Here is a 57671-nt window from a genome sequence, read left to right as displayed (position 1 = left end):
CGACACCTTGCGCGGCATGGCGGCGGTGCGCCTGGGCGCGCGCAACGGTCAGCGCACCCTGCAGCCCACCTCGCTCGTCAACGAAGCCTTGATCCGCCTGATCGGCGGCGAGGTCGAGTGGCAGGACCGCGCCCACTTCTATGCGCTCGCGGCCCTGAAGATGCGTGCCGTGTTGGTCGATCAGGCGCGTGCGCAAGCGGCGGCGAAGCGCGGCGCGCGGCCGGTGATGCTGACCTTGTCGCACGCCGACCTGCACGGCGGGCAGACCGTCGGTTTCGACGTGCTGGCCCTGCACGATGCGCTCGAACGCCTGGCCGAGCGCGATCAGCGTTCGGCGCGGGCGGTCGAGATGGCCTACTTCGGCGGCATGGAGCAGAGTGAGATCGCCTGCGTGCTGGAAGTCTCGGTGCCGACCGTCGAACGCGACCTGCGTTTCGCCCGGGCCTGGCTGGGACAGCAGTTGGGCTGAGCGAGCGGCGATCCGACGCGACAGGAGGCGACATGGAAACCCAGCGTTGGCACGACCTGCGCCGATTGTTCGATGCGGTGTGCGACCTGCCGGCCGAGCGTTGGTTCGAGGAGCTGCACGCGATCAGCGACGATCCGGTGCTGATCGCCGAAGCCATGCAGTTGCTCGGCGCGCAGACCGAGCACTTCGATCGCGTCGTGCAACCGTTGAGCGATCTGGTCGCGGGCCTGCCCGACAGCGAATTGCAGGCCGGCGACCGCCTCGGCGCCTGGGTCCTGATCGAACGCGTGGCGAGCGGCGGCATGGGCACGGTGTTCGTGGCCGAGCGCGCAGACGGCCTGTTCCGCCAACAAGTGGCGATCAAATTGCTGCGCGGCAGCGGCTTCAACCAGGCCGAGTTCGCCCGCCGCCTGGCGGTGGAGCGGCAGCTGCTGGCCGAACTGCAGCATCCCAACATCGCCCGCCTCTACGACGGCGGCACCACGCCGAGCGGGCAGCCGTACCTGGTCATGGAGTACGTGCTCGGCCGCGATCTCGACGAATACTGCGAGCAACGCCAGCCCGACTTACTGCAGCGCCTGCGGTTGTTCCAGCGCATCTGCGCAGCGGTGCAGAGCGCGCACCAGCGCCTGATCGTGCATTGCGATCTCAAGCCAGGCAACGTGATGGTGCAGGACGACGGCGAGCCGGTCCTGCTCGATTTCGGCATCGCCCAGGTGCTCGATCACCAGGCCGGCGACGACAACGCCTCCTACGGCAGCTTCTGCACCCCGGCCTATGCCAGCCCCGAATTGCTCGGCGGCGCGCGGGTCAGTGTGGTCAGCGACGTGTTCGCGCTCGGCGTGTTGCTGACCGAATTGCTGGCCTGCCGCTCGCTCGAACGCGGCTTGGCCGATCGCGACGTCGCGGTGCCGCTGCCGAGCGAGTGGGCCGGGCCGGACTGCGCCTGGCGCGAGCGCCTGCGCGGCGACCTGGATGCGATCGCCGCTTGCGCCTGCGCACTCGATCCGCAGCAGCGCTATTCCTCGGTCGAAGCCTTGTCCCAGGACATAGGGCGCCATCTCGCCTGGCGTCCGGTGTCGGCGCGCACGCCGACGCTGGGCTACCGCTTCGGCCGTTATCTGCGTCGGCATTGGCGCGAGACCGCGGCGGCGGCGCTGGTGCTTGCGCTAGCCGGTGGCTTCGTCTGGCGGGTCACCGCCGAGCGTGCGCGCGCCGAGCGCGAGGCCTCGGTCGCGCGTCAGGTCAGCGATTTCCTGGTCTCGGCTTTCGACGCCGCCGATCCGCGTATGCGCGGGGCGCAGGCCGGGCAGGACTTGAGTGCGCGGCAGGTGTTGGACGCCTCCGCCGCCCGCATCGAGCAAGGGCTCGACGACACTCCGGCGATCCGCGCGCGTCTTCGCGCGGTGCTCGGTCGCGCCTACCGCAATCTCGGCCAGCCGCAGCGCGCCGAGGCCTTGCTCGACCAGGCCGCGCGCGAGTTCCTCGACCCGGCGGTGGACCGGCCCGACCAGGCGGCACAGGCGCTCGCCGATCTGTCGCGTTCGCTCAGCGACCGCCAGTACGGCGCCCAGGCCGTCGCGGCCGCGCGCCGCTCGCTGGCTCTGCGCGAGCGCGACGGCGACCCGCGCGGCCTCGCCGATGCCTACGACACGCTCGGCCTGGCCCACGTCGCCGACAGTCAGTACGCGCAGGCCGAACGCAGTTTCGAGCGTTCGCAGCAACTGCGCAGCGAACGCGGCCTGCGCCAGTCGCCCGACGAACGCGCGGCGATGCTCGCCCGCCTTGCCCAGCTGTATCGGCGCCGCGGCGAACTCAAGCGCGCCGAGCAGACCTATCGCGATGCGCTCGAGATCAACCGCGAGACCGGCAGCGACCCGGTCGCCACCCAGCTCAACCAGTTCGGTCTTGCGAGCACCTTGTTCGGCCTCGGGCGGGTCGCGGAAACCCGCCGCGAACTGGTCGAGAACCTGAGCCTGGCGCGCGATCTGTACGGCGAGCAGAGCGACATGGTCGCCAACATCCATGTCGACCTGGCCAACGCCACCCAGGACCTCGGCGATTACCGCCAGGCCGGCGAACACTATCGGGCCGCGCTGGAGATCATGGCCGTGGTCGCCGGCGAGCGCAGCCTCGATTACGCCCGCATCCTCAACAACTACGCGGCCTTGGCGCTGGAGCGCGGCGACCTGGCCGAGTCCGAACGGCGCCTGCGCCAGGCCTTGTCGATCCGTCGCGAGCACCTGGCGCCCGACGAGCGCCGGGTGTTGCGCACCGAGAACGGTCTTGGCCTGGTGCTCGCGCGTGGCGGCCGCAACGAAGAGGCGCGGTCGCTGGTCGAGCGTAGCGCCTCGGTTTGGCGCCGTCGCTATGGCGAGGACCATGCCGGGCTGTTGATGGTGGCGCTGACCCGGGTCGAATGGCTGTTGAGCCGCGACCGCCTCGACGAGGCGCAGGCCGAGTTGGCGGCGATCGACCTCGGCCGCGGCGAGTACAACGCCTTCATGCTGGCGCGTATTCCCAGCCTGCAGGCCGAGCTCGCGCAGCGCCGCGGGCAGTGGGATGAAGCCGAGCGGGGTTGGGCCAAGGCGATCGAAGACAGTCGCCTCGCCTACGGCGCGCAGCAGGTCAAGACCGCGAGGCTGCGCGTGCCCTATGCCGAGGTCCTGCTCGCGCGCGGCGACGCGCGCGGCGCGGCGGCGCAGGTGCAACTCGCCGAGGCGGTGTTGCGGCGCGAGATGTACAGCGAGTCGGAGCTGTTGCGGCGCCTGCAGTCGGTGAAGCAGGGCGCGCCGCGGGTGCAAGTAGCGGCGCGCTAGCCGGCCTGCCGGTTCGTTGCTTGCGCCATTCTCAGGGGAGAGACAGCGCAAGCGGCGACCCGCTCTGCGCGCATCGGCCAGACACCACTGAGGCATCGATCCTTCGCCAAAAGACACGCCGCCCGAAGGCGGCGTGTCGGTTCGCTACGGCAAGGATCGCTACCTCGGCGATGCCTTGCCGGTGCGGTCGGCGCCGATCACTCGACCGCTTGCACGTCGACCAGGCGCAGGCCCTTGGTCGCGTACTTCTCGGCCGACTGGTACAGCGTCTGGTAGCTCTTGACCGCTTCCAGCGCATAACCGCCGGAACCAGCGCGGAACACGCCGACGTAGTTGCGCACGCCGTCTTCGACGAAGCTGTCGACATCGATCAGGCGCAGGCCGTTGTCGCTGAGCTCGTCCCACTTGCCGGTGAACGCGGCCCAGCTGTTGGAGCGCCACAGGGCGTGGTTATCGGTGCCTTCGCGGTACACGCCGACGAACTGGCGCTGGCCGTTGCCGATGTCGAAGCTCTCCATGTCGATCAGGCGCAGGCCCAGGCCCTTGGCGATCTCGCGCTGATTGGCGAAGGCGCTGAAGCCGGTGTGGCTCCACAGGCCGGCGTTGCCGTTGCCGGCGCGGAACACGCCGACGTAGTGGCGCTTGCCGCCGCTCAGGTAGGTGGTGAGGTCGAGCAGGCGCTGGCCGTCGTCGGACAGTTCCTTCCACTTGGCGGTGAAGTCGTCCCAGTTGTCGAAGTTGTACAGCGCGCCGGCGCCGCTGCCGCGCTTGTACACGCCGATGAAGTGGCGGTCGCCGTTCTCGAGGTAGTTCTCGACCTGCTCCAGGCGGAAGCCGTCGGCCGACATCTCCGACCATTTCTGGGTGAACGCGGTCCAGCTCGGACGATTGACCCGCACTTCGATCTCGCTGCTGGCCTTCCACACGCCGAGGAAGGTCTTGGCGTCGGTCTCGGCGGCATCGAAGGGATAGGCCGTGCTCGAAGGGTAGATCAGGCTGTAGGGATGCGGCGCGGAGTGGTTGCTCAGCTGGGTCCAGTCGGTCGGGTCCGTGCTGTTGGCGCCGGCCATGGCCTTGGCTTCGCTCCAGGTCAGGCTCTGGATCTGGGCGAAGGTCATCGGCCGCGGACGCAGGTCGTTGCCGTCGCAGGGCGTGCTGGTGCTTTCCTGGGTGACGTGGACGTGCACGTGCGGGCCGCTGGACTTGCCCGAGTAGCCGACCTTGCCCAGGTACTGGCCTTGCTTGACGATCGCGCCCGGCACCAGCAGTTCGGCCGGGATCGAGCCGGGCTGCATGTGCGCGTACAGGGCGATCTCGTCGCCGGTCTTGACCTTGAGGAAGTTGCCGCCGGCCGAGTACTGGCCGGTGCTCGGCGCGATCGGCTCGGGTTCGATCTCCTTGCTGACGCGCGGGTAGTTCTTCCATTCCGGCAAATCGTTGAGCGCACTGCAGACGATGCCGTCGGCCATCGCGTACAGCGGCAGGCCATAAGCGCGCTGGCCTTCGGCCTTGTTCGGATCGGCGCCGGGACGCTTGGCGTCCCAGGTGCTGCCGGTCCAGCCGGTCACGCTGGTGTCGAGGCCGAAGGCCTGGCTGTCGCCGGGGTGGTTGCTCGAGGTCTGCCAGGCTTCGTTGGCGCGCAGGTCGGCGACCTTGCCCGGGTAGCGCAGCGGGCCGTCGTTGTTGGTGCCCGGCGCGAACGACAGGTTCTTGATCACCGGGTTGCGGTAGCCCTGCACGTAGACCGCGATCTTGACCGTGCTGGGGTAGGGCGCGGTGATCACGATCGGGTACGAGGACGGCACCTTGGGCGCATCCGGGTCGGCATTGAAGTAGTTGCACTTGCAGTTCTGGAAGGCGTAGGTCGTGCCCGGGGCGATCTGCACCGGCGCAAGGAAGTTGGAGGCGAGCTGGTCGAGGATCTCGACCTTAGTGATCGTCAGCGGCACGGCATCGTCGTTGCGGATGCCCATGCGCAGGGACACGCGGCCTTGCTTGGCGCCGCCGACCTGGGCCGGGCCGATCGCTTCGAACACGACCCGGCCGTCCTTGATCGGATTGACCACGTCGATGGTGAGGGCCTGGGCATGGACGCCGGCGCTGGCCCCGAACCACAGGGCGAGGGCGGCGGGCAGGGCGCGCAGGACGAGAGCGGATTGCGATTTCATGATGGAACTCCGAAGGCATGATTGAGGAATCACGCGGTCGCAGAGGGACGTGCCCTCAACCCGATCCTTGGATCGTTGACCTGGCTGGGCCTGCCCCGGCGAACCCGGGCGTGACCACGCCGCGCTTAACTCAACAAACCGGCAAAGGGCGGCTGGACCCATCACGGCCGCGAAACTTTTTTTCGGGGTAGGCTGCCTGGGCTCGAAACGGCGCCCGCGAACCCCCGGGGCGCGCCCCTCGCGACAGGCGATCCGGCCGGCCCGAATGGGCCCGGACGGCGCCGGGCGGTGATTACCGGCGCGCGAGTGGTTACAATTGAAACCATCGCGCTGCGGCGCCCTGCATCGACATCGAGGCCTGGATGAAACTCGGATCCCTGAAGGAAGGCGGCCGCGACGGCACGCTGATCGTCGTCTCGCGCGACCTGACCCGCGCCGTGCGCGCCACCGGCATCGCCGACACCTTGCAGCGCGCGCTGGAGGATTGGTCGAACGCGGCGCCGCGCCTCAACGCCTTGTCCGATGCGCTCAACGAGGGCCGCGCCGCGGACTCCTTCGAGGTCGATTTCGCCGCACTGGCCGCGCCCTTGCCGCGCGCCTACGAATTCGTCGACGGCAGCGCCTACCTGCCGCACGTCGAGCGCGTGCGCCGCGCCCGCGGCGCCGAGGTGCCGGAAAGCTTTTACGTCGACCCGCTGATGTACCAGGCGGTCAGCGCCGGTTTCTACGGCCCGCGCGACCCGGTGCGGGTGGTCAGCGAGGACTACGGCATCGACCTGGAAGCCGAGGTCGTGATCGTCACCGACGACGTGCCGATGGCAGCGACGCCCGAAGCGGCCGCCGCGCATATCCAGTTGATCGGCCTGGTCAACGATGTGTCGCTGCGCAACCTGATCCCCAACGAGCTCGCCAAGGGCTTCGGCTTCCTGCAGTCCAAGCCGCGCTCGGCGCTGAGCCCGGTGTTCGTCACCCCCGATGAACTCGGCCCGGCCTGGATCGACAGCAAGGTCCACCGCCCGCTGCTGACCCACATCAACGGCGAATGGTTCGGCGCGCCCGAAGCCGGCATCGACATGCAGTTCAATTTCGCCCAGCTGGTGGCCCACGCCGCCAAGACCCGGCCGCTGTCGGCCGGCACCATCGTCGGCTCCGGCACCGTGGCCAACGAAGACACCAGCCTGGGCGCATCGTGCTTCGCCGAGAAGCGCACCGTCGAGACGCTGGAGCACGGCAAGCCGTCGACGCCCTTCATGAAGTTCGGCGACACCGTGCGCATCGAGATGCTCGACGCCGAAGGCCGCAGCATCTTCGGCGCGATCGAGCAGCGCATGGAACGTCCTTCCGCCTGACGGCAGCGACGCGTACGACGAGAGGTCGTCCGACGGCACGGCGCAACCGGTAAGGTTTGCGTCCTGCCGATCGGGCAAGCAATCGAGGCGCATCCGGGTGAGCGAACAATTACGGTTGTATTCGTACTGGCGTTCCAGCGCTTCGTATCGGGTGCGCATCGGCCTGAACCTCAAGGGCCTGGACTACGAGATCGTGCCGGTCCACCTGGTCCGTGATGGCGGCGAACAGCATGCCGCCGCCTATCGCGAACTCAATCCGCAGGGGCTGGTGCCGGTGTTGCAGCACGGCCAGCGCACCCTGACCCAGTCGATCGCGATCCTGGAATACCTCGACGAGACCTGGCCGCGTCCGAACCTGCTGCCGACGACCGCGCGCGAGCGCCATCGGGTACGCGCGATCGCCCAGACCATCGCCTGCGAAATCCATCCGCTCAATAATCTGCGCGTGCTGAAGTACCTCGACGGCACCTGGAACGTGCCGCAGCCCGAGCGCGACGGCTGGGTCAAACACTGGATTTCCGAGGGCTTCACCGCGTTGGAAACAATGCTCGCCGAGGACCCGGCCACCGGCGTTTTCTGTGTCGGCGACCTGCCCGGGCTGGCCGATTGCTGCCTGGTACCGCAGCTCTACAACGCGCGCCGTTTCGGCGTACCGCTGGAAGCCTACCCGACCCTGTTGCGGATCGAAGCCGCCTGCCTGGCCCTGCCGGAATTCGACGCCGCGCGCCCGGAGAACCAGCCGGACTGCCCGCCGGCCTGAGGCCGCGGCCCGGCCGGTCGGTCGGTCGGTCGGTCGGTCGGGGCGTTTCGCAACCCATAAAAAAGCCGGCCGTCTCGCGACGGCCGGCTTCGCTTTGCGTGCTGCGTCCGCGTCAGTGCTGCGCGGCAGTCGCGTCGTACATGTCCGCGTAGGGATCGTGCTCGCCGGTGCCGCCTTCGGACAGGCGGAACTTCAGCGCCAGACCGTCGCGCGAGTCGGCCGCCTTGAGCGCTTCCTCCATTTCGATCCGGCCCTCTTTGTAGAGGCGGAACAGGCACTGGTCGAACGACTCCATGCCTTCCTCGAGCGACTCTTCCATCGCCTGCTTGATCTCGTGCACCTGGCCGCGGCGCATCAGATCGCGCACGTGCGGGGTGTTGATGAGGATTTCCGCGGCCGGCAGGCGGCGCCCGTCGAGGCCGATCACCAGGCGTTGCGAGACCACCGCCTTGAGGTTCAGGGCGAGGTTCATCAACACGTTCTTGTGCGCGGCCTCGGGGAAGAAGTTGAGGATGCGCTCCAGGGTCTGGTCGGCGTTGTTCGAGTGCAGCGTCGCCAGGCACAGGTGACCGGTTTCGGCGAAGGCGATCGCCGCCTCCATGGTCGTGGCGTCGAGGATTTCGCCGATCAGGATCACGTCCGGCGCTTCGCGCATCGCGTTCTTGAGCGCGTTGTGGAAGGCGTGGGTGTCCAGGCCGACCTCGCGCTGGTTCACGATCGACTTCTTGTGCTTGTGCAGATACTCGATCGGATCCTCGATGGTGAGGATGTGACCGGCGGTATTGCTGTTGCGGTGGTCGATCATCGAGGCCAGCGTGGTCGACTTGCCCGAGCCGGTCGAACCGACGATCAGGACCAGGCCGCGCGGCGCCATGATGATCTGCTTGAGCACCTGCGGCAGTTGCAGCTCTTCGATGCTCGGAATGATGCTGCGGATGGCGCGGATGACCATGCCGACTTCGCCGCGCTGCTTGAAGACGTTGATGCGGAAACGGCCGGCGTCGGGCAGGGCTAGCGCCATGTTCAACTCCAGGTCACGCTCGAACAGCGGCACCTGGCCCTCGTCCATCAACGAATAGGCGATCTTCTTGACCATGCCCGGGGGCAGACCGGTATTGCCGAGCGGGTACAGTCGACCCTCGACCTTGATGTACACCGGCGCGCCAGTCGTCAGGAACATATCCGACGCGTTTTTTTCCGTCATCAGCTTCAGGAAATAGCCGATGTCCATGCATTCACACCCCTTGTTGACGGCGCGCGCCGTTGCAAGCACGCTGCCGGCTTCCGACAATGTCCGTGCGACATCCCTTCCGTACGGCGCTCCCCAATGACCGCAAGCTTCGCACAAATTCGATTGCCGCTGCTGGCCGCAGTTCTCGCTTCCGGGCTGGCCGGCTGCGCCTCCACGCCTCCGCCGACCGGGGAACTGTCCTCCGCGCAGCAGGCGGTCATGCGCGCGGCCGACGCCGACGCCGACCAATATGCGCCGCAGGACCTCAATGCCGCGCGCACCGCGCTCAGCGCGGCCCAGGCCGCGCTGTCGCAGGGCAAGGACGAGGATGCGCGGCGTTTGGCGCTGGCCGCGGCCGCCGAGGCCGACCTGGCCTACGCTCACAGCCGCGAGACCCTGACCCAGGCGGAACTCAACCAGCGCAGGACCGAGGTCACAGAATTGCGCAATCGCCTGCAGGGAGGCGACCGATGAGCGCGCGCCTTCGCGTTAACCGGCTGGTCGCGATTGCGACCCTGTCCGCGGCCTGTGGCCTGGCCTTCGCCGCGCCCGCCGACGACCCCGAGGTCGCCCGGCTGGCCCAGCGGGTGACCGCGATCGAGGCCAATCCCAACGCCGCTGCGTTCGGTGCCTTCGAACGCCTGCGCGCGCGTCAGGCGATCGATGCGGTGCGCCAGGCTCGCAGCCGCGACCGCCAGTGGGCGTTGCGCATCGCCGACCGCCGGGTCGAGACCGCCGAGGTCGTGACCCGCACCCAGCTGGCCCAGCGCGAAGTCGACCGCCTCGACCGCGAGCGCAGCGAGCTGCTGGTCGAAGCCAGCCGCCGCGACGCCGACCGCGCCCGTGCCGAAGCCGAGCGCCTGCGCGTGCAGGCCCAGATCCAGGCCGAGGAGGCCGAGCGCCTGCGCCAGGCCGCCGACCAGGAAGCCCTGGCGCGCCAGGAGGCCGAGGGCCTGCTCGACAACGTCGCCAACCAGCAGGCCTCCAAGCTGCGCGCCGCGCGCGAGCGCGACGCCGAGCTGGCGCGCAAGGAGGCCGAGCTGCTCGGTCAGTCCTCGACCCCGCCGAAGCCGCCCAAGCCCAAGCCGAAGAAGAAGTAAGCCGGCAGGGTTCAGGCCCGGCGCGGGCTGGCCCCAGCCGGGCGGGCTCGGCCCGGTGCAAGACCGGGGCGGCGGCTTGAAGCAGTGTCCTCGACGTCGCGCCGCAGTCGCCCGCTGTCGGGTCCGGGCGGCGCCTTGCCGTATCGGGCGGCTGCGCTTCCGACGAGCGGCGAGGGCCCGGGGCGCATTTTTGTAAGCGCCCGGGACGCCGCTGTTCATGTTTTCGGGTTTCGCTATAACTATTCGATAAAACAAAGAGTTAATGCCGCTTTGGGCGCCCGCGGCTGCGGCTGTCCCGGCGCTGAAAACGGTTGCAGACCGCCCTTGCCGGATCCCAGGCACAGGAGTAGGGTCAGATACCCAAGCGGTTCTTCGACCGCTTGGCGAAGAGCCAGGCCGATGACCGATACGCCCTTTCCGCAGGACCCCGCCGCCGCACATCCGCATGCGGCCGGGTTGCGTGAAGCGGCCGCCGCACCGCGCCTGATGATCCTCACGGTCCCCCGCAACGCCCTGGTCCAACGGCCGGGGCGTTTGCATTCGTGCTGAAGGAGGCTTTCATGTTCGAAGAACAACCGCAGCCTGAAATCGACGCGCTCATCAAGAGCAATCCGGAATTCAAACAGCTCTACCAGCGCCACAAGGACCTCGACAAAAAGGTCATGGACGCCGAGCTCGGCGTATTGCCGATCGACGACACCACCCTGGGGCAGATGAAGCGCGAGAAGCTGGCTGCGAAGGACCGCTTGATCCAGTTGTACGACCAACAGCATTGATCCAGGCGGCATCGGCGCTACGACGCCGGTGCGGCGCCCGTCGGGAAGGAGTTTCCCGGCGTTGATCGTATGGACCCCGGCCCGCCTGCGGTCGACGGCTCCAGGCTTAGCGCGGGCGGTGGCGGCCATCCTCGTCGGTCGCCACCGCTCGCGGCTACCGAATCCTTCGAAACCGGATTTTCCGAAGCCGGATCTTCCAAGGCCGGGTCTTCCAAAACCGAATCCGGTCTCGCACGGTCGAGGCGTGATCCCTGCGCGCGAAACGTGGCGGCCGTCGCCGACCCGCGCCCGCGATCCGATCCGAACGCGCCCGCAGCGCAACGCAGTCCGCCGAGGCCTCGCTAGAATGGCCGGGTCCGCCGCATGGTCGCGGCCCACAGGATTCGCATGGCCATTCATTCCTCCGTACTCGAACTCATCGGCCAGACCCCGATCGTCAAGGCCCAGCGCCTCGATACCGGCGTCTGCGAGCTGTATCTCAAGCTCGAATCGCAGAACCCCGGCGGTTCGATCAAGGACCGCATCGGCCTGTCGATGATCGAAGCGGCCGAGAAGGCCGGCAAGATCAAGCCCGGCGACACCCTGGTCGAAGGCACCGCCGGCAACACCGGCATCGGCCTGGCCCTGGTCGCCCAGCAGAAGGGCTACAAGCTGCTGCTGGTGGTGCCCGACAAGATGAGCCGCGAGAAGATCTTCAACCTCAAGGCGATGGGCGCGCAGGTCGTGCTGACCCGTTCGGACGTGGCCAAGGGCCATCCGGACTACTATCAGGACCTCGCCGAGCGCATCGCCAGCGAGACCCCGGGCGCCTACTTCATCAATCAGTTCGGCAACCCCGACAACCCGGCCGCGCACGAGTTCGGCACCGGCCCGGAGATCCTCGAACAGATGGGCGGCGAGCTCGACGCCATCGTCTTCGGCTGCGGCAGCTCCGGCACCATGACCGGCCTGTCGCGGGCCTTCGCCACGCTGTCGCCCAAGACCGAACTGGTCCTGGCCGACCCGGTCGGTTCGATCCTCGAGGAATACATCAACCGCGGCACCCTGTCGGACAAGTCGGCCAGCTGGATGGTCGAGGGTATCGGCGAGGACTTCCTGCCGCCGATCTCCGACTTCACCCGGGTCAAGAAGGCCTATGCGATCAGCGACAAGGAAAGCTTCCTGACCGCGCGTTCGCTGCTTGAGAAGGAGGGCATCCTCGGCGGTTCCTCGACCGGCACCCTGTTGGCGGCGGCGCTGAAGTACTGCCAGGAACAGACCGAGCCCAAGAAGGTGCTGGTGTTCGTCTGCGACACCGGCAACAAGTACCTGTCGAAGATGTACAACGACTATTGGATGCTCGATAACGGCTTCATCCAGCGCGAACAGCACGGCGACCTGCGCGACCTGATCCTGCGCCCGTACTCGCAGCGCGACACGGTGGTGGTGGGGCCGGGCGACCTGCTGGTCACCGCCTACCAGCGCATGAAGCTGTACGACGTCTCGCAGCTGCCGGTCATGGACGGCGAGCACATCGTCGGCATCGTCGATGAAAGCGACGTGCTGCTGCATGTGTACGGCGACGAGTCGCGCTTCCGCGACCCGGTCTCGACCGCCATGGTCAGCAAACTCGACAAGATTCCGGTCGGCCAGCCGATCGAATCGCTGCTGCCGGTGTTCGACCGCGGCCATGTCGCCATCGTCGTCGACGGCGAACGCTTCCTGGGCCTGATCACCCGCATCGACCTGCTCAACTTCCTGCGCCGCCGAGTGCAGTAAGCGCCGCCCGGTCTTCCGCCCGCGCCGGGCGGAGGCCGCCCGGTCGGTTCTGGCGGGCGCGGCGTAAGCCGCGGCCCTTTGCCGGACGAGGCTAAAGCACACTCAAGGGTTCGGATCGGCCGGTCGCGGCTTGCGCCGCTCCTGCCTGGGGTGGGTTGGTAGCGCCAGATGCCGGTGAACCGCGTATTCAGCTTGCGCCGGCACATTGCGCATCAGCGGTCGGCACCGGGCCGTCCATCTGCATACCCCGCCTGCATCCGGCCTGAAGTGAGGCGGCGTCGCGGCGGCCGATCGCGGCGGCAATGTTAGAATTCCCGGTTGCGCCAATGAGCGGAATCGGAAGCATTCAATGAGCCAACAGCAGCCGGAAGACGGGGCCCGCAAGCTCGGCCTCGGTACCCTCGCGATCCATGCCGGTCAGTCGCCCGACCCGAGCACGGGCGCGGTGATGCCGCCGATCTATGCGACCTCGACCTATGCCCAGAGCAGCCCCGGCCAGCACCAGGGCTTCGAGTACTCGCGCAGCCACAACCCGACCCGCTTCGCCTATGAGCGCTGCATCGCCGGTCTCGAAGGCGGCAGCCACGGCTACGCGTTCGCTTCCGGCCTGGCCGCGACCTCGACCATCCTCGAACTGTTCGATGCCGGCAGCCACGTCATCGCGATGGACGACGTCTACGGCGGTACCTATCGCCTGTTCGAGCGCGTCCGCCGCCGCTCCGCTGGGCTGGACTTCAGCTGGGTCGACCTCAGCGACGTCGCCGCGTTCGAAGCCGCGATCCGTCCGGAGACCAAGCTGGTCTGGATCGAGACCCCGACCAACCCGCTGCTGAAGCTGGTCGACATCGCCGCCATCGCCGCGATCGCGCGCAAGCGCGGGCTGGTGGTGGTGGTCGACAACACCTTCTCCTCGCCGATCCTGCAGCGCCCGCTCGAACTCGGCGCGCACATCGTCATGCACTCGGCCACCAAGTACCTCAACGGCCACTCCGACATCGTCGGCGGCATCGCCGTGGTCGGTGACGACGCCGACCTCGCCGAGCGCATGACCTTCCTGCAGAACGCGGTCGGCGCCGTGCAGGGCCCGTTCGACAGCTTCCTCGCCCTGCGCGGCCTCAAGACGCTGCACCTGCGCATGAAGGCCCACTGCGAAAACGCCCAGGCGCTGGCGGAATGGCTGCAGACCCACCCGGCGGTCGAGAAAGTGATCTACCCGGGCCTGAAGTCGCACCCGCAGCACGAACTGGCCAAGCGCCAGATGCACGGCTTCGGCGGCATGGTCAGCATTTACGTCAAGGGCGGCCTCGACGGCGCGCGCCGGATGATGGAACGCTGCGAACTGTTCACCATCGCCGAATCGCTCGGCGGCGTGGAAAGCCTGGTCAACCACCCGGCCGTGATGACCCACGCCTCGATTCCGCCGGACCGCCGCGCCGCGCTGGGCATCACCGACAACCTGGTGCGCTTGAGCGTGGGCGTGGAGGACCTGGCGGATCTGCGCGCCGAGCTCGAACGTGCGCTGGCCAGTTGATGCTTGAGGCGGAACGAGACGACGACGCCGGAGGCGCGGGTTGAACCTGAGCAACAAGGACAGCGAGCGTGGCTTGGTCATGTTGCGGATCTCGGCATGGATCCGGCGACAGGGCTGGCTGCGCCCGTTGTATCGACGTTTGCCGGCGGCCTGGACTCATCGCGCTTCGGCGGCGCTGGCTTCGCGCACGCGCGGCACGCTGAGTTTTCCCGAATTGCCCGCGGCTTCGCCGGCGGCCGCATCGCCGGCGCCTGCTCGGCATATGGCGGCGACGTCAGGTGCACAGGGAGTGAATCTGATCGGCTTCCTGCGCGGCCAATCGGGGCTGAGCGAAAGCGCACGCATGTATGCGCGCGCATTGATCGATGCGGGTTATCCGGTCGCACTGATCGACATCGAGGACGACAGCTCGCAGTCCGGCTCCGATCGCAGCCTCGATGCCTATATTGGGCACGAAGCTCCTTTCGGGGTGAATCTCGTGTTCGTTAATCCGGATCGCTACGAAGCGGCAATGGCGAGTCTGCCGCCGGATATCTCGGCTGGCCGCCGCACGTTCGCCTGCTGGTTCTGGGAGCTGGAGACGGTGCCGGCGTCATGGCTGCGTACCCTGGAACGCGTCGATGGGGTGCTGGCGTCCTCCCGTTTCGTACGCGACGCCCTCGTCCGCATAACCGACAAGCCAGTGGTGCACGTGCCACTGCCGTTGGTCGATGTGGACGATAGCGGACTGGAGCGTGGCGACTTCGGCCTGGAAGCGAGCAAGATCCTGTTTCTGTGTTCTTTCGATTTCAACTCCTGGATGGAACGCAAGAATCCCTTCGCGGTCATCGAGGCATTCGTCCGAGCTTTTGACCCTGAACGCGATGACGTATGCCTGCTTATCAAGGCAGGTAATGGTCACCGGCATCCGGCACAACTCGAGCGGCTGCTCGCGGAGGCTTCGGCCGACCCGCGCATCCTGGTGCGCGACGAGATCATCGAGCGCGCTCACATGCGGGCGTTGCAACGTTGTTGCGATGTTTATGTGTCTTTGCATCGCGCCGAAGGGTTCGGCTTAGGCATGGCCGAATGCATGCTTCAGGGCAAGCCCGTCGTCGCAACGGGCTGGTCCGGCAATCTGGATTTCATGAGCGCCGACAATAGCCGGCTGATCGACTATCGTCTGGTTCCCGTCGGAGCCGACGAATACCCGCATGGCGACGGCGCGCGCTGGGCCGATGCGGACGTCGACCAGGCTGCTTCGGCGATGCTCGAACTGGCCGATGAACCCGCACTCCGCGAGGCTCTCGGCGCGCGTGCCGCAGTCGACGTCCGAGAAGTGCTTTCGCCCGTGCGCGTAGCGACTGCATTGGCTGAATTTCTGATCAGTTCACCCGTTTTCCTTCGAGTCGCAACCGATGACGCGGCGAACGGCGTGGCTGGCGCGCAAGCAAAGGTAGGGCTATGAAAGACATGTTGCTGGCGGTATTGAGATACCGCTATTTCATCTTTTCTTCGATCAAGAACGATCTGCGCGCGCGCTTCATCCGCAGCAAGCTCGGCGGCTTGTGGATGATCATTCATCCGTTGGCCCAGGTGCTGATCTTCGCCTTGATCTTGTCGAAGATCCTTGCGGCGAAGTTGCCGGGCATCGACAACAAATACGCTTATTCGTTGTACCTGATGGCAGGAACACTGGGCTGGACCTTGTTCTTCGAGACGATCATGCGTTGTCTCGGTATATTCATCGACAACGGCAATCTAATGAAGAAGATGGCCTTCCCGCGCATCTGTCTGCCGCTGATCACCGCCGGCACCATGCTCGTCACCAATTTGCTGCTTTTGCTGGCGATCTTCGGTGTGTTCGCCGCATTGGGTCATTTCCCGGACATGCAGGCTCTATGGCTTCCGATACTGATCGCCCTGACCTTGATGCTGGCGATGGGAGTAGGGCTGGTCCTGGGCGTGCTCAACGTATTCATGCGCGATATCGGTCAGGTGGTTCCGGTCGTCATGCAAGCGCTGTTCTGGTTAACGCCGATCGTCTACTCGGTCAGCATCCTGCCCGAGGCCTACCAGAAGTGGTTCAAGATGAATCCACTGTATCCCTTGTTTGCGAGCTATCAGAACGTCCTCGTATTCGGTACGCCGCCGATGTGGCGTGAGTTGGGCTGGCTGTTCCTGGCGGCAGTGGCTCTGTTGCTGGTCGCACTGATGGTATTTCGTCGAGCCAGTCCGGAAATGGTGGACGCGCTATGAGCGGTCAACTGCATGTCAAGGGTTTGGGCAAGGCCTATCGCCGTTGGCGCAGCGAATGGATGCGCGCGGCTTCTTGGTTCGGTCTTCCAGTGCGTCCGAGTGAAGAGCATTGGGTGCTGCGCGATGTCGAGTTCTCCATCTCCCCGGGGGAGGCTGTCGGAGTGGTTGGCCAGAATGGGGCAGGCAAGAGCACGCTCCTGAAGCTGATCACGGGCACCACTCGCCCGAGTGAGGGCAGTGTCGAGCGCACCGGCCGGGTCGCCGCGATTCTGGAACTGGGCATGGGCTTCAATCCCGATTTTACCGGGCGCCAGAACGCTTATCACTCCGCGGGTCTGATGGGGTACGGTCAGGCCGAGATCGAGGCGGCCATGCCGGATATCGAGGCTTTCGCCGAAGTCGGCGACTACTTCGATCAGCCTGTGCGGACTTATTCCAGCGGTATGCAGATGCGAGTCGCCTTCAGCGTGGCTACCGCATTCAAGCCGGACTTGCTGATCGTCGATGAAGCCTTGTCCGTCGGCGACAGCTACTTCCAGCACAAAAGTTTCGATCGGATGCGCAAGTTCCGCGAGGACGGCGTGTCGATCATGCTGGTGACCCATAGCATGGGGGACGTCAAGTCCCTTTGCGATCGGGTCATCCTGATCGATGCGGGCCGGGTGGTGAAGGACGGTTTGCCGGACGAGGTCGTCGACTACTACAACTCAATGATGGCGGAGAAAGAGAATTCCGCGGGTTTGATCGAGCAACAGCGCGACTCGCAAGGCTGGTTGCAGACCCGCAGCGGTACTGGACAAGCTAGGGTCGCCAAACTCCAATTGCTCGACGCGATCAGCCTGGAAGAAGTCAAAGTCGCGCGCGTCGGCCAGCGGCTCATGTTGCGCTTGGAGTCCTCCATTCAGGATGAAGTGCCGCGCCTCGTCCTGGGCTTCATGCTGCGCGATAGGCAGGGGCACGTGGTGTGGGGTACCAATACTTGGCATACACAGCAGGTGCAGCACGATCTCAAGACGGGCGATGAACTGAGGTTCGACCTGACGTTCACCTGCACCCTCGGCCAGGGCTCCTATTCGGTCTCGCCTGCGCTGGTCAGCACCGATACCCACCTGGTCGACAATTACGAATGGGTCGACAACCTGCTGGTGTTCGACGTGATCAACGCCAATCTGCCGGTATTCATCGGCACTAGTTGGCTCGATGCGAAGTTCGATATTTCACGGGCGTGATTCGCGCCGTTTTTCGATTGCCCAGCGGCCAGCTTTAAGAATGTGATCGCAACCATGTCTAGATTGATTTCCTACGCGCAGAACTTCGAAGACATCCTGCTTTGGCGGGCGTTGAGTGATGTGAAAGATGGCTTCTACATCGATATCGGCGCGCAAAGTCCGGACATCGATTCGGTTAGCCGGTTGTTCTACGAACAAGGCTGGCGCGGGGTGCATGTCGACGCCATGGCGTCCTATGCCGAGGAGCTTCGCAAGGCTCGGCCGGAGGAAGTCGTGGTCCATGCCGCGGTCACATCCGAAGGAGGCGTCGCAAGCTTCTTTCAAATGCCCGATACCGGTCTCAGCACCGTAAAGGCCGATATCGCTGAATCGCACGCGAACTCGGGCTACGCCGTCGAGCCGACTATCGTCGCGGCAATCACCCTGGATGATTTGCTCGGCCAAGTCGGCGAGCGTACAGTCCACTGGCTCAAGGTCGATGTGGAAGGCGCTGAAGGCGACGTGCTGGCGGGCTGGCGCACGTCGCCTGTGCGGCCGTGGATCGTCGTGGTCGAGAGCACGCTGCCAATGAGTCAGGTTCAGTCTCACGAAGGCTGGGAACCAGGGTTGCTCGCGAAGGGGTATGTCTATGCCTACTTCGATGGCCTCAATCGTTACTACGTCTCCAGCGAAGAACGGGCGCGACTCGAAAGATTCAGCGGCGGTCCCAATGTGTTCGATGGGATCGCCTTTAGCGGCACCTCGTCGTCGTCGTATTTTTCGCTGATCAAGGAAAATCAATCACGATGCGAGGCAATCGCCGCGAATGCCAACGAGCATGCCGAGCGTCTGAGGGGCATGAGCGAGGAACTGGGCGGCAAGCTGCGCACGGCGTGCGAGCAATTGAAGACCTTGCACGAGCAAATGGAGCATGAAAGCGCCATCCACCAGCGTGAACTCTTGTCCAAGGTCGAGGAGGGGCATGCGAACTTGCGTTCGATGCGCGAGCAATACGACATCTTGAAAGGGCGTTTCGATATACACGTCGCGTCCGAAGAGCATTGGCAGGCGGCTGCGAAGGCGCTCGAACAGCATCTGACTCTGATCCGCTCCAGTGTTTCATGGCGTATCACCGCGCCTCTGCGTTATAGCGCGCGCCTGTTCCGATTTTGCCTTTCCTTGCCAAAGCGAGTGTTGCGCTGGTCTATGCGTGTCGCGCGATTTATCGTGGTATGCGTAATGCGGCAGGTGTTGCGTCGGCCGGAGTGGCGCGAGGCCGTGGTCCAAAGGCTCGAGCGCTATCCGGGGATAAAAGGTCGGCTGCGCGCACTGTCGGTGAATTCGGGGCTGGTAGCCCCGATGCCGGTTGACCGTTGGTCCGCTGGCGGGGTATTCGAGCAGCAGCGGGCCGTTCGTCTTTCGCGAAGCGGCGCCCAGGTGTTGATGCAAATCGAGCACGCGCTCGGCAAGGTGGTTTCCTGATGCGTATCGTTATCGATTTGCAGGGCGCTCAGGGGCCTAGCCGGTTCCGCGGCATCGGCCGTTATTCGGCCGCTTTGGCCAAGGCGATGATTGCCCATGGCGGCGGTCATGAGTTCTTCATCGCCCTCAATGGGGCGGTTGGGGACGACGTAGCGTCGCTGCGTGAAGAGTTCTCGGAGTTGCTGCCGCAGGAAAACATCCGGGTGTGGTTCCCGTCCCGCGGCCAGACGAATGCCGTGCGCAAGAAATGCGATGAGCTTACTCGCGAAGCATTTCTGGCCAGCATGAAACCCGACGTCGTGCATGTGTCCAGTCTGTTCGAGCGGGTCAACGATGTCCCGGATATCACCGTAGGAACGTTCAGCTGCGAGGTTCCCACCGCGCTGACATTATTCGATCTGATTCCGTTTATGTATCCGGATCGTTATCTGACCTCGCCGCACGCGAAGCAGTGGTATATGGCCCGTTTGGATAGCCTGCGCCGTGCGCACCTGTTGCTGGGCATCTCGGGTTCCGCTTGCCGTGAAGCGGTCCAGCACCTGGGCATTCCTGCCGCGAACGTCGTCAACATCTCGTCCGCGGCCGACGACCAGTTCAAGAAGGTCGACGTGGCGCCGCAGGTCGAGCAGGATCTGCGTAGCCGCCTCGGGCTCGAGCGCCCGTTTCTGATGTATACCGGCGGTATCGATTACCGCAAGAACATCGAAGGCCTGATCCGCGCCTACGCCAGTTTGCCGGACGAGTTGCGCAAGCCGCGCCAGTTGGCCGTCGTGTGTTCGGTCGGCGAGGAAAGTCGGCGCGAGTTGCAGAAGCTGGCACGCGACCATGGGCTGTCGGCGGAAGATTTCGTACTGACCGGTTTCGTATCGGATCAGGATTTGGTGCTGCTATATAACCTGTGCGAACTATTCGTGTTTCCCTCATGGCATGAGGGTTTCGGCCTGCCCATCCTGGAGGCGATGCATTGCGGCGCGCCGGTGATCGCTGCCGACAGTTCCAGCTTGCCCGAGGTGGTTGGACGCCAAGACGCACTATTCGCGGCGCATTCTGATCAGGCGATCGCCGCCAAGATCACAGACGTGCTGACCGATGATGTCTTCAAGGCTGAACTGGCTGCATATGGCCCAGGTCAGGCTAAGAATTTCTCTTGGCAGCAAAGCGCTGCGCGCGCCATCGAAGCGCTCGAGGAGCGGTTCGATGGCCGGCGTTCGCCAAAGTACGCGTCAACGCCATTAGCGCGCCGGCCCAAGCTCGCGTTCGTCTCTCCCTTGCCGCCGGAGCGCAGCGGTATCGCCGACTACAGTGCCGAGCTGTTGCCCGAGCTCGCGCGCTTCTACGAAATCGATGTCGTTACCGATCTGCCCGAGATCAGCGACTCCACGGTCTTGGCCAGTTGCACGCGCCGTACGGTGGATTGGTTCGTTCGTAACCATCAGCGCTACGAACGCGTGCTGTACCAGATCGGGAACTCGCATTTTCACCTGCATATGTTCGACTTGCTGCGTGTGGTGCCGGGTGCGATCGTGCTGCACGATTTCTTCCTCAGTGGCGCGTATAGCCATCGCGCGGCTCATTCCGGAAAGCCTGGTCTGTTGTCAGTGGAGCTGTATCGCTCGCATGGCTATCAGGCGTTGGTCGATGCCGCTGCTCCGCGCAACTACGAGAACACGATCTACAAGTACCCGTGTAATTACGAGGTCTTGCAGTCCGCGACGGGCGTGATCGTGCATTCCAACTACTCCAATGTGCTCGCTCGCCAGTGGTACGGAGAGAGCGCCGCGGACGATTGGGCGTTGATCCCTCTGTTGCGGGTGGGTGACGCGGGCAGTGATCGCGCACGCGCCAAGCGCGAACTAGGCTTCGCCGAGAACGACTTTCTGGTCTGCAGCTTCGGTTATGTCGCCTCGACTAAACAGAGCCAGCGCGTGCTGGACGCGTGGCTCAAGTCTTCGTTGGCGAGCGATCCGAAGTGCCGCTTGATCTTCGTCGGCGACACCGACGGTGGTCCGTATGCCACCCGTATGATTCGATCGATTCGCGACTCGGCGAAGGACGATCGCATTCGCGTTTCCGGTTGGACCGATCAGGAGTTGTTTCGCCGGTACCTGGCGGCTGCCGATATAGCGGTGCAGTTACGAACTTTGTCGCGTGGCGAAACATCCGCAGCGGTGCTGGATTGCATGAACCGGGGGGTCGCGACGATCGTCAACGCCAATGGCTCGATGGCCGACCTCGACCCGGAGGCCGTGTTGATGATGCCTGACGAGTTCACCGACCAACAGCTCATCGATGCGCTGGAATCGTTGTATGCCGATTCCGGCCTGCGAGCTCGGTTGGGCGAAAATGCTCGGCAGATCATCGCCACCCGGCACGCGCCGCGGACCTGCGCCGAGCAGTATTTCCAGGCGATCGAGTGGTTCTACGCAGCCCGCGAGTTAAGCAGGCCGCGGTTGATCGAGGGTGTCGTGGACTGCCTGCGCGAAGGCAGCGAGGCCGATTGCCTAGCGGTCAGTGAGTCGATCGCCTGGTCGCTACCCCCGCGACCATCGGCCCGCCAACTGTTGGTCGACGTTTCGATCCATTTGGATCAGGGGGCAAGTCAGCCGGACTGGACGCGACTGCGCGAGCTGATCGCCACGACCCCGACGGGTTTTCGCGTGGAACCGGTTTATCTTTGCGAGGAGCGCGAAGGCTACTGTTATGCAAGATCCTTTACCCTGGATGTTCTTGGCGTGCCGAAGGATATGTTGGAGGATGAACTGATCGATGCCGGAATCGGCGATCGGTTGATCGTATTCGTTGCTCCGTCCGAGCCCGGGTCTTCGCGCTACGTGCATATGAAGAATCTGGCGGAACGCGGCGTTTGCATCGAGCATCGCGATATTCGGTCGTGGGGTCTGTTCGGGCTCCATGAAAGTTCAGACTCCTTATCGCAACAGGTCGCCAGCGCAGGTCCCGCCGAAAAGCTGGTCGAACAGAATACTTAAGCCATACGAGAGAGAGATAATGAAGGCAATCATCACCGGCATCACCGGGCAGGACGGCGCTTATCTGGCGCAGCTGCTGTTGGAAAAGGGCTATACGGTCTACGGCACCTTCCGTCGTACCAGCTCGGTCAACTTCTGGCGCATCGAAGAACTAGGCGTCCAGAATCACCCGAACCTGCATCTGATCGAGTACGACTTGACCGACCTGGGTTCCAGCATCTCGATGGTCAACAGGCTGCAGCCGGATGAAATCTACAACTTGGCGGCGCAGAGCTTCGTCGGAGTGAGCTTCGATCAGCCCGGGACGACTGCGCAGATCACCGGTATCGGTGCGCTGCATCTGCTCGAGGCGATCCGTCTGGTGAACCCGAAGATCCGTTTCTACCAAGCCTCGACTTCTGAAATGTTCGGTAAGGTGCAGGCGATACCACAGATCGAGGACACCCCGTTCTACCCGCGCAGCCCATACGGTGTGGCAAAGCTCTATGCGCACTGGATGACGGTGAACTACCGCGAGAGCTACGACATGTTCGCGTCGAGCGGCATCTTGTTCAATCATGAAAGCCCGCTGCGCGGCCGCGAGTTCGTGACGCGCAAGATCACCGACTCCGTGGCCAAGATCAAACTCGGTCAGCTCGACTGCCTGGAACTGGGTAATCTCGATGCCAAGCGCGACTGGGGTTTCGCCAAGGAATATGTCGAGGGCATGTGGCGCATGCTGCAGGCCGACGAGCCGGATACCTTCGTACTCGCCACCAATCGCACCGAGACCGTGCGCGATTTCGTTGCGATGGCGTTCAAAGGCGCTGGAATCGATGTCGAGTTCCGCGGCAGCGATGCCGACGAGATCGCGGTAGACAGCGCGAGCGGCAAGACGGTGATGCGTATCAATGCGCGTTTCCATCGTCCGGCCGAGGTCGATCTTCTGATCGGTAATCCCGCTAAGGCCGAAGCCAAGCTGGGTTGGAAGCCAAAGACGACGTTGGAAGAGCTTTGCGAAATGATGGTCCGCGCCGATCTCGCCAGGAATGAACGTGGCTTCTCCTTCTGAGTCGCGCCCAGTCGCGTTGATCACCGGGCTGACCGGTTTCACTGGGCGCTATGTTGCCCAGGAGTTGGAGCGGGAAGGATATGCCGTCCACGGATGGACCCATCACGCCGACGCGGACGGCGAGGCTGAGCCGGTGGATCTGCTGGATCGCCCGGCGGTGCAGAAGGCGCTGGAGTCGTTGAATCCGAGCGTAGTCGTGCACCTCGCAGCAATCTCCTTCGTCGCGCACGGCGACGCGGATGCCATTTACCGGGTCAATATTGTCGGGACGCGCAATCTGCTGGAGGCTCTTGCGGCGCTTGAGCGTAAGCCGGCGCGCGTCCTGCTTGTTAGTAGCGCTAATATCTACGGCAATGCAGGTGGGGTGGTCGCTGAGGATACTCTTGCCCAACCGCAGAACGACTATGCTGTAAGTAAGTTGGCGATGGAGCATATGGCGCAGTTGTGGAGCGAGCGGCTGCCGATCACTATCGTGAGGCCATTCAACTATACCGGCGTCGGGCAGGCGGATAAATTCTTGCTGCCGAAGATCGTCGATCATTTCCGGCGTAAAGCGTCGGTGATGGAGCTTGGCAATCTGGATGTGTCGCGCGATTTCAACGATGTGCGTAATGTCGCCCAGATGTATAGACGCTTGCTTGCGGTCGACGCCGCAGGCGAGATCTTCAACGTCTGTTCGGGGCGGCAGTATTCCCTGCGCGAAGTCGTGGCGATCATGGAGGATATTTCCGGGCATCGCCTGGAAGTACGAGTCAATCCTGCATTCGTGCGGGTCAATGAAGTCCGAGAGCTCCGCGGCAACCCCGATAAGCTAGCGTCACACATCGGCGTTTTGCCTGAGTTCTCGTTGCGGGCGACGTTGTCCTGGATGTACGAACAGAGTTGATGGGTGCTCGGGGCGTTAAACGAGGGGGAGAAGTGAGTAATCCTGTACTAGACGCTAGATTGCGTACTGCGTTGATGGGTTTGGAAAAGGGCGCCAAACTGGGGCTGATTGGAGTGCTCGCGCTTAACCTGCTCTTACTCGTCTATTACCTCATCTATGGCTATCAGGTTGCGTTTCACTCCGATTCGGCGGCCAAGAATCTACTTGCACAAGAGATATACGATACCGGGCGCCTGTTTCCGACGGACTGGACATACGTCAATGGCGATTTGATGGTGGTATTCGGGCAATGGTTCATCGTGCCCTTTCTGTCGTTCTTCGCTAATGGGTACAAGCTGCATGCGTTGTCTGGTGCAATCTCGTCGTTACTGATTCTGCTGTCGGTGTGGCTGGCTAGCAGGCTGGTGACGCCATCGCGCTGGATTCGCTTATTTTGTGTTGCCTTGATTGCCGGGGCGTTGTCGCTTCAAGGCGCTGAGAACTTATACGGACAAGTTTCGTATGGAGTGGTTTTCTCGCTCGCTTGCTTCTTGCTCTACTTCACGTGGCGCTATCTGGCCGCGATTGGGTCGGGCGTTTGGATCTGGGGCTTGGCGATTTGGCTGCACGTGGCGCTCGTATCCTTCAGTAATCCGCAGCGCGCACTTGCTTCGTACCTCCTGCCATTATTTGGGGCATTGATAATTGACGCGCTCGTCAAAGGACGGGCGGCGGGATGGCGCTGGGATTCCAGACTGAATCGCAGCTTGTTGTGTATTTTGATTCTGATATCTGCCCTCGCCGTAGGGATGGTGCTCCATGCGGCTGTACTCAGTGGCGTTAACAATCTCAATGGTGCCTCTGTCGCTCGTTGGTTGAGCTTCGAAGGGCTGATCCGCAATTTCTGGCTCACGCTGCGCGGAGCGCTTGAGATTCTTGGGGTGGTGCCGCAGGAGGGCGGGCTGGTCGCTTCGATGGTTGGGGCAGGCGAAGCTTTGCGCCTGGTAAGTGGGCTGACGTTGCTTGTGCTGATCCCGGTTGCTTCAGCTTGGGGTGTGCGCGAAAGCCGTGCCGAACTGCGTTTGTTTGCGGCTTTTACGGCCGTTTCGTTGGCGTTGTTCTTTTTCCTGCAGATGACTACGACGATCGCCGACATGTCGCAACCGGCCTACGCATCTCGTTATCTGGTGCCGTCGCTATTCCTTGCAATCATGCTCGTTGTTGGTTGGGCATTCTCATCTGCCTATCATGCCCGCGCCGGTCAGGCTGCTGGGGTTGCGGTGCTGGTTCTATTATTGCTGTCTAGCAGTATTTGGCCATCCCATCCTTTTTCGCAGGCTTTGCGTGGCCGCGACGAAGTACCTTTGCGTCATATGGCGCGGATGCTCGAGTCCAATGGGTTGAAGTATGGCTACGGTACCTATTGGAATGCCGGAGCTATTACTGTCTTCAGCGATAGTAAGGCAAAGGTTCGGCAAATATCGATCGAGCAGGGGCTGCCGATGCCCATGTATCACCTTTCATCTGAGCGTTGGTACAGACCTGAGGCCTGGCAGGGCGCCAGCTTCCTGTTGTTGAGTGATGCGGAAGCCAAGGCGGTGAACTGGCTCTTGCTCGAATCCATGGTGGGTAAGCCGGTCCGTATCTATCGGCACGATCAGTACGCTGCTTATCTTTTTAGCGGCAACATTGCGAAAGGTTTGCGGGGCTGGGACCGGCACCTGGATCGGCCTTTGCAGTTGTTGCCCACAGCGAATGGGTTACGCAATACGGGCCAACTCGTCAATATAAGTGGCTTGCAGGCTGTGGAGGCTTCCGGCCAGAGCGGCTATCTCGCCTTTGGCCCTTACATAACATTGAGCAGTGGCGTATATGAGGCAACTTTCGACGTCGAAGGTGTGGGCGATGCCGCTAATGGTTTCGGTGTGGTCGACGTATTCAGCGGGAACAGAATCGAGCATGCCATGCGCGGAGTCACCGGCAGCGGTCGTCAACGCATTGCTCTGCGCTTTACACTCAATGCGAAAGTGAGCTCCTTGGAGGTGCGTGTCCGCTCCAGCGGAGCGGGTGTGCTGCGCTGGTATGGGACGGTGCTAAAGCGCGTCGGAGATATCGAATAGGGCGAAAGGGCGATAGCTTGGCTTGCTAGTTCGCGATATAGAGCGCGTAGATGATTGCAAAAAGCCCAGCCTGCGTGCTGGGCTCTTTTTTTCGCTACTTTCAGCTCTTAGAGGCCGGCAAGCGCGTCATCAGCTGCAGCCAGTACGCGATCCAAATGCTCTTCTAATCCCACCCACAACGGCAGGCGGACCAAACGTTCGCTAGTCGAATCGGTGATCGCCATATCGCCGGCATGACGGCCATACCGTTTCCCGGCGGGAGCGCTGTGCAGCGGGATGTAGTGAAATACCGTGGAGATACCGGATTCCTTCATTTTTGCGATAAAGCGCGTACGGCGCTCGAGATCGGGCATCAGCAGGTAGTACATGTGTGCGTTATGGGTGCAATGTGCGGGTACGATCGGGCGACGTAACAGACCTCGCACTTCGTATTTTTCGGCCCATGCATGGTAGCGATCCCAAATCGCTAAGCGGTTTCGAGTAATCGTTTCGCCTTCATCGATCTGAGCAGCAAGGAAAGCGGCAATCAGCTCGCTGGGCAGATACGAAGAGCCGACGTCGACCCATGTGTACTTGTCGACTTGTCCCCGGAAGAACTTGCTTCTATTAGTGCCTTTCTCCCGAATGACCTCGGCCCGTTCTGCGAGCGCTTCATCGCGAATGAGTAACGCGCCACCTTCTCCTGAGATGATGTTCTTGGTTTCGTGGAAGCTCAACGCGCCGAGCTCGCCGATTGCTCCCAATGGTCGTCCTTTATAGGTCGAGTAAATGCCCTGGGCCGCATCTTCGATCACTCGTAGATTGTGGCGGGCAGCTATCTCAAGGATGGTGTCCATCTCGCAGGACACGCCGGCATAGTGAACTACGCAGATTGCCTTGGTGCGCGGAGTAATAGCCGCTTCGATCAGGCGCTCGTCGATATTGAGCGTATCGGCTCGGATATCGAGGAATACAGGCACGGCGCCGCGCAGCACGAAAGCGTTGGCGGTAGAGACGAAGGTGAATGATGGCAGGATAACTTCATCGCCGGGCTCGAGATCGATCAGCAACGCAGCCATCTCCAGTGCCGCTGTACAGGAATGGGTCAACAGGGCGCGTTGTGCTCTGCTGTGCGTCTCCAGCCAGCGATGGCATTGCTTGGTAAAAAAACCATCACCGGATAGATGTCCGTTCATGTGGGCCTGGGCGATGTTAGACAGCTCGCGCCCTGTCATGAAGGGCTTATTGAACGGGATCGTCACTTGGTGCACTCCAGCACGGCGTGGGTATAGGGAATATTTAGCAGGTCGTCGCGGCGAATCAGTTCGACGCGGCTGAAAGAGGATGGCACCAGTGCTCGATAGGCTTCGCCTTCGCGAACGTTCTGTCCTCGATCTCTCGAAAGGATATAACGAGCGATCGAGGATTGGTCTGGATAATAAGCGCCGTCAATGGTGATCAGGCGGCCGCCAGGCGCGAGTCGACTGTGCAGATTGGAAAGAAGCCCGATAGCGCCTTCGTCATCCAAGTGATGCAATAGTCCGATGGCGATTGCGATGTTGCACGGAGGCAATTCGCTTGGAGCAAGGGAGGTGAGATCGCGGCATTGGAACGTGCCACGTGATCCGTAGCTGCGTATCGCTGCATCGATATAGCTTTGCGATAAGTCGAAGCCGAAATAAGTGATGTTAGCCTTTATGTGATCGAGTACCTCCGCGGTGCCGCAGCCCACATCCAGGACAATATCGCCGTCTTTCGCACGTATATGGTCCGAACTGATTCGGCTGCGCGAGCGATTTGCGCCCAGCAAGTTCTGGAGGGCATCATACGCGGCCGGTAACGAAAGGATGCTGCGTGCCCCGCTGGTAATTTGCGCCATCCTGGTGTCTCCGATTCTGTTCTATTGCATGCAATGTGAATGGGTTTTGGTGGGGCTTTCGTGGTGCGATGAAGCAGGGGGGCTATATGGTGGTGCTCGAAAATAGGCTGCAAGCAGTCGAATCAGGTCACAAAGGCGATCACGCATACTCCGCCTATGATCAGTGCCGTGCCAATCATCTTGCCGAGGCTGAGCGTATCTCCAAAGAAAAATGCACTGGAGATCAGGATCAGAATAAAACTCAGTGCTGTGAACGGGTAGGCGCGACTCAAATCCAGTTTGGTCAAAGCTAGCATCCAGCAGATCGATGCGAGAAATGCCGATGCTAAGCCGCTGATCACCCAGGGTGAGCTAAGCAGCGAGAATATGTAATGCAGCTGTCCGTTCAGATCTGAAGGGAGCGAGCCGGCTAGGTTGACCCGCCACTTGAGCACTAATTGCCCGTAACAAGTTAGGGCAAGCATTAATGCGATGAAGAAATAGGCCATGAGATTCTTGGTTGGGTGGTGGTGGAGTTCAACTGCGTTTGAGCAAATCGCTGTAGCACAGCAAGCATATGCGGCCGGCAGCGTCGCGAATGGTTGCTACCGCAGGTATGTGGCCTCCTGCGCTGGGCGGCGCGAGGTAGCGAATATGGAGTCTGTGGGGGCGGCCGCAGTAGATTGGTCGCATGAATACGAAATCCGAGCGCAAGAACAATGTGCCGGGGCCCGGTATGTCGGTGCCGAAGATTCGCGACAGCTCGCCGCCGGCGAGCATGCCGTGCGTGATGCGTGCTTCAAAGCCCTCGTTCTTAGCAGCCCGGTCGTCCAGATGTATGGCGTTATCGTCACCGGTAATCTCGGCGAACCGACGTACTTGTTCGCTGTCAAATACCAGCTCGCGATCGACGAGTAGTTCGCCAGCGGAGAGCATGGCGTTGATATGATAAGTATCGTAGGCAAAGTTCAATGCGAAGCCTTCGCGCGCCCAGACCTTCTGCACAGCTAGGTTCCATATTTGGGTGGAGACCTTCATGGTGACAAAGCCGCGATCACGGAACTCGCGTTGGGTGTGACGGATCAGGTCGCCATACAGCCCGCCACCTGCGTGATCGGGGTGTACACCGTAAAGCACGCCTTCACATACTTGCGCTTGCTCGTCAAAAGCACAGCAGGCAAAAGCAACGATGCGGCCTTTACGGCGCGCCGTCCAAGTGATCTTTCCCGCCACCTCTCTGCTGATATATCCCGATGCCCATTCGGCATAGCCAGCCAAGATGGCACCGGGAGACAGTCGTGGGTTCGCATGGTAGTGGCTAACGTAGCCGTCGAACGTGGTGGCTACCAGCGCATCGAGCTCAACTTTGTCGTCCGGCGTTGCTTCGCTAAAGACCAGATCCTCATTGCGTAAGGGCTTTGGTGCATAGTCGGCAAGAGATGCCTGGTAGTACACCAAGGTATCGGCGTGGATCGGCGCCATGCCATAACGTGCCAGACGGTGAAGTTGTGGGGCGCTGCCGGCCGGCGTGCGAATGATCGCGATATCCGCGGACCCTTCGATCATCTCGCGTAGCAATGCACGTTCATCCACGTTCTTCAATATGCCGCGGAATACACGTAAGCCAAATCGCTGGCTATCGAGTGGGGAAGCGCAGAGCAGCGGTTCCCCGGAAGTGGAGCTGCAATCGATCACGGAGTTTCCTCGGGGGTGTTGAGTTGGTCGCTGACGATGTAGTAAGGCCGGCCCTTGGTGTCGTTGAACAGCCGGCCTAGATATAGCCCGGTAACCCCGAGGCAAAAAATGGTCGCGCCACCAAGTAGCCAGATCGAAGCAATAACGCTGGTAAACCCAGCCACGGCTACGTCGCCGAGACTGTAGCGATAGATGGCCAGCAATACGATCGCGAATGCGATCAGGGAGAAAACCAAGCCAACCCGAACGACCAGACGCAAGGGCTTGTCAGAGTAGGTAAGCACGATATTGGTCGCTAGCCGAATCAGTTTGCCGAGGCTATAGCTGCTTTGGCCTTGCAGACGTTCCGCGTGCTCGACTGGAACCGCAGTACTGCGAAAGCCGGTCCACTTAACCATTAGCGGGAAACAACGGTCAGCTTCCGGCATCAGGTTGACCGTGTCGATAACCTTGCGGCTGAAGACGCCGAAATTCGCCGTGCTGTGATCCTGGGGTACGTCGGTCAAATAACTCAAAGTGCGAAAGAAGGTGTATGAGGTGAACCGCTTAAGCATCGAATCCTGGCGCTCGGTACGCTGGCCGAACACTGCATCGTAGCCGTGTCGAATCATCTCAACGAGTCGCGGAAGTTCTTCTGGGCGATCTTGCAAGTCGCAGTCAATGACTGCAATGAGCTCCCCTCGTGCGTGTTCGAGGCCTGCGGCAATGGCGTAGTGCTGGCCGAAATTCCGCGACAAGCGCAGGCCGCGCACTTCTGGATAGCGTGCGGCAAGTTCGACAATGCGCTCCCAGGAGCGGTCAGGGCTGCCGTCATTGACCAGGATTATTTCCGCCTGCATCTTGCATTGAGATATCGAGGCGCGAATCCGATCGACCAGTTCTTCCAGGCAGCCTTCGCAACCGTACACCGGCGAGATCACCGACAGCATTCCGGTAATCGCTCGAGTACGCTGTCTTTGTTGCAGTGCGGGAATCATGGAGTTGAGGGGCCTCAAAGGTATGAATTTGGTGCCGGCGCCGATCACGGGGCTAATTCATAAGCAGCGCCAGATTCGGCATTTTGCCCGACCTGGCGAAATAAGTCAGGTAAGGGATGGGCTTGATAGGCCGGTCGGATCGGACTTACTGCCGCGAAATTAGCTAAACATGCAAATTCGTAAGGACGTGAGAGTAGACTCGGGTTCAAGATTCGAGCTGCCTGGAAGAATGGTGTTCCACGAGCGGTCCCGAGCGCTTCAGTCAGCGAGAATTAGGCCCCTGTAATGAGCAGAAGTGTGTTTGTTGCCACTAGTGTTCTGTTGTTGGCTGTTGCCTGCGGTCGTACTTCCGATCCGCAGGCTGAAGTTGTCGCAGTTGACTTGACGGAGGGGGCGGCGGCGGCGAGTGTCTCCGGAGGACATACTGTTTCCAGTTTGCGAGGAGTTGCGATTCAGTCGCGCCCGGCATTGGTGTCTGCTTCCGCGGCTTCTGTACGTTTCGCGTCACTGGCCGATCGCGGCGAATTGGCCGCCTATCCGATGGTGACCGCTCCAGAGCGTGAGGGAGCGTTGGTTTGGTATCGCGCGCAAGTCAGTGAAGATCACGCATTGCGAGCCATCGCTACCGGCCGACTGGAGTTTCGCGCCCCGTCGGGCCAGCTGCTGGGTTTCCGATACGAGCGGCACGTCGAGCACCCAAGTGGCGACTGGACTTGGATCGGCCGTCTGGAGGGTGCTGCTGGGCAAGAAGCGATTCTAACATTCGGGGAGAAAGCCGCTTTCGGCAACCTCGGTCTTCCGGAAGGCGGTTCTCTGGAATTGACGGTGCGCGATGGGGTCAGTTGGATTATCGAGGTCGATCCCTCGCAGTTGCACAAGTCGCCAGGCTTATTGAGTCCGCCAGTGAATGATTCTCTGATGCCTTACCAGACAGCGCAGATCTCAACCGGCAGTAGCGGCACGGCTGCGCTTGCTGCTACCTCGGCCGCAACTGCGATTACGGCCCCGGTGATTGATGTCGCATTGGGCTATACGCCCGGCTTGACGGCAATCTATGGAAGCCAGTCGGGTGCCGTCACCCGGTTGTCGTTTTTGATTGATGTGACCAACGAAGCTTATGCCAATAGCTCGATCGGCATGCGTTTGCGGTTGGTGCATACCATGTTGGTCAACTATTCCGACAGCGTATCCAACAACATTGCACTCCATGAGGTCACTGGTTGGGACGGTGCCAATCCGATTGCGGTCCCTGCTTCGCTCGCGCCGCTGTGGGTCGCGCGCGAACAGTTCGGGGCTGACTTGGTGGGATTGGTGCGTCCGTTTCGTTCTTCGAGCAAGGGTTGCGGGGCGGCTTGGATTTTAGGGGGCAACCAGAAGTTGGTCACCGCGCGCGACGAACGGTTTGGTTATTCGGTGGTAAGTGACGGTAGTGATGCCGGCAGTTTTTGCCGCGCTGAGAGCTTGGCTCACGAATTGGGTCATAACATGGGCCAAGCCCACAATCAGGAAGATGCCGGCCAGTCGGGCGCGCATGCTTATTCATACAGCTATCGCGAAAGCTCATCGGCGGGTTTTAATACGGTGATGGCTTATGCGAACGGGTCGCAAACTCCGATCCGCCACTTCGCCAACCCCAATATTTCCTACGGAGGGCGGCCGACCGGTATCGCGAACGTCTCGGATAATGCGCGAAGCATGAATCAGGCGATGCCCTTGATAGCAGGGTTTCGAGCTACTGCAGTGTCTTTCAAGACGTCGGTCCATAACGACGTCAATGGAGATGGTCGCAGTGACATTCTATGGAACAACCTGGAAATGCAGCGGTTCGATTGGTGGAAAATGAACGGGTCATCGCGCGACGATGTCGGTAGTCAGTTCATTGCTAAGCAATATTGGGTTTCTGCGACTGGTGACTTTAACGGCGATGGTCGTTCTGATTTGTTCTGGCGGGATAGCAATACATTATGGGTCTGGCAGGCTGAAACCAATGGCAGCTTTTCTATCCATTTCGTTGCGGATTATCCACGGTCAGGAAATTGGCAGATTAAAGGGGCGAGGGATCTCAACAACGATGGCTTTGCTGACATAATCTGGATGAACCCGGATACCGGCGAAGTCAACTGGTGGTTGATGAGAGGGGCCCAGCGGCTCGCTGTCGGGCGTAAGTTCGTGCCGCGTGGCGGCTATTCAATTGAGGCCATCGGCGACTTCAATGGAGACGGGCGCGGCGATCTGCTATGGCGGGACAATACGACATTATGGTTTTGGCTCGCGGATCCAGGCGCGGCCGATTTCACTATTGCCTTTGTTAGTCCATACCCTAACCAGAATTGGTATGTATTCGGCGCGGCTGATGTGAATGGTGACGGCCGCGATGATATTCTTTGGCAGAATACGTATCTGCAGCAGATCGATTGGTGGTATATGAACGGCGCCACGCGCTTGGGCGTCGGCAGCAAAGGTGTATCTAACGAGTATAAGGTTGCGACAGTCGGGGACTTCGACGGTGATGGCCGTAGCGATATATTTTGGCGCGATAACGCCAAGACATCGCTTTGGATGTGGCAGGCCAATACGATTGGTGGCTTCGACATTCTGTCGATCGGTCAATATCCCGCAGGCGGGTGGGAGATCGTCAAGCCTGTTTGGATGCGATGAGTATCGGCGACGCACTCATGTCGCTTTGCTAGATTTGGTGAGGCACTGAGCATTGCGCCGGACTTGTCCGGCGCAATGTGTTTGGGAGATCAGGCGGAAGCAAGCGCTGCTTCCAGCTCCGGCAACAGCTTGAACAGGTCGCCCACCAGACCGATGTCGGCGATCTCGAAGATCGGCGCTTCGCCGTCCTTGTTGATCGCGACGATGGTACCGGCGTCCTTGATGCCGGTCAGGTGCTGGATCGCGCCGCTGATGCCGACGGCGACGTAGAGCTCCGGCGAGATGATCTTGCCGGTCTGGCCGACCTGCATCTCGTTGGGCACATAGCCGGCGTCGACCGCGGCGCGCGAGGCGCCCACGGCGGCGCCGAGCTTGTCGGCGAAGTCGTAGATGATCTTGAAGTTGTCCGCCGACCCCACGCCGCGTCCGCCGGAGACGACGCGTCTGGCGCTCTGCAGGTCGGGACGGTCGGACTTGCCGGCGGCCAGGCCGATGTACCGGGTGTGGCTCGGCAGGCTCGCGTCGACCGAGGCGGCCTCGACCGCGGCGCTGCCGCCCTTCGCCGCTTCCGGCCACGAGGCGGTACGCACGGTGGCGACCACGGTGTGGTCGGCCGGGGCCTCGACGGTGACGATGGCGTTGCCGGCGTAGATCGGGCGCTTGAAGGTGTGGCTGCCTTCGACGGCCATGACGTCGGACACCTGGGCGACGCCGAGCAGGGCGGCGACGCAGGGCATGAGGTCCTTGCCGAAGGTGGTGCTGGGGCCGAACACGTGGCTGTAGCCCTTGGCCAACGCGGCGACCTGCGGTGCGAGCACCTGCGCGATGGCATTGGCGTTGGCGGCGTTGGCGATGGTCAGCACCTTGGCGACGCCGGCGATCTGCGCGGCTTCGGCGGCGACGGCGGCCGGGTCGGCGGCGAGCACGACGATGTCGATGGAGTCCGGCTTCAGCGCCTGCGCGGCCGACACGCACTTGGCGGTCGACGCGTTGAGCTTGCCGTTGAGATGTTCGGCGACGATCAGAACTTTGCTCATTACAGCAGCCCCTTAGCCTTGAGTGCGGCGACCAGTTCGGCCGCGTCCTTGACCATCACGCCCTTGCTGCGCTTCGGCGGCGGCGCGTAATGGGTGGTCTTGAGCGTGTCGCCGGTGTCGACGCCGAGATCGGCGAAGGCGATGGTCTCCAGCGGCTTGCTCTTGGCCTTCATGATGTCGGGCAGCTTGATGAAGCGCGGCTCGTTGAGGCGCAGGTCGGTGGTGATCACCGCCGGCAGATCGACTTCCAACGTTTCCAGGCCGGCGTCGACTTCGCGCGTCACCGTGGCCTTGCCGCCTTCGACTTCGAGCTTGGAGGCGAAGGTCGCCTGCGGGCGGCCCCACAGCGTGGCCAGCATCTGGCCGGTCTGGTTGGCGTCGTCGTCGATGGCCTGCTTGCCGAGGATGACGATGTCCGGCTGTTCCTTCTCGATCAGCTTGAGCAGGGCGCGCGCGGCGGTCAGCGGCTGGATCGGCTGGTCCGAGACCACGTGCACGGCGCGATTGGCGCCCATGGCCAGGCCGTTGCGCAGGTGCGCCTGGGCGTCGACCGGGGCGATCGTCGCGACCACGACCTCGGTGGCGATGCCCTTGTCGCGCAGGCGCAGGGCTTCTTCCAGGGCGATTTCGTCGAACGGATTGGCCGACAGCTTGACGCCGTCGGTGACCACGCCGGAGCCATCCGGCTTGACCTGAATGCGGACGTTGTAGTCCACCACGCGCTTGTAACCGACGAGGATCTTCATCGTGCGGGGATTCCTTGTGGGGGTGCTGGGCCAGGAGCGGCCGAGAACCCACGATTCTAACGGAGACGGCCGGCCCACGCAGGAGCGAAGACTCTAGAAACGGGGTTGGGGAAACGGGGGAGGGCGGGCCGTCTCTAGGGCCAGGACCGTACAGCACCGCGTACCGCGCCCATGTGTGACGGCACGGCCCGGTGGGACGGCGCCACATTGGCGGCTCAGGCGTCCGCCCGTTCCTCGACCACTAGGATCTGCGCGCCGGTCCACGCCTGCCCCGGTTCGAGCCGGATCGGGACCAGCACCGCAGCGGCTTCGACGCAGACGAAACGGTGGTACTCGCCGACGCTCAGGTCGCTCATGCCGGCGGCCAGCTCGCGGCCCGGGTTCCACACCACGACGTCGCTGAAGCCCTCGGCTTCGAGCCGCAGCAGCTCCTCGCCGTCGGTCAGGCGCAGCGGCTTGCGAACATCCGGGTAGATGCGGTCGAGTTCGGCTTCGAAACGCACCGGAGCGTCGTCGGGCTCGCAATGCACTCCCTGCCTGGTCGAATCGAGGTAGGGGCGGTCTTCGAGCCCATGCACGAGGGTGCCGGCGACATCGGCCACGCGCAGATAGGTGTGCAGGGCGGCGGTGAACTCGAAGGCCTCGTCGCCGCGGTTGCGGATCGTCAATGCGGTGCGCAGCCGGTCCGGCGCGGGTTCGACGCTGAGTTCGGCGGCGAAGCGGTGCGGCCACGACGCCCGCGTCGTCTCGTCGTCGGCGAAGCGGAACAGCAAGCGTTCGGGTCCGGTCTCGACGGTATCCCACTCGAAGGTCCGGGCGAAGCCATGGCGCGGTCCGGGGCCGCGTTCGGCGAACTGCGGAAAGATCACCGGGATGCCGCCGCGGATCGCCTTGCCGGCGGCGAAGCTGGCGTGCGGGCTGAGGTACAGGCGCTCGTGCCCGCGGCAGCGCCACGACAGGACATGGGCGCCGAACGCCGTGGCTTCTACGGTCGATCCCGAGGATCCGGCAGGGTTCAGGGACAGCGGCGAGGCGATCGGAGCGGTGGGCATGGCGTCCTTTCCTGGCGGCGCGGTGGGTGGTCCGTACTGGACGCTACGGCCCATTTTAGCGGCCCCGGGCCAGGCCCGGTTAAGTGCCGTGAAGCCTGGTTGCAGAGGGTTCGGCTATTCTTAGCGCCCTTTCCCGTTCCGAAACCTGGAGCCAGGATGCTTCATCCCGTCGTTCTCAGCGGTGGCAGCGGTTCGCGCCTGTGGCCGCTTTCGCGCCAGAATCAACCCAAGCAGTTCCTCACGCTGATCGGCGATCACTCGCTGTTCCAAGAGACCATTCTGCGCGCCAACGCCTTGCCCGATGCCGGTGCGCCGGTCACGGTTTGCGCCGAGGACCACCGTTTCATGGTCGGCGAGCAACTGCAGGCCATCGGTGTCGCCAACGGTGCCATCCTACTTGAGCCGATCGCGCGCAACACTGCGCCGGCGATCGCCCTGGCCGCGCTGCACCTGGTCGCCAGCGAGCCCGAAGCGACCATGCTGGTGTTGCCGGCCGATCACCTGATCGAAGACGTGCAGGCCTTCCGCGACGCGGTCGCGCGGGCGACCGCGCTGGCCGATCAGGACTGGCTGGTCACCTTCGGCATCCATCCGGACTACCCGGAAACCGGCTACGGCTATATCGCCCGCGGCGAGTCCCTGGGCGAGGGCGGTTACCAGGTCAGCCGGTTCGTCGAGAAGCCCGACCTGGCCACGGCCGAAGGCTATCTGGCCGAAGGCACCTACGCCTGGAACTCGGGCATGTTCCTGTTCAAGGCCCAGCGTTTCATCGACGAACTCGCGCGCCATGCGCCGGGCATCCTGAGCGCGGCGCGCGCGGCCTATGCGCAGGCGCAGAGGGACTTGGATTTTATCCGCGTCGGCAAGGAGGCGTTCGCCGCCAGCCCGAACGATTCGATCGACTACGCGGTGATGGAGAAGACCGACCGCGCTGCAGTGGTTCCGGTCAGCTGCGGCTGGAGCGATATCGGCTCCTGGTCGTCGCTGTGGGCGGTGGCCGAGCGCGACGAAAACGGCAACCGCTACGAAGGCGACGTGATCTCGGTGGACACCACCGGCAGCCTGGTGCGCGCTTCCGAGCGCCGCATGATCGCGACCATCGGCGTCGAGGACCTGGTCATCGTCGATACGCCCGACGCGACCCTGGTCGCGCGCAAGGACCGGGTGCAGGACGTCAAGACCATCGTCGACAAGCTCAAGCAGGCCGGTCGCCAGGAGCACCTGTTCCACCGCAAGGTCTACCGCCCGTGGGGCAACTACGATTCGATCGACATGGGCGAGCGCTTCCAGGTCAAGCGCATCGTGGTCAAGCCGGGCGCGGCACTGAGCCTGCAGAAGCACCACAAGCGCGCCGAGCATTGGATCGTGGTGTCCGGCGTGGCCGAGGTGACTTGCGACGACAAGGTGTTCGATCTGCACGAGAACGAGAGCACCTACATCCCGCTCGGCAGCGTCCATCGCCTGCGCAACAACGGCACCGAGCTGGTCGAACTGATCGAGGTGCAATCGGGCGCCTACCTGGGCGAAGACGATATCGTCCGCCTCGAGGACGTGTACGGGCGTTCGTAAGCGCTCCGTCGCGTCCGCGCATGAAAAAACCGGCCGCGAGGCCGGTTTTTTCTTTATGGCCTCGTCGAGGCGAGGCCGTGCTCACGCTCGCCTGTGCGGACGCGAGCGGCTCAATCGACCTGCATCGTCGCCAGCAGCTCGGCCAGCACTTCGGCGAAACGCTCGGCGCTCCCTTCGGCGTGAGCGAAAAACAGCGAGGGTTCGCATAACTCCAGTTCCAGCAGCTGCGGTTGGCCTTCGCCGTCGCGGATCAGGTCGACGCGGGCGTACGGCAACGGCTCTTCGAGATCGAGCCGCGCCGTCATCGCGGTCAGCGCATGCAGGGCGACCCTGCGTTCGTCGTCGCCGGCCTCGCGCGCGGTGATGCGTTCCACCGCGCGCAGGTTCAAGGCATCCTCGCGTTGCAGCATCGCGCCTTTGCGGATGGCGTGACTGAACACGCCGTTGAAGTGCACCAGCGCGGTCTCGCCGTCCCGATCGACCGAAGCCAGATAGGGCTGCAGCATCGCGCTGCGGCCCTCGTCGAGCAGGCGCGCGAGATGATTGGCCGCGGCGAATTCTTGCGCGCGCGCATAACGCTGGGTGTCGCGCGAGCCGGCGCTGATCGCGGGCTTGACCACGAATTCGTCGGCGTCCGGATAGGCGGCGAGAAACTCCTGCAAGGCCGGCAGCGCATCCATGTCGGGTTCGACGAACGCGCTCGGCACCACCGGCACGCCGCGCGCGGCGAGGTCGGCCAGATAATGCTTGTCGGTATTCCAGCGCACCACCGGCCAGGGATTGATCAGGCGCGTGCGCGCATCGACGCGTTCACACCAGGCCAGGAATTCGTCGAGGCGTTCGCTGTAGTCCCAGGGCGAGCGCAGCAGTACGGCGTCGTATCGTGCCCAGGCCACGCTGGGGTCGTCCCAGGCGCGGATCTCGGCGGCGATGCCGCGTTCGGTACAGGCCTGGAGCAGGGGCGACAGGTCGTCGTCCTGCCCGGCGGCGGCGATGGCGGTGACCAGGGCGAGTCGGCTCATGTCGCAAGTCTAGCGTCGGCACACGATCGGGGCATTGTCGCGGTATTGCCCGAAAGTCCGCTACGTCCGGACCCGGCCGCAGGCTAAACTGCGCCCATCCCGCAAAGGAGTTGTCCCATGGCCGAGGCCATCGCCGCGACGCCCGCTGGCGCCGCGAAGAGCAAGCTGTACCCCAGTGCGAAACAAGCCCTGCAGGACGTGGTGGCGGACGGGCAGACCCTGGCCGTCGGCGGCTTCGGCCTGTGCGGCATTCCCGAGGCCCTGATCGGCGCGTTGCGCGACAGCGGCGTCAAGGGCATCACCGCGATCTCCAACAACGCCGGTGTCGACGGTTTCGGCCTGGGCCTGCTGCTGGAAACGCGCCAGATCAAGAAAATGATCTCGTCCTACGTCGGCGAGAACAAGGAATTCGAGCGTCAGTTCCTGTCCGGCGAACTCGAACTCGAATTCAATCCGCAGGGCACCCTGGCCGAGCGCCTGCGCGCCGGCGGCGCCGGCATCCCGGCCTTCTTCACCCGCACCGGCTACGGCACCGTGGTGGCCGACGGCAAGGAAACGCGCGAGTTCGACGGCCACCATTACGTCATGGAAACCGCGCTCAAGGCCGACGTGTCGCTGGTCAAGGCCTGGAAGGCCGACAAGGCCGGCAACCTGGTGTTCCGCAAGACCGCGCGCAACTTCAACCCGGCCTGCGCGATGGCCGGCAAGGTCTGCATCGCCGAAGTCGAGGAACTGGTCGAAGTCGGCGCGATCGACCCCGATCACGTGCACCTGCCGGGTATCTACGTCGACCGGATCGTCGTCAATGCGGCACCGGAGAAACGCATCGAGCAGCGGACGGTGCGGGCTGGGTGAGTGGGCGGACCGTCCTGATCTCATGCGCGTCGTTGTGATCGATGCGCTTGGGTTGGACCGGTCGCTGCGGCTCGCACGCCGGTTTTCCCGAGTCGGAGTGGATCGGCATCGCCGGTTTTCTGCTTCGTTGATTTCGATGCGCCCAGCTATACGGGAAAAACTCACGGAGCCGATCGTCGCAAACCGATTTTCTCCGTAGTCGATTCGATACATCCAGCTATACGGGAAAAGCTTCCGGAGCCTGTCGTCGTAAACCGACTTTCTCCGTCGGCACTTCAATTGCGTCCACCTATACAGGAAGAATTATCAATGTCTTGGTCCCGCGATGAAATGGCGCAGCGCGCCGCGCAGGAACTCACCGATGGCGCCTACGTCAACCTCGGCATCGGCCTGCCGACGCTGGTCGCCAACTTCATTCCCGACGGCATGGACGTGTGGCTGCAGTCCGAGAACGGCCTGCTCGGCATCGGTCCGTTCCCGACCGAAAGCGAAATCGACGCCGACCTCATCAATGCCGGCAAGCAGACCGTGACCGCGCGTCAGGGGGCGAGTTACTTCGGCAGCCACGACAGCTTCGCGATGATCCGCGGCGGTCATATCGACCTGGCGATCCTCGGCGCGATGCAGGTCACCGACAAGGGCGACCTGGCCAACTGGATGGTGCCCGGCAAGATGGTCAAGGGCATGGGCGGCGCGATGGATCTGGTCGCCGGCGTCAAGCGCGTGGTCGTGCTGATGGAACACAGCGCCAAGAACGGCGAGCACAAGATCCTGCCCGAATGTACGCTGCCGTTGACCGGCCTGGGCGTGGTCAATCGGATCATCACCGAGCTTGCGGTGATGGACGTGACCGAGCGTGGCCTGGTACTGGTCGAGACCGCGCCGGGCGTGAACGAAGACGAACTGCGCACCAAGACCGGCGTGCCGCTGCTGGCCGCCTGAATAGCGTAACGGCGGCCTCGCGAGGCTACGTAAAGCAGCTTCTCCGCAAAATTGAGACGCAGTTCTCAGTCGCTGTCGCATGCTTTTTTTGCGGCCATTGAAGTATCCGCGCCGCGGATGCAGGATGCGGCGCTGCTTTTATTTGGCTGGCCGCTATGCGCAATTTGGCTTTCCTGGGGATGCTGGTCCTGCTTGCGGCTGGCTGTACGTCATCCGACTCCGGTCCTTCGTCAATCGCTCAAAGGCTTGCGAGCGGAGCGGCGACGTCCGCTCCGGCAATGCATTCGGCACCGAGCCCATTCGCAGATCCGGTATCGGCGCGGCTTGCGACGCGCCGCATCGCCGCTGCCGGCTTCGCACGTCTTCCCGATCGCGGCGACCTGGCCGCTTATCCGTCCAAACAAGCGGCCATCTCCGAAGGCGCCTCTGCCTGGCATCGCGTCGAATTGAGCGAGGAGCACGCGCTTGCCGCGATCATCGGCGGTCATCTGCGCATCACCGCGCCCTCCGGCGAAGAACTCGACTTCCGCTATGAGCGCCACGTCGAGCATCCGAGCGGCGACTGGACCTGGGTCGGGCGCATCGACCGCGGCGGCCTCGCGCAAGAGGCCATCATTACTTTCGGCGAACGCGCCGTATTCGGCAGCATCGCCCAACCCGGCAAGCCCGCGCTGAAATTGACCATGCGCGACGGCAAGTCCTGGTTGGTCGAGACAGATCCGGCCAAGCTGGCGCTGCTCGAAAATTCGATCGGCCCCGATCATGCCGACGACTATCTGATACCGAGCGCAGCGGCGAACGCATCGGTCGTGGCGCCGACCAGCGCATCGGTCGCCGCTGCGGCGACCGCGGCCAACAGTCAGGTCGTGGTCGATGTCCTGGTCGGTTACAGCAACGGCTTCGCGACCGGCCTGGGCGGCGCGTCCCAGGCCGTGACTCGACTCAACTATCTGGTGGAAGTCACCAACCAGGCCTACGTCAACAGCCAGATCACTTCGCGCATTCGCATGGTCCACGCCATGCAGGTCAACTATCCGGACAATTCCGACAATGGCGGCGTCCTGGAGAAGATGACCGGCACGCGGACGACCCCGGTCGATCCCGCTTTCAATGCCTTGCGTGCGGCACGCGATCAGTACGGCGCCGACCTGGTGTCGTTCGTACGCAAGTACGATCGCACCACGCAGGACGGTTGCGGTATCGCCTGGCTACTCGGCGGTAATCAGCAGCCGATCACCACGTCGTCGGCGCCGAACGGTTATTCGGTCGTCAGCGATGGGCGCCAGAACGATGGCGGCACGACCTATTTCTGCCGCGACGAAACCTTCGCCCACGAGCTGGGTCACAACATGGGCGCGCAGCACGATCGCGCGACGGCCTCCTCGGGAGGCACCCTGCAGTACGGCGCGTATGCGTACTCGTTCGGCTACAAGGCCGGTGCGGCCACCGGCAATTTCTACGACATCATGGCCTATGGCGATCCGGGCCAGACCTCTTATCGGGTCTTCTCGAATCCGCGTATCACGACCTGCGGCGGTTTCGCCTGCGGTGTCGCCGGCGATGCCGATACCGCGCAGACGCTTAATCAAACCCATCCGATCATCGCCACGTTCCGAGCCGCTGTAGTCGCCAGCGCAGTTGTACGCAACGATTTCGACGGCGATGGCAAATCCGATGTCTACTGGCGCAATTTGGTAAGTGGTGTAAATGATTTGTGGTTCATGAATGGGGCGTCCTTGGTGGGCGTGATTACCGTGCACCGAGAGCCTGACCTATCTTGGGAGGTAGCCGGATCAGGCGATTTCAATGGCGACGGACGTTCGGATGTAGTCTGGCGCCACAGTCGAACGGGTCAAGTCTACGTTCACCTGATGGAGAGCGGCCGGATTCTTCCCGCCTCTGGATACTCTTTCAGTGTCGGCGATCTGAACTGGAAGATCGTCGCGCTGGGCGACTTCGACGGAGACCGGAAAACCGATCTGTACTGGCGTAATAGCGTCAACGGTACCAACGACATATGGTTCATGAATGGAGTCATTCCACGTAGCGTGGTGACTGTTTACCGCGAACCTAATCTTGCCTGGAGCGTAGCCGGGTCGGGCGATTTCAACGGCGATGGCACTGCCGATATTTTCTGGCGCAATGCGAGCTCAGGACAAAACTACATTCATCTCATGTCGGGTGCCACGGTGCTGAGCGCGTCGGGCGCGGCACCGACTGTTGCGGATTCCGCTTGGAAGCCGGTCGCTTTCGCCGACTTTGGTGGAGACGGACGCAGCGACGTTTACTGGCGTCATGCGACGACGGGCGAGTGCCACCTGTGGAGGATGGCAGGAACCGTGCCAAGCGAGGTCAACCTGGTTCATGTCGAGCCCGATCAAGCTTGGAAAGTGGTCAATAGCGGCGACTACAATGGGGATGGCAAGGCCGACATTTTCTGGCGCAATCAGAGGACCGGTCAGAACTACATCCATCTGCTTGACGGATCGAGAATTCTGCCTGGTTCCGGCAGCCTGTATACCGTGTCCGATACGAACTGGGTGGTGACCGGTACTTGAGGTCGTCGTACCTCACAACCCGACAGCGCTAGAGGCCGAGCGCGCTTTGCGCTGAGCCCTCCCGGAGAGAGTTGCATCTGCAATCCCGGATGCCGGCCACCGATTGGGCAAGTCTTGATTCGTTGCAGGCGAGCCACGAGCGCAATCGGCTGCTGCATCGAATAACAACGGCGCGGTCGACCGGGGCGCGCCGTTGCAGGCTGTTCGGGTTCACCGAAGAGGCGATCAGGTCGCAATCGGCATGGTCGGTCGCAGCTCTTACAGGTTCTGGTAATTCGGCCCCGAGCCGCCTTCCGGGGTGACCCAGTTGATGATCTCGTACGGGTCCTTGATGTCGCAGGTCTTGCAGTGCACGCAGTTCGCCGAGTTGATCTGCAGGCGCTTGGCGACGCTGCCGTCGTCGGACGCGGATTCGACGATCTCGTAGACGCCGGCCGGGCAGAAGCGCGTGCAGGGGTTGCCGTATTCCTCGGCGCACTGGGTGATGCAGATGTCGGTATCGGCGACCTTGAGGTGCACCGGCTGGTCTTCGTCGTGCTCGGTCGCGGCGAAATACACCGAGGCCAGGCGATCGCGCGGGGCCAGGCTGCGGTCGACGTAGTCGCGCTTGGGCTGTTCGGCTTCGCCGAGCTTCTGCAGCGACGACCAGTCGGCCTTGTTCTTCAAGGTCCACGGCGAACGCCCGCCGGTGACGGTTTCCCAGGCGGCGTTGAGCATGCCGAACCACAGGCCGCGCTTGAATGCGGGCTTGATGTTGCGGACCTTCTTGAGCTCGGCCATCGCATCGGAAGCGCGCAGCTTGGCGTCGAAGCCTTCGCTGCTCAGCGACTGCGCCAGGTGTTCGGCGGCGAGCATGCCGGAGCGGATCGCCTGATGAGTGCCTTTGACCTTGGGCACGTTGAGCAGGCCGGCGGTGTCGCCGATCAGCAGGGCGCCGGGCATCTCGACCTTCGGCAGCGACTGATAGCCGCCGGTGACGATGGCGCGGGCGCCGGCCGAGACGATGGTGCCGCCGTCGAGCAGCGGTTTGACCATCGGGTGGTTCTTCCATTGCTGGAAGGCTTCCCACGGCTTGTAGTCGGGGTCGCGGTAATCCAGGCCGCTGACGTAGCCGAGCGCGATGCGGCCCTTGTCGAGGTGATACAGGAAGCTGCCGCCGTAGGTGTGGCTGTCGGCCGGCCAGCCGAAGCTGTGCACGATCTTGCCCGGGCTGACCCGGTCTTCGGGCACCTGCCACAGTTCCTTGATGCCGATCGAATAACCCTGCGGGTCGCTGTCGGCATCGAGCTTGAAGCGCTTGATCAAGCGCTTGGTCAGATGGCCGCGCGCGCCTTCGGCGAACACGGTGACCTTGGCGCGGATGTCGATGCCGGCGGTGAAGCCCGACTTGTGGCTGCCGTCCTTGGCGATGCCCATGTCGCCGATGCGCACGCCGGCGACGCGGCCGTCGGGGTCGTGCAGGGTCTCGGCGGCGGCGAAGCCGGGGTAGATCTCCACGCCGAGGGCTTCGGCCTGCGGCGCCAGCCAGGCGCACATCGCGCCGAGGCTGACGATGACGTTGCCTTGGTTGTGCATGCCCGGCGGCACCGGCAGCTTGCGCCCGCCGGTCTTGCTGAGCAGCCAGAACTCGTCGTCGGTGGCCGGCACGCAGATCGGCGGCGGGTTGTCGCGCCAGTTCGGCAGCAGCGCGTCCAGCGGCCCGGTCTCGATTACCGCGCCGGACAGGATGTGGGCACCGATGGTGCTGGATTTTTCGATCACGCAGACCGACAGCTCCGGATTGAGCTGCTTGAGCCGGATCGCGAACGACAGCCCGGCCGGGCCGGCGCCGACGGTGACGACGTCGTACTCCATGACGTCGCGTTCGATTTCGATGGCTGGCGTGTCGGACGGCTGGACCGTATCGATCGGCTGTTCGCTCATGCTGGCGGGACTCTGGCGTGCGATCCGCATATTGTCGCGGGTTTGCGGCGGCAGCGCCAAATGTGACCCCGTCGGTGCCGCGCCGGGTCGGCGTTTAAAACGCTTTGCGTACTGTTGCGCACGCGTTCCCGGACGTTCGCGGCGAGGGGCGTATGGAGCCGGGCAGGTGGACGCCGGGCCGGCGCAAGATCCGGATCGCGAGGCCCGTGCGACGCGTGCTAGCGTGCCGCCATGCCCTTGCAACGCCTGCCTCTGGAAGACGCCGAACTGGCTTTCGACCCGAACTGGCTGGAGCGCGTCGCCGCCGATGCGCTGCAGGCGGCCCTGGTCGAGGAGATCCGCTGGGAAGTGCACCGCATCCGCCTGTTCGGGCGCGAGCACGATTCGCCGCGGCTCAGCAGTTGGATCGGCGATGCCGATGCGCACTACCGCTACTCCGGCGTGGACTTCCGTCCGTATCCCTGGCCCGAAGCGCTGGGTCCGATCCGCGAGCGGCTGATGCGCGAGCTCGGGGTCGGCTTCAACAGCGTACTCGCCAATCGCTACCGCGACGGCCGCGATGCGATGGGCTGGCACAGCGACGACGAGCGCGAGCTCGGGCCGAGGCCGGTGATCGCATCCCTGAGTCTCGGGGCGACGCGTCGCTTCGCGCTCAAGCATCGGCGCCGCGCGGAATTGAAGGGCGCGCTCGAACTGGGGCACGGCAGTCTGTTGGTGATGTCGGGGCCGACCCAGGCGAATTTTCGCCATGCCTTGCCACGCACGGTGCGGGCGGTGGGCGAGCGGATCAACCTGACGTTTCGGGTGATCGGGCCGCGGGAGTGACGGGGCTCGGTCTTGCGGCGAGTTACGTCCCAGCTGAGTCGGCGCGGTCGCGGCTCGCGCCGCTCCTACCCAAGAGCACGGCGAAGGATGAGTTGACCGAAGCCCCTGTAGGAGCGGCGCTACGGCCGCTGCCAGGCGCGCACGTAATCGACCCAGGTGGTTGCCGATTGGGTCGTCGCCGCAGGAGGCTTGCCGGCGTAGACGAAATGGTCGATCAGGATCGAGGTTTCGATCTGGCTGACGTTGGCGGTGGTACGCACCAGTTGGCCGTCTATGTAGAAGCGCGTCGCATCGGGGGCGATGTCGGCGCCGTAGACGTGGTAGCCGGCGCTCGGGTCGAAGCTGGTGGTGTGGATGTAGCTGTCCAACTGCTCGACGCCGTTCTTGATCACGTACTGGTTCAAGTACAGCCGGCTCTTGTTGTCGGAGTAGTACTCGAATACGTCGGTCTCGTTCCACTGCTGCGCGCCCGGTGCCTGGAAGGTCCAGAACGCGGGCCAGAAGCCGGCCGCGGCCGGCAGCTTCATGCGCGCCTCGATGAAGCCGTAACGGAAGTTGTAGCGCTTGTGCGAAGACAGCAGGCACGAAGTCCAGTCGTAGCGGCGGCCCGAAGGCGAGATCGCGGTCTCGCGCTTGGCGAGCATCGACAGCACGCCGTTGCTCACCGAGCAGTTCTTGCCCTGGTTCCATTCCAGTTGCTGATTGCCGGGGTTGCCGTGGCCGTGGTCGGCCTCGGCGGAAGAGTCGTCGGCCCAACGATTCCAATCGACGGCGTTGCCGTCGAACTCGTCGCCGAAGCGATAGACCCAGTTCGTGCCGGCGCCGAGCGGACGCGTCGTGGTGGGGTCGGTGACCGGCGCGGTGGTTACAGTGAAACTGCGTTGCGGCGCCAGGTCGGTCCAACGCCCGTTGGCGTAGTAGGAAACCCAGTAACGATATTGGCCGGCCGGGAAGCGGCCGCTGCCGGTGAGTTCGCGTACGCTCGTGCCGACCGTATAGCCGCTCTGGTGGCCGAGGTCGTAGTTGCGGTCGGCGGCGTCGCGCACCGCGAACACGATCTGTTCGTAGGTGACCGGCGCAGGATTCGCCAGCTGCGCCCCGAACAGGACGTTGGTGGTGGCATCGGGCGCCTGCACGTCGCGGCCGAGCGCGCGCAGCGGCGTCGCGCCGATGGTTTCGTAGTCGATAGTGCCGGGCGGTGTTGCCTGCGCCAGGCCGATGCAGGCGATCAGTTCCAAGGCCAGGGCGAGCGCGAGCAGGCTGCGCCGTGCGCTGGCGCGACGGCGTTGCGAGAACGGTGCGGTCATTCCACTTCCCCGATGCGCGCCACGACGGCGGTGGGCGCAGTCTAGGCAGCGGGTGCGCGGCGGCTTGTGTCGGCGGTCACCGGGTACATTCTTGCGCAAAGCCTTCACGCATCTTTCGCGCGGCGGTCGCGGCGCCGCCGCCGTGGCCCGTCATCAGGCCGTCATGGCAGGGGGCACGGCACCGCTCAGCGCTTGTGGCTCTTGTCGTGCGCGTCGCCCGAGGTCAGCGTCCAGCCTGCGATCTCGCCGGTGATCGTTTCCAGCGAGCGCTCGAAGGCTTCGACCACGTCGGGCACCGCGGTGGTCGCGGCCGGTTGCGCCTGCAGGAAGGTGTGCGAGGCGACGACCTTCTGGTCGGAGTTGTGCATCAGCTTGGCGTTGATCTCGATGGTCGCCGACGGCACCGCCGCGCCCTGGCCGTAGTCGGACTCGAAACGGCGCATGTCGAGCACCAGCTTGTAGTCGCCGCCGATGCCGCTGCCCTGGCGCGCGACCGCGGCGATCTTGCCGGAGTCCTCCAGGGTACGCAGCAGGGCGTCCTCGATCATGCTGCTCGGCAGCTTGGCCCAGGCCGCGCCCTTGTAGACCTCGATCTCGTTGCCGGTCGGGCGCACGGCGATGCGCAAGCTGTCGATCATGCGCGCCGCGTTGGGCGCGCTCAACGACAGCTGCCAGTTCGCGTTCGGCCACGACGGATCGGCCTGCACGCGCGGATCGGGCGCGTACTGGGTGGTCGGCTTCTTCGGCTTCTCGCCGAGGATCGACGAGCAACCGGCCAAGGCCAATACGGTCGCGCCTGAGAAGAGCCAACCGAAGAGGTGTACGTAAGCGCGGCCGTTCGAGGATGCATTGAGTCGGGGAGTCTGAGTCATGATCGTCTTCGCAACCTGATTCGAACGTTCGCCGGCCCGATTGGCCGGCTGCCGTGCCGATGAGCCGGGTACGTAAGCGCGGCCGTTCGAGGATGCATTGAGTCGGGTTGTCTGAGTCATGATCGTCTTCGCAACATGGTTCGAACGTTCGCCGGCTCGCGTCGCCGGCCGCTGTATCGATGGCTTCGCCATGCCCCTCATTCGGGCTCGAATTCCTTGGTCGCATCCCGGCCCAGCAGGTAGCGGGTCGGGTTGTTGTCGAGGCGGTCGCTGATCCGGCGCAGGTCGCGTACCAGCGAGCGCAGTTCGCTCAGGGTCGGGCCGAGCTGGGCCAGGCCGTCGTTGGCGAAGCTGCTGATCGCGGCGCGGTTGTCGGTAAGGATGCCGTTAGCGCCGGTCGCGGCCGAATCGAGCTTGGTCAGGGTGCTGTCGAGTTTGGCGATCAGGCCCGGCAGCTTGTCGACCAGTTCGCGATCGACGCTCTCGACCGCGCGATTGGTGGTGTTCAGGGTGACGGCGAGCTGTTCGCTGGACTTGCGCGCGTTGGTGATCAGTGCACGCAGGTCTTCGCGCTGGCCGGCGATGGAACCGGTCAGCGATTCGATGTTGGCCAGCGTGTTCGACACGTGCTTGACGTTCTCGTCGCTGAGCACCTGGTCCATGCGCGCGACCAGGCGGTTGGCGGTGTCGGCGATGTTCTGCAGCGCCGAGGCTTCGGTCTGGATCACCGGGATGTCGCTGCTGCGCTCGGCGTCGGCCAGCGCAGGGCTGTTCGGGCTGCCGCCGGTGAGCTGGATGATCGGGCTGCCGGTGATGCCGGTCATCGACAGCTTGGCGCGGGTGTCGGTCTTGATCGGCGCGTCGGCCTGCAGGCGCAGCTTGGCGATGACCCGGCGCGGGTCGTCCGGCGCCAGGCTCAGCTGTTGCACGGTGCCGACCGAGATGCCGTTGTACTGCACGGTGCTGCCTTCCGACAGGCCGGTGACCGGCTCGTTGAAGATCACCGCGTACTCGCGCCAGCTCTTCTCCGAGGAGTACTTGGCCGCCCACAGGGCGAACAACAGCAGGAACAGCGTCACGACGATCGTGAACGCACCGATGAGGACGTAATTGGCCTTGGTTTCCATCAGGCACCTTTGAACGACGGGGCGTTGCCGTGTTTCATGGCCGGCATCATGCCAGCATGGGATAGGTAAACGCGGTGAAATGAATGAGGTTGAGGCCGAAGTGGGCCAGCACGGCACCGAACAGGCCGCCCTTGCGATAGGCCCAACCGTAGGCCAGCCCGGCCAGGCTGGCCAACAGCACCCAGCGCCAGCCACCGCCGGCATGCACGAGGCCGAAAGCCAGCGCCGACAGCATCGTCGCGTAGCTCGCGCCATGCCGCAGCTCGCGCCAGCGCCGCTGCAGGGCCTCCTGCAGATAGCCGCGGAACATGGCTTCTTCGGCCAGCGCGACCAGCAGCAGATTGTTGAGCGCCCACAAGGCGCCGAAGGCCGGCCACTTCGGCGCCCAGGCGATCGCCCCCAAGGCCAGCGCCAGGCCCAGGCAGAGCAGGCCGGCCAGCGCAGCGCCGATCAGGCCCGCCGAAAGCGAGGCCGCGAGCGGTTGCTCGCCTTCGCCGAAGCGTTTCAGCAATGGCCAACACAGCAGCAACCAGAACCCGGCCAGGGGTTTGTCGAAATTGAAGTACAGCGACATCGGCGCCGCGTCGGGCGTCAGGCGCAGATCGGTCAGCAACTGCGGGTTGTGGAAGCCCGGCATCAGGTGCAGACCCAGGGCGAAGGCGACCAGCACGAACAGCACATGGCCGGTAATGCGCCAGCCCTTGCCGCGCTCCGGCCGCACCAGCCAGGCGGCGAGGCCGAGCAGGGCGAAGGAGAGCAACGCGATGGGGTCCAGCAACCCGCGCGACAGCGCGCCGACCACGACGGCGCCGAGCAGGAGCAGGCTCGCCGCCCGTGCCTTCGGCCACCACAGCAAGGCCGCGGCCGCGCACAGCAGTCCCCACAGCGACACGCTCCACAGCGCGTCGGCCGGCAGTCCCCAAACGGTCATGGCGGCGGCGCATCCGCGAGGTTCTGGTCGCGCGCGACCTGGGCGGCGCGCGCGCGCGGGCCGTGGAAATACTCCTGCACCCAGGGGTGGTCGAGCTTTTCGACTTCGGCGATCGGCGCGCAGGCGATGACTTTCTTGTCGGCGAGCACGGCGATGCGGTCGCAGATCGCGTACAGGGTGTCGAGGTCGTGGGTGATCAGGAACACGGTGAGACCGAGCGCTTGCTGCAGCGTGCGGATTAGGCGGTCGAACGCGGCCGCGCCGATCGGGTCGAGGCCGGCGGTGGGTTCGTCGAGGAACAGCAACGGCGGATCCAGCGCCAGTGCGCGCGCCAGGCCGGCGCGCTTGCGCATGCCGCCCGACAGCTGCGAGGGCAGCTTGTTGATCGCATCGGCCGGCAGGCCGGCCAGCTTGACCTTGAGCAGCGACAGTTCGTAGCGCAGCGAATCGGGCAGGTCGCTGTGATACTCCTTCAACGGCACCTGCACGTTTTCGCCGACGGTCAGCGACGAGAACAGGGCGCCATCCTGGAACAGCACGCCGGTGTTGCGCTCGATCTCGCGGCGCAGGCGCGGGTCGGGATTGCGCGCATCGATGCCCAATACTTCGATCTCGCCGGCATCGGGCTTACGCAGGCCCAGGATCGACCGCATCATCACCGACTTGCCGGTGCCCGAGCCGCCGACCACGCCGAGGATCTCGCCGCGGCGCACGTCCAGGTCGAGGCCGTCGTGGACGACCTGCTCGCCGAACCGATTGATCAGGCCGCGGATGCGGATGATGACGTCGTCGGCGGCTTCGCCGCCGTCGACGTCGGGAGTCGGGAATCGGGAATCGGGAGTCGTCACAGCGGCTTCTCCGCGGCGTGCGCGAACGCACGCTCAGCTCGCTTTTCGGCGATTCCCGATTCCCGATTCCCCATTCCCGGCCGCATCACCAGCCCATCTCCATGAACCAGATCGCGAAGAAGGCGTCGAGCACGATCACCAGCGAGATCGCCTGGACCACGCTCGAGGTCGTGCGTTCGCCGACCGATTGCGCGGTGCCCTCGACCTGCAGACCTTCCAGGCAGCCGATCAGGCTGATCAGCAGGGCGAAGATCGGCGCCTTCGACAGGCCCACGAGGAAATGGCGCAGCTGCATGGTGTCGTGCATGCGCGCCAGGTATTGCTGAGGCGGAATGTCCAGGCCGTAGGCGCCGACGGTGAGGCCGCCGAGCAGGCCGGCGACCATGGCGATGAAGGTCAGCAGCGGCAACATCACCAGCAGGGCGAGCACGCGCGGGATCACCAGCAGGTCGATCGGGTCCATGCCGAGGGTGCGGATGGCGTCGACTTCTTCGCGGCTGACCATCGCGCCGATCTGCGCGGTGAAGGCGCTGGCGGTGCGGCCGGCCAGCACGATCGCGGTGAGCAGCACGCCGAACTCGCGCAGGAAGGCGATGCTGACCAACTCGACCACGAAGATGGTCGCGCCGAAGTCCTTGAGGATGGTCGAGCCGAGGAAGGCCACGACCGCGCCGACCAGGTAGCACAGCAGCGCGATCAGCGGCACCGCGTCCAGGCCGACCTGCTCCATGTGGTGGACCGTGGCGGTCGGGCGGAAGCGCCCCGGTTCCTTGAACAGACGCAGCATCTTGACCAGGGTTTCGCCGAAGAAGGCGACCAGGGCCAGGACTTCTTTCCAGTTGTCGGTGACTGCGAAGCCCAGGCGCGCGAGCGCGGCCTGGAAACCGTATTCGCGCTTCTTCTTCGGGCGCTCGTCGGCGACGTCCTCGATCGCGCTGACCAGGGCGCGGTGACTGTCGTGGAAGGTGAAGGCGGTGTCGAAATCGAGCTCGTGCCGGCGCGCATAGCGCATCAGCTGCAGCACGCCGACCGAGTCGAGCCGGTCGACGCCGCTGGCGTCGATCTGCGTGGCGCCTTCCGGGGCGCTCTTGAGGGCTTCCGAGATCTGGATCGCGTGCTCGAGCGTCCAGCAACCGGAAAGGCGTAGCCGCGAGGGCGCTTGGCCATCGGCGGTAATTTCCGGCGCGTGCGTGGTCGATACGGTCATAGAGCCTCGGGCGGAGAATACAGGCTAGGGACGGCAAGGTGAGTGTCGCGTGCAACGCCGGCTGACCGAAGCCCGGGCCCGGTCGCGCGGCCCGTCTGCCCAGCGGCGCGCGCTCATGCGATGCTTCGCCGCTATGTCGACCCCGCATCCGCTCAGCGCCACCAGCTATGCCGCCCGCATCGCCTTCGTCGTCGAGCTGGCCGAGCGGCTGCACAGTTACGGCACCACCGCCCAGCGCCTGGAAGGGGCGGTGACGGCGGTCGCGCAGAAGCTGCGCCTGGAATGTGAGCCGTGGTCCAACCCGACCGGCCTGATCCTGACCTTCAGCGATCCCAACCGGCCGCTCGGCGACAGCGACACGACGCGGGTGATCCGCCTGCCGCCCGGCGAGAACGATCTGTACCGGCTCAGCGAAACCGACCGCATCGCCGAAGAGGTCATGGCGGGCCGTCTCGACCTCGCCGCCGGCCACGCCGCGCTCGAACAATTGGACCGGCCGCGCAGCAAGCGCTGGCGCGCCATGCAGGTGGTCGCGTATGGCTTGGCCGCCGGCGCGGTCGCGAGCTTGTTGCGGTTGCCGTGGCTGGATATCGGCGTGGCCGCGATCAACGGCCTGATGATCGGCCTGCTGGTCGACATCTCCGGCTCGCGCCCGCGCTTCAAGGAAGCGCTGGAAGCGATCGCGGCGATGTTCGCGGCCAGCATGACCGTGCTGGTCGCCAGCTTCATCGCGCCCTTGAACCAGAACACGGTGATCATCGCCTCGTTGATCGTGTTGCTGCCCGGGCTGGCCCTGACCAATGCAGTCAACGAGTTGACCAGCCAGCATCTGGTCTCGGGCACGGCGCGCTTCGCCGGCGCCCTGACCACGGTGGTGAAACTCGCGGTCGGCACGGTGATCGCGCTGTACCTGACCGAGTTGATCGGGCTGCAGCCGCAGATCCGCGCCTCGCGTCCGCAGGAGGCCTGGGTCGAATGGTGCGGCATTGCGGTCGCGGCCTACGCGTTCGCGGTGCTGTTCCGCGCCCATCGCAGCGATTATCCCAAGGTCATGGCGGCCGCCGCCGGCGGTTATCTGATTTCGCGTTTCGTCGGCCTGGCCTGGGGCAGCCCGGCCGGGATATTCCTCGCCGCGCTGACCCTGACCGCGGTCGGCAATGCCTACGCCCGCTGGGGTAATCGGCCCGGGGCGATCATCCGGGTGCCCGGCATCATCATGCTGGTCCCCGGCAGCGTCAGCCTGCGCGGCTTGCTGTCGATGATCCAGCAGCAGGACGTCAATGTCGGCCAGGACGCGGTATTGGCCGTGCTCAATATCCTGCTGGCGCTGATCGCCGGCCTGATATTCGGCAATCTGTTGCTGCCGGCGCGGCGGAATCTCTAAGTCACGGCCCGGGAAAGCCACTGCGCGCGGCCTGTCGGGCCCGGGATTGAAACGCGGGTCCGGCGGCGGAGAGATTGGCTTGCGGCGGCCGAGAACGGGCTCGATCTCCGCCGAACCTCGGCCCTCCGGGATTTTCCTTCGCCCACAAAAAAGCCGGCGCAGGGCCGGCCTCTTCGCTGCGTATCGCCGATTACTTGATCAGGAAATCGTCGATCTTGCGACCCGCGGCGACGTACGCGGCCAGCCAGCGCGGCTGCTTGCCGCGGCCGGTCCAGGTTTCCGCGGTATTGCCCGGGTTGCGGTACTTCGGCGCGACCTTGCCGAGCGGCTTGCGTGCCTTGCGTGCTGCGGGAGCGGGCTTGGCGGCTTTCGTGGTCTTGGTGGCGCGGCTGCTGGGAGCGACGCCGCCGAACAATTCTTCGAGGGTGTATCCCTCGGTCTTGAGCAACTGCGCGACCTTCTTGCGCACCGCAGCAACGGGCTTGCGCTTATTGAGGGTGGTCTTGCGCTTCTTGGCCTGGCTGATCAGTGACTCGAGTTCTTTCGCGGACAACGTGGAGAGATCGATCGACATGGAGCCTCCGGGGAGTGGGTTCGGATTTTGGCCAGTCCCTGGCGCGCGGCGGAATAGTAAAGGCACATTCACTCCGCGTAAATGTGCCGAAGGTCTGTGCAGATATTCGCGTTCTTATAGGAGGCGAATCCATCGGGTTCGCCGTCGACGCGTGGATTAATGTAATCGGGTATTGGCCGCGGCGCTAACCGCACGAAGGTATTAGGCGGGAAAGCCTCGCCGCGGCCGCCGTCCCGTCGGGTGCGGGGCGGGGTTTGCCATGTAATTGCCATAAACCGCGCGCACCGTACGGGCGGGCCGTATTCGGGGCGCTTTCGATAATCGATCGGCACCGGTCGCGAGGGCGGGGCCGATACCCCGCTTTACCTCCCGCATGCCGGGAGGTAAAGCGCGAAGGTAATCGCGCAGGCGCTTAGCCGGCGATCCGCGCGAGCACCGCGGCGCGGTCGAGATTCTCGGCTTCGCTGGCGCGGCGGTGGCGGTATTCGAAACTGCCCGCGGCCAGGCCGCGCTCGGACACCACCACGCGGTGCGGGACGCCGATCAGTTCCATATCGGCGAACATCGCGCCCGGACGCAGGCCGCGATCGTCGAGCGCGGCATCGACGCCGGCCGCCAGCAGCTCCCGGTACAGGGCCTGGGCCGCTTCGGTGACCGCGGCGTCGTTCTTGGGGTTGATCATGCACACCACCGCCTGCCACGGCGCCATCGCCTCGGGCCAGGCGATGCCGGCGTCGTCATGGTTCTGCTCGATCGCCGCGGCGACGATGCGCGACACGCCGATGCCGTAGCAGCCCATCGCCGGCGTGGCGGCTTTGCCGGTTTCGTCGAGCACGGTCAGCTTCATCGCTTCGGCGTACTTGCGGCCGAGCTGGAACACGTGGCCGACCTCGATGCCGCGGGCGATGCCGAGCGTGCCCTGGCCATCGGGCGAGGGGTCGCCGGCGACGGCGTTGCGGATGTCGGCGACTTCATCGGGCTCGGCCAGGTCGCGGCCCCAGTTGACGCCGGCCAGGTGGTAGCCGTTTTCGTTGGCGCCGACCACGAAGTCGTGCATCGCCGCGACGCTGCGGTCGGCGATCACGCGGATGGTCTTTACCGGCTTGAGCGGGCCCAGGAAGCCCGGCTGCGCGCCGAGGTGTTCGAGGATCTCGGCTTCGGTGGCGAGGCGGTATTCGGCCAGGCCGGCGAGCTTGGACAGCTTGATCTCGTTGACCACATGGTCGCCGCGCACCAGCGCCAGGACGAACTGCGGCTTGCCTTCGCCGTCGGCGCCGACGATCGCGACCGACTTGACCGTGCGCGCCAGGGCGATGCCCATCAGCACGGCGACGTCTTCGCAGGTCTTCTGGGTCGGCGTGTCGATCTTGCGCAGCGCTTCGGCGGCCGCGCCGCGCGCGTGCGGCGCCACCGCCTCGGCGAGTTCGACGTTGGCGGCGTAGTCCGAACCGTCCGAGAAGGCGATCGCGTCCTCGCCCGAGTCGGCCAGCACGTGGAACTCGTGCGAGGCACTGCCGCCGATCGCGCCGGTGTCGGCGAATACGGCGCGGAACTTCAGGCCCAGGCGGGTGAAGATGCGGCTGTAGGTGTCGTACATGTTGCGGTATTCGCGATCCAGGTCCTGGTCGCTCAGATGGAAGGAGTAGGCGTCCTTCATCAGGAACTCGCGTGCGCGCATCACCCCGAAACGCGGGCGGATCTCGTCGCGGAACTTGGTCTGGATCTGGAAGAAGTTGACCGGCAACTGCTTGTAGCTGGCCAGCTCGTTGCGGGCGAAATCGGTGATGACTTCCTCGTGGGTCGGGCCGTAGCAGTACCAGGCTTCCTTGCGGTCCTGGATCTTCAGCAGCTGACCGCCGAATTTCTCCCAGCGCCCGGTCTCTTCCCACAGTTCCTTCGGCTGTACCGACGGCATCAGCACTTCGATCGCGCCGGCGGCGTTCATCTCCTCGCGCACCGCGCGCTCGACCTTGCGCAGCACGCGCAGGCCCAGCGGCGACCAGGTGTACAGGCCGGCGGCGAGCTTGCGGATCATGCCGGCCTTGAGCATCAGCTTGTGGCTGACGATTTCGGCTTCGGCGGGCGTTTCCTTGCTGGTGTGGAGATGGAATTGCGACAGACGCATCGGCTGGGGTTCGCGTACATGGAAAGCGAACAGTTTGCCATGCCGAGGCGGTGGCTCCGTCCGCCGGGGTGGGTCGGGCCGGTCCCCGGAGCGGCGGGGGCCGGTCCGGGGCGGGAGAGGCGGCCTGGTCGGCCGCCGGGGGCATCAGGCCTGGATCAGGCGTCGCCCTGCTTGGCGGTCGACGGACGCGTCGCTGCCGGTGCCACGGCGGGAGCCGCCGGCTGCATGCAATAGGCCTTGACGGCCGATTCGGCGAGCTGGACCTGGGCCGCGCGCTGCTGCGCGTCGAGGATGTTGTCGGGCTTGCCGTCCTTGTTGGCGTCGACGCCGACCGAGGCCGAGCTCTGTAACTGCTTGAGGTTGCCGCGCGCGGTCGTGCACTGGGCGTTCTCGGCCGGGCTGTCCTGGGTGGCCGACTGGGCCGAGGTGGCGGTGCCGGATTTGTTCTTGATCACGCGGTTCTTGACCCCGCCCTGGTTCGGCGGCGGCGAATCGGAGTAGTGGGTGACGCCGTTGGCGTCCTTCCACTGGTACAGCTCGGTGGCAGCCGCCGGCGCGGCCAGCAGGGCGATCAGGACGGCGCTGGCGGCGAGCGCCGGAAAGGCGCGAAATAGCGAGTGGCGGGACGGGCAGGGCATAGCGAAGCTCCGAGGCAGGCAAACGGAACGGACGGCGTAAAGCCGGTCGAGCGGGGGAAGCGACGATTGCAGCATCCTGCCGAGGCACAGGCAAGCGCTACACTTCCCAGTTATGGAACCCCATCACACGCCCCGCCCGCGCGGACGCGGCATTTACCTGCTGCCCAACCTGTTCACCACCGGCGGCCTGTTCGCCGGCTTCTACGCGATCATCGCCGCCACCCAGGGGCGCTTCGACGAGGCCTGCATGGCGATCTTCATCGCCGCCATCCTCGACGGCGTCGACGGCCGGGTCGCGCGCCTGACCAACACCCAGAGCGAATTCGGGGTCCAGTACGACTCGCTGGCCGACCTGATCAGCTTCGGCCTGGCGCCGGCCCTGGTCATGTACCACTGGGCCCTGGAGTCGACCAAGCTCGACGGCGTGATCCCCGGCAAGATCGGCTGGATCGGCGCCTTCCTGTATGCCGCCTGCGCCGCGCTGCGCCTGGCCCGCTTCAATTCCCAGGTCGGCCAGGTCGACAAGCGCTGGTTCATCGGCCTGGCCAGCCCGGCCGCGGCCGGACTGGTGGCGAGCTTCGTCTGGACCTGCCACAGCTTCGACCTGGTCGGCGAGCAATTGCGCTATGCCGCGCTGACTCTGACCGTGGTGGCCGGCCTGCTGATGGTCAGCCGCATGCGCTATTTCAGCTTCAAGGGCAGCGGCCCGCGCAACGACCGGGTGCCGTTCCTGGCGATCCTGGTCGTGGTGGTGGTGGTGATCGCGATCGCGATCGACCCGCCGCGCGTGCTGCTGGCGATCTTCGCCCCGTACGCGCTGTCCGGCCCGGTCTACGCGGCCTATCGCCGCCTGCGCCGCATGCCGCCGGCTGAGGCCGGCCCGCCATGAGCGCGCTGTGGAGCGCCGAGCAGCGCGAATGGCTGCAGGCGATGGGCCACTCGGTGATGGCGCTGGCTTCCGACAAGGTCGAGGAGCCGGCGGTCGTTGCTCGAGAGGTGTCTGTGCCGGCGGCGCGCGCTGCGTCGACGGAAGCGGTCGCGACGGCGCCG

Annotated in this window: 47 protein-coding genes (1 of these 47 only partly in view); 26 read left to right on the top strand and 21 right to left on the bottom strand. The window is 64.1% G+C overall.

Going from position 1 to position 57671, the window contains the following annotated elements; all coding sequences use genetic code 11:
• A protein-coding gene (locus GLA29479_RS09250; RefSeq protein ID WP_057971416.1) for an ECF-type sigma factor crosses the window boundary here: on the top strand, positions 1-469 show its 3' portion. 83 nt of this gene lie to the left of the window's left edge; 469 of the gene's 552 nt are visible here — the last part of the coding sequence; its start codon lies beyond the left edge, outside the window; it ends in the stop codon at positions 467-469.
• 32 nt (positions 470-501) lie between these two features.
• Positions 502-3288, top strand: a complete 2787-nt coding sequence (locus GLA29479_RS09245) for a serine/threonine-protein kinase (protein WP_057971415.1) — start codon at positions 502-504, stop codon at positions 3286-3288.
• 197 nt (positions 3289-3485) lie between these two features.
• Here the strand turns inward: GLA29479_RS09245 and GLA29479_RS09240 are convergent, their stop codons facing one another.
• On the bottom strand, positions 3486-5456 hold the full coding sequence (locus GLA29479_RS09240; protein WP_057971414.1) for a M23 family metallopeptidase: 1971 nt from the start codon (positions 5454-5456) through the stop codon (positions 3486-3488).
• A gap of 362 nt (positions 5457-5818) precedes the next feature.
• On the opposite strand from GLA29479_RS09240, the gene GLA29479_RS09235 reads away from it, so the two are divergent.
• Both GLA29479_RS09235 and maiA read left to right on the top strand, forming a co-directional pair.
• Complete coding sequence (locus tag GLA29479_RS09235) at positions 5819-6805, top strand: fumarylacetoacetate hydrolase family protein (protein ID WP_057916854.1); 987 nt, start codon at positions 5819-5821, stop codon at positions 6803-6805.
• Positions 6806-6902: 97 nt separating this feature from the next.
• The gene (gene maiA / locus GLA29479_RS09230) at positions 6903-7565 is read left to right on the top strand and encodes a maleylacetoacetate isomerase (RefSeq protein ID WP_057916855.1); all 663 of its coding nucleotides are present in this window, start codon (positions 6903-6905) and stop codon (positions 7563-7565) included.
• A gap of 112 nt (positions 7566-7677) precedes the next feature.
• On the opposite strand, the gene GLA29479_RS09225 is transcribed toward maiA, so the two are convergent.
• Entirely contained in the window at positions 7678-8796 is a 1119-nt protein-coding gene (locus GLA29479_RS09225) for a PilT/PilU family type 4a pilus ATPase (protein ID WP_031371504.1), read from the bottom strand.
• Positions 8797-8892: 96 nt separating this feature from the next.
• Here GLA29479_RS09225 and GLA29479_RS09220 point away from each other — a divergent pair, with 96 nt between their 5' ends.
• From GLA29479_RS09220 to GLA29479_RS09160, 14 genes are all read left to right on the top strand, one after another.
• Positions 8893-9270 (top strand): DUF4398 domain-containing protein, encoded by a 378-nt coding sequence (locus tag GLA29479_RS09220; protein WP_082638455.1) that lies wholly within the window; start codon positions 8893-8895, stop codon positions 9268-9270.
• Positions 9267-9896: a hypothetical protein gene (locus GLA29479_RS09215; protein ID WP_057971413.1), complete on the top strand. Its 630-nt coding sequence runs from the start codon at positions 9267-9269 to the stop codon at positions 9894-9896. The genes GLA29479_RS09220 and GLA29479_RS09215 overlap by 4 nt, the downstream gene beginning before the upstream one ends.
• Positions 9897-10295: 399 nt before the next feature.
• A complete protein-coding gene (locus GLA29479_RS25235; protein ID WP_169795634.1) occupies positions 10296-10445 on the top strand; it encodes a hypothetical protein in 150 nt (49 codons plus the stop codon).
• A gap of 11 nt (positions 10446-10456) precedes the next feature.
• Positions 10457-10672: an HP1242/YdcH family protein gene (locus GLA29479_RS09210; RefSeq protein WP_031371506.1), complete on the top strand. Its 216-nt coding sequence runs from the start codon at positions 10457-10459 to the stop codon at positions 10670-10672.
• 387 nt (positions 10673-11059) lie between these two features.
• Complete coding sequence (locus tag GLA29479_RS09205; protein WP_057916858.1) at positions 11060-12430, top strand: pyridoxal-phosphate dependent enzyme; 1371 nt, start codon at positions 11060-11062, stop codon at positions 12428-12430.
• Between the two features lie 349 nt (positions 12431-12779).
• Complete coding sequence (locus tag GLA29479_RS09200) at positions 12780-13961, top strand: cystathionine gamma-synthase (protein ID WP_057971412.1); 1182 nt, start codon at positions 12780-12782, stop codon at positions 13959-13961.
• 40 nt (positions 13962-14001) lie between these two features.
• Positions 14002-15408, top strand: a complete 1407-nt coding sequence (locus GLA29479_RS09195; RefSeq protein ID WP_144436424.1) for a glycosyltransferase family 4 protein — start codon at positions 14002-14004, stop codon at positions 15406-15408.
• Positions 15405-16199 carry an ABC transporter permease gene (locus tag GLA29479_RS09190; protein WP_144436423.1) on the top strand — a complete coding sequence of 265 codons (795 nt, stop codon included), beginning with the start codon at positions 15405-15407 and terminating at the stop codon, positions 16197-16199. Before GLA29479_RS09195 ends, GLA29479_RS09190 begins: the two co-directional genes overlap by 4 nt.
• Positions 16196-17428, top strand: a complete 1233-nt coding sequence (locus tag GLA29479_RS09185; RefSeq protein WP_057971411.1) for an ABC transporter ATP-binding protein — start codon at positions 16196-16198, stop codon at positions 17426-17428. The genes GLA29479_RS09190 and GLA29479_RS09185 overlap by 4 nt, the downstream gene beginning before the upstream one ends.
• Before the next feature lie 54 nt (positions 17429-17482).
• Positions 17483-18889, top strand: coding sequence for an FkbM family methyltransferase (locus GLA29479_RS09180; protein ID WP_057971410.1), 1407 nt, complete (start codon positions 17483-17485; stop codon positions 18887-18889).
• Positions 18889-21876, top strand: coding sequence for a glycosyltransferase (locus tag GLA29479_RS09175; RefSeq protein WP_057971409.1), 2988 nt, complete (start codon positions 18889-18891; stop codon positions 21874-21876). The genes GLA29479_RS09180 and GLA29479_RS09175 overlap by 1 nt, the downstream gene beginning before the upstream one ends.
• A 19-nt stretch (positions 21877-21895) precedes the next feature.
• A complete protein-coding gene (gene gmd / locus GLA29479_RS09170) occupies positions 21896-22927 on the top strand; it encodes a GDP-mannose 4,6-dehydratase (RefSeq protein WP_057971408.1) in 1032 nt (343 codons plus the stop codon).
• Positions 22905-23813: an NAD-dependent epimerase/dehydratase family protein gene (locus GLA29479_RS09165; protein WP_057971407.1), complete on the top strand. Its 909-nt coding sequence runs from the start codon at positions 22905-22907 to the stop codon at positions 23811-23813. Before gmd ends, GLA29479_RS09165 begins: the two co-directional genes overlap by 23 nt.
• A 32-nt stretch (positions 23814-23845) precedes the next feature.
• The gene (locus GLA29479_RS09160; RefSeq protein WP_144436422.1) at positions 23846-25912 is read left to right on the top strand and encodes a hypothetical protein; all 2067 of its coding nucleotides are present in this window, start codon (positions 23846-23848) and stop codon (positions 25910-25912) included.
• Positions 25913-26019: 107 nt separating this feature from the next.
• On the opposite strand, the gene rffA is transcribed toward GLA29479_RS09160, so the two are convergent.
• The 5 genes from rffA to GLA29479_RS09140 all read right to left on the bottom strand — a co-directional run bounded on the left by rffA (position 26020) and on the right by GLA29479_RS09140 (position 30373).
• On the bottom strand, positions 26020-27153 hold the full coding sequence (gene rffA / locus GLA29479_RS09155) for a dTDP-4-amino-4,6-dideoxygalactose transaminase (protein ID WP_057973135.1): 1134 nt from the start codon (positions 27151-27153) through the stop codon (positions 26020-26022).
• Positions 27150-27770, bottom strand: a complete 621-nt coding sequence (locus GLA29479_RS23635) for a class I SAM-dependent methyltransferase (RefSeq protein WP_082638454.1) — start codon at positions 27768-27770, stop codon at positions 27150-27152. Before GLA29479_RS23635 ends, rffA begins: the two co-directional genes overlap by 4 nt.
• Before the next feature lie 122 nt (positions 27771-27892).
• A complete protein-coding gene (locus GLA29479_RS09150; RefSeq protein ID WP_057971405.1) occupies positions 27893-28258 on the bottom strand; it encodes an EamA family transporter in 366 nt (121 codons plus the stop codon).
• A gap of 28 nt (positions 28259-28286) precedes the next feature.
• A complete protein-coding gene (locus GLA29479_RS09145) occupies positions 28287-29444 on the bottom strand; it encodes a bifunctional GNAT family N-acetyltransferase/hotdog fold thioesterase (protein ID WP_144436421.1) in 1158 nt (385 codons plus the stop codon).
• Positions 29441-30373, bottom strand: coding sequence for a glycosyltransferase family 2 protein (locus GLA29479_RS09140; RefSeq protein ID WP_057971403.1), 933 nt, complete (start codon positions 30371-30373; stop codon positions 29441-29443). The genes GLA29479_RS09145 and GLA29479_RS09140 overlap by 4 nt, the downstream gene beginning before the upstream one ends.
• Positions 30374-30706: 333 nt before the next feature.
• On the opposite strand from GLA29479_RS09140, the gene GLA29479_RS23630 reads away from it, so the two are divergent.
• Positions 30707-33079 (top strand): reprolysin-like metallopeptidase, encoded by a 2373-nt coding sequence (locus tag GLA29479_RS23630; RefSeq protein WP_082638452.1) that lies wholly within the window; start codon positions 30707-30709, stop codon positions 33077-33079.
• 89 nt (positions 33080-33168) lie between these two features.
• On the opposite strand, the gene GLA29479_RS09125 is transcribed toward GLA29479_RS23630, so the two are convergent.
• The 3 genes from GLA29479_RS09125 to GLA29479_RS09115 form a co-directional block, all read right to left on the bottom strand.
• Complete coding sequence (locus GLA29479_RS09125) at positions 33169-34116, bottom strand: electron transfer flavoprotein subunit alpha/FixB family protein (protein WP_057971400.1); 948 nt, start codon at positions 34114-34116, stop codon at positions 33169-33171.
• Positions 34116-34862 (bottom strand): electron transfer flavoprotein subunit beta/FixA family protein, encoded by a 747-nt coding sequence (locus GLA29479_RS09120; RefSeq protein ID WP_057971399.1) that lies wholly within the window; start codon positions 34860-34862, stop codon positions 34116-34118. The genes GLA29479_RS09125 and GLA29479_RS09120 overlap by 1 nt, the downstream gene beginning before the upstream one ends.
• A 215-nt stretch (positions 34863-35077) precedes the next feature.
• A complete protein-coding gene (locus tag GLA29479_RS09115) occupies positions 35078-35914 on the bottom strand; it encodes a D-hexose-6-phosphate mutarotase (RefSeq protein ID WP_057971398.1) in 837 nt (278 codons plus the stop codon).
• A gap of 156 nt (positions 35915-36070) precedes the next feature.
• Here GLA29479_RS09115 and GLA29479_RS09110 point away from each other — a divergent pair, with 156 nt between their 5' ends.
• Positions 36071-37483, top strand: coding sequence for a mannose-1-phosphate guanylyltransferase/mannose-6-phosphate isomerase (locus tag GLA29479_RS09110; RefSeq protein ID WP_057971397.1), 1413 nt, complete (start codon positions 36071-36073; stop codon positions 37481-37483).
• Between the two features lie 110 nt (positions 37484-37593).
• Here GLA29479_RS09110 and GLA29479_RS09105 read toward each other — a convergent pair whose 3' ends face one another.
• Positions 37594-38505, bottom strand: a complete 912-nt coding sequence (locus GLA29479_RS09105) for an ATP-grasp domain-containing protein (protein WP_057971396.1) — start codon at positions 38503-38505, stop codon at positions 37594-37596.
• A 117-nt stretch (positions 38506-38622) separates the two neighbouring features.
• Here GLA29479_RS09105 and GLA29479_RS09100 point away from each other — a divergent pair, with 117 nt between their 5' ends.
• From GLA29479_RS09100 to GLA29479_RS09090, 3 genes are all read left to right on the top strand, one after another.
• A complete protein-coding gene (locus GLA29479_RS09100) occupies positions 38623-39360 on the top strand; it encodes a CoA transferase subunit A (RefSeq protein WP_057971395.1) in 738 nt (245 codons plus the stop codon).
• 309 nt (positions 39361-39669) lie between these two features.
• Entirely contained in the window at positions 39670-40302 is a 633-nt protein-coding gene (locus GLA29479_RS09095; protein ID WP_057916878.1) for a CoA transferase subunit B, read from the top strand.
• A gap of 155 nt (positions 40303-40457) precedes the next feature.
• Positions 40458-42860, top strand: coding sequence for a reprolysin-like metallopeptidase (locus GLA29479_RS09090; RefSeq protein WP_082638448.1), 2403 nt, complete (start codon positions 40458-40460; stop codon positions 42858-42860).
• 258 nt (positions 42861-43118) lie between these two features.
• Here GLA29479_RS09090 and GLA29479_RS09085 read toward each other — a convergent pair whose 3' ends face one another.
• Entirely contained in the window at positions 43119-44783 is a 1665-nt protein-coding gene (locus GLA29479_RS09085; RefSeq protein ID WP_057973134.1) for an electron transfer flavoprotein-ubiquinone oxidoreductase, read from the bottom strand.
• Positions 44784-45014: 231 nt separating this feature from the next.
• On the opposite strand from GLA29479_RS09085, the gene GLA29479_RS09080 reads away from it, so the two are divergent.
• Positions 45015-45608: an alpha-ketoglutarate-dependent dioxygenase AlkB family protein gene (locus tag GLA29479_RS09080; protein ID WP_057971393.1), complete on the top strand. Its 594-nt coding sequence runs from the start codon at positions 45015-45017 to the stop codon at positions 45606-45608.
• 119 nt (positions 45609-45727) lie between these two features.
• Here the strand turns inward: GLA29479_RS09080 and GLA29479_RS09075 are convergent, their stop codons facing one another.
• The 6 genes from GLA29479_RS09075 to GLA29479_RS09050 all read right to left on the bottom strand — a co-directional run bounded on the left by GLA29479_RS09075 (position 45728) and on the right by GLA29479_RS09050 (position 51900).
• Positions 45728-46915, bottom strand: coding sequence for a glycoside hydrolase family 16 protein (locus GLA29479_RS09075; protein WP_057971392.1), 1188 nt, complete (start codon positions 46913-46915; stop codon positions 45728-45730).
• A 185-nt stretch (positions 46916-47100) separates the two neighbouring features.
• Complete coding sequence (locus tag GLA29479_RS09070; RefSeq protein WP_082638446.1) at positions 47101-47787, bottom strand: ABC-type transport auxiliary lipoprotein family protein; 687 nt, start codon at positions 47785-47787, stop codon at positions 47101-47103.
• Positions 47788-47984: 197 nt separating this feature from the next.
• Positions 47985-48914 (bottom strand): MlaD family protein, encoded by a 930-nt coding sequence (locus tag GLA29479_RS09065; RefSeq protein ID WP_031371531.1) that lies wholly within the window; start codon positions 48912-48914, stop codon positions 47985-47987.
• 46 nt (positions 48915-48960) lie between these two features.
• On the bottom strand, positions 48961-49845 hold the full coding sequence (locus tag GLA29479_RS09060) for a CPBP family intramembrane glutamic endopeptidase (protein WP_057971391.1): 885 nt from the start codon (positions 49843-49845) through the stop codon (positions 48961-48963).
• On the bottom strand, positions 49842-50693 hold the full coding sequence (locus GLA29479_RS09055; RefSeq protein ID WP_057971390.1) for an ABC transporter ATP-binding protein: 852 nt from the start codon (positions 50691-50693) through the stop codon (positions 49842-49844). Before GLA29479_RS09055 ends, GLA29479_RS09060 begins: the two co-directional genes overlap by 4 nt.
• A gap of 85 nt (positions 50694-50778) precedes the next feature.
• Complete coding sequence (locus GLA29479_RS09050) at positions 50779-51900, bottom strand: ABC transporter permease (RefSeq protein ID WP_031371534.1); 1122 nt, start codon at positions 51898-51900, stop codon at positions 50779-50781.
• 115 nt (positions 51901-52015) lie between these two features.
• Between GLA29479_RS09050 and GLA29479_RS09045 the strand changes: the two genes are divergently transcribed.
• Positions 52016-53284 (top strand): threonine/serine exporter family protein, encoded by a 1269-nt coding sequence (locus GLA29479_RS09045; RefSeq protein WP_425478893.1) that lies wholly within the window; start codon positions 52016-52018, stop codon positions 53282-53284.
• 190 nt (positions 53285-53474) lie between these two features.
• On the opposite strand, the gene GLA29479_RS09040 is transcribed toward GLA29479_RS09045, so the two are convergent.
• From GLA29479_RS09040 to GLA29479_RS09030, 3 genes are all read right to left on the bottom strand, one after another.
• Positions 53475-53858: an H-NS histone family protein gene (locus GLA29479_RS09040; protein ID WP_057971389.1), complete on the bottom strand. Its 384-nt coding sequence runs from the start codon at positions 53856-53858 to the stop codon at positions 53475-53477.
• A gap of 412 nt (positions 53859-54270) precedes the next feature.
• Positions 54271-55983 carry a proline--tRNA ligase gene (locus tag GLA29479_RS09035; RefSeq protein WP_057971388.1) on the bottom strand — a complete coding sequence of 571 codons (1713 nt, stop codon included), beginning with the start codon at positions 55981-55983 and terminating at the stop codon, positions 54271-54273.
• A 155-nt stretch (positions 55984-56138) separates the two neighbouring features.
• Positions 56139-56621: a DUF4124 domain-containing protein gene (locus GLA29479_RS09030; RefSeq protein ID WP_082638444.1), complete on the bottom strand. Its 483-nt coding sequence runs from the start codon at positions 56619-56621 to the stop codon at positions 56139-56141.
• A 112-nt stretch (positions 56622-56733) separates the two neighbouring features.
• On the opposite strand from GLA29479_RS09030, the gene pssA reads away from it, so the two are divergent.
• Positions 56734-57510: a CDP-diacylglycerol--serine O-phosphatidyltransferase gene (pssA, locus tag GLA29479_RS09025; protein WP_057916888.1), complete on the top strand. Its 777-nt coding sequence runs from the start codon at positions 56734-56736 to the stop codon at positions 57508-57510.
• Positions 57511-57671: the final 161 nt, after the last annotated feature.

The sequence above is a fragment of the Lysobacter antibioticus genome (assembly GCF_001442535.1).
Lineage (GTDB): Bacteria > Pseudomonadota > Gammaproteobacteria > Xanthomonadales > Xanthomonadaceae > Lysobacter > Lysobacter antibioticus.
This window is presented reverse-complemented; position numbering and strand designations above follow the sequence as displayed.

Coding starts and splice junctions, on each gene's coding strand:
- GLA29479_RS09090 (WP_082638448.1), top strand. CDS start 40,458: ATGCGCAATTTGGCTTTCCTGGGGATGCTGGTCCTGCTTGCGGCTGGC.
- GLA29479_RS09150 (WP_057971405.1), bottom strand. CDS start 28,258: ATGGCCTATTTCTTCATCGCATTAATGCTTGCCCTAACTTGTTACGGG.
- GLA29479_RS09245 (WP_057971415.1), top strand. CDS start 502: ATGGAAACCCAGCGTTGGCACGACCTGCGCCGATTGTTCGATGCGGTG.
- GLA29479_RS09210 (WP_031371506.1), top strand. CDS start 10,457: ATGTTCGAAGAACAACCGCAGCCTGAAATCGACGCGCTCATCAAGAGC.
- GLA29479_RS09060 (WP_057971391.1), bottom strand. CDS start 49,845: ATGACCGTTTGGGGACTGCCGGCCGACGCGCTGTGGAGCGTGTCGCTG.
- GLA29479_RS09190 (WP_144436423.1), top strand. CDS start 15,405: ATGAAAGACATGTTGCTGGCGGTATTGAGATACCGCTATTTCATCTTT.
- GLA29479_RS09045 (WP_425478893.1), top strand. CDS start 52,016: ATGCGATGCTTCGCCGCTATGTCGACCCCGCATCCGCTCAGCGCCACC.
- GLA29479_RS09085 (WP_057973134.1), bottom strand. CDS start 44,783: ATGAGCGAACAGCCGATCGATACGGTCCAGCCGTCCGACACGCCAGCC.
- GLA29479_RS09080 (WP_057971393.1), top strand. CDS start 45,015: ATGCCCTTGCAACGCCTGCCTCTGGAAGACGCCGAACTGGCTTTCGAC.
- GLA29479_RS09070 (WP_082638446.1), bottom strand. CDS start 47,787: ATGACTCAGACTCCCCGACTCAATGCATCCTCGAACGGCCGCGCTTAC.
- GLA29479_RS09035 (WP_057971388.1), bottom strand. CDS start 55,983: ATGCGTCTGTCGCAATTCCATCTCCACACCAGCAAGGAAACGCCCGCC.
- GLA29479_RS09165 (WP_057971407.1), top strand. CDS start 22,905: ATGAACGTGGCTTCTCCTTCTGAGTCGCGCCCAGTCGCGTTGATCACC.
- GLA29479_RS09115 (WP_057971398.1), bottom strand. CDS start 35,914: ATGCCCACCGCTCCGATCGCCTCGCCGCTGTCCCTGAACCCTGCCGGA.
- GLA29479_RS09180 (WP_057971410.1), top strand. CDS start 17,483: ATGTCTAGATTGATTTCCTACGCGCAGAACTTCGAAGACATCCTGCTT.
- GLA29479_RS09075 (WP_057971392.1), bottom strand. CDS start 46,915: ATGACCGCACCGTTCTCGCAACGCCGTCGCGCCAGCGCACGGCGCAGC.
- GLA29479_RS09220 (WP_082638455.1), top strand. CDS start 8,893: ATGACCGCAAGCTTCGCACAAATTCGATTGCCGCTGCTGGCCGCAGTT.
- GLA29479_RS09125 (WP_057971400.1), bottom strand. CDS start 34,116: ATGAGCAAAGTTCTGATCGTCGCCGAACATCTCAACGGCAAGCTCAAC.
- GLA29479_RS09100 (WP_057971395.1), top strand. CDS start 38,623: ATGGCCGAGGCCATCGCCGCGACGCCCGCTGGCGCCGCGAAGAGCAAG.
- GLA29479_RS09040 (WP_057971389.1), bottom strand. CDS start 53,858: ATGTCGATCGATCTCTCCACGTTGTCCGCGAAAGAACTCGAGTCACTG.
- GLA29479_RS09215 (WP_057971413.1), top strand. CDS start 9,267: ATGAGCGCGCGCCTTCGCGTTAACCGGCTGGTCGCGATTGCGACCCTG.
- GLA29479_RS09175 (WP_057971409.1), top strand. CDS start 18,889: ATGCGTATCGTTATCGATTTGCAGGGCGCTCAGGGGCCTAGCCGGTTC.
- GLA29479_RS09185 (WP_057971411.1), top strand. CDS start 16,196: ATGAGCGGTCAACTGCATGTCAAGGGTTTGGGCAAGGCCTATCGCCGT.
- GLA29479_RS25235 (WP_169795634.1), top strand. CDS start 10,296: ATGACCGATACGCCCTTTCCGCAGGACCCCGCCGCCGCACATCCGCAT.
- pssA (WP_057916888.1), top strand. CDS start 56,734: ATGGAACCCCATCACACGCCCCGCCCGCGCGGACGCGGCATTTACCTG.
- GLA29479_RS09105 (WP_057971396.1), bottom strand. CDS start 38,505: ATGAGCCGACTCGCCCTGGTCACCGCCATCGCCGCCGCCGGGCAGGAC.
- GLA29479_RS23630 (WP_082638452.1), top strand. CDS start 30,707: ATGAGCAGAAGTGTGTTTGTTGCCACTAGTGTTCTGTTGTTGGCTGTT.
- GLA29479_RS09030 (WP_082638444.1), bottom strand. CDS start 56,621: ATGCCCTGCCCGTCCCGCCACTCGCTATTTCGCGCCTTTCCGGCGCTC.
- GLA29479_RS09110 (WP_057971397.1), top strand. CDS start 36,071: ATGCTTCATCCCGTCGTTCTCAGCGGTGGCAGCGGTTCGCGCCTGTGG.
- gmd (WP_057971408.1), top strand. CDS start 21,896: ATGAAGGCAATCATCACCGGCATCACCGGGCAGGACGGCGCTTATCTG.
- GLA29479_RS09050 (WP_031371534.1), bottom strand. CDS start 51,900: ATGACCGTATCGACCACGCACGCGCCGGAAATTACCGCCGATGGCCAA.
- GLA29479_RS09225 (WP_031371504.1), bottom strand. CDS start 8,796: ATGGACATCGGCTATTTCCTGAAGCTGATGACGGAAAAAAACGCGTCG.
- GLA29479_RS09240 (WP_057971414.1), bottom strand. CDS start 5,456: ATGAAATCGCAATCCGCTCTCGTCCTGCGCGCCCTGCCCGCCGCCCTC.
- GLA29479_RS09065 (WP_031371531.1), bottom strand. CDS start 48,914: ATGGAAACCAAGGCCAATTACGTCCTCATCGGTGCGTTCACGATCGTC.
- GLA29479_RS23635 (WP_082638454.1), bottom strand. CDS start 27,770: ATGGCGCAAATTACCAGCGGGGCACGCAGCATCCTTTCGTTACCGGCC.
- GLA29479_RS09120 (WP_057971399.1), bottom strand. CDS start 34,862: ATGAAGATCCTCGTCGGTTACAAGCGCGTGGTGGACTACAACGTCCGC.
- GLA29479_RS09205 (WP_057916858.1), top strand. CDS start 11,060: ATGGCCATTCATTCCTCCGTACTCGAACTCATCGGCCAGACCCCGATC.
- GLA29479_RS09140 (WP_057971403.1), bottom strand. CDS start 30,373: ATGCTGTCGGTGATCTCGCCGGTGTACGGTTGCGAAGGCTGCCTGGAA.
- GLA29479_RS09235 (WP_057916854.1), top strand. CDS start 5,819: ATGAAACTCGGATCCCTGAAGGAAGGCGGCCGCGACGGCACGCTGATC.
- GLA29479_RS09095 (WP_057916878.1), top strand. CDS start 39,670: ATGTCTTGGTCCCGCGATGAAATGGCGCAGCGCGCCGCGCAGGAACTC.
- GLA29479_RS09200 (WP_057971412.1), top strand. CDS start 12,780: ATGAGCCAACAGCAGCCGGAAGACGGGGCCCGCAAGCTCGGCCTCGGT.